The organism is Micromonospora sp. NPDC049051 (assembly GCF_043197575.1).
Classification (GTDB): domain Bacteria; phylum Actinomycetota; class Actinomycetes; order Mycobacteriales; family Micromonosporaceae; genus Micromonospora.
The window spans coordinates 1-57,671 of sequence record NZ_JBICTL010000013.1 but is presented as its reverse complement, the minus strand read 5'-3'; the positions used below and the strand labels follow the sequence as shown (position 1 = coordinate 57,671).

The window sequence follows — 57,671 nt, the reverse complement described above, 5'->3', positions numbered from 1 at the left end:
GGACGCGCCCGGCCAGCTCCGGCTCGTCGGCTACGTCGTGCCGGCCGGCGACGCCGCGCCGGAGCCCGCCGCGCTGCGGCAGTTCGTGGCGCAGCGGCTGCCCGACTACATGGTGCCGCCCGCGTTCGTCGCGCTGGACGCCATCCCGCGTACCACGAACGGCAAGCTCGACCGCGCGGCGCTGCCCGCGCCGGAGGTGAGCGCGACGGTCGGCGGGCGCGCGCCCCGCGACCACCGCGAGACGGTGCTGTGCGGATTCTTCGCCGACCTGCTCGGCCTGCCGGAGGTCGGCATCGACGACGACTTCTTCTCGCTCGGCGGGCACTCCCTGCTCGTCGCCCGGCTCATGGGCCGGGTGCGCGCGGAGTTCGGCGTGGAGATCAGCATCCGGACGGTGTTCGAGGCGCCGACCGTCGCGAAGCTCGCGCCGGCGCTCACCACGGACACCGGCGGCGGCGCGACGGAGGTGCTGCTCCCCCTACGTACGCGGGGCAGCGGGCCGCCGCTGTTCTGCGTCGCGCCGGCCACGGGGCTGGCGTGGTCGTACGCCGCGCTGCTGGCGGGCCTGCCCGACCGCCCGGTGTACGGGCTCCAGTCAACCGCTGTGGGGCCGTGCGCGAGCGTCGCCGAGCTGGCCGCCGACCACCTGCGCCGCATCCGCGAGATCCAGCCCGTCGGGCCGTACCACCTGCTCGGCGCGTCGTTCGGCGGGCTGGTGGCGCACGAGATGGCCACGCGCCTCACGGAGTCGGGCGAGTCGGTGGCGCTGCTGGCGCTGCTCGACTCGTACCCGGTGCCGGACGCCTGGCGGGACCTGCCGCCGCCCGGCGAGCACGACGCGGCCGCCGCCGTGCTCGGCCAGGCCGCGCTGGGCGGTCTCGACGAGGGGCAGCGCCGCCTCGCGTACGGCGCGTTCGCGCGCAACTCGCGGCTGGCCGCCGGCTGGACGCCCCGCCGCCTCGCCGGTGACGTGCTGGTCGTCGAGGCGACGGCCGGCAAGACCCCGGACTGGCCCGGCCCGCACAGCTGGCAGCCGTACGTCGACGGGCGGATCGACGTGCACCGGCTGGACTGCACCCACGACGGCATGCTCGCCGCCGGTCCCCTGGCGCGGGTCGGCGCCGTACTCCCACCTGTCGGCGATCTCCGGAGGGCAGCATGAGCGAACGGCGTGAGTGGCTCGGACTCGGCGCGGTCCTCGCCGCGACGTTCATGACCCAGGTGGACGGGTTCGTCGTCAACGTGGCGAGCCCGTCCATCCAGCACGACCTCGGAGCGGGTTTCGACCAGATCCAGTTCGTCGGCGCGGCGTACGTGATCGCGTTCGGGGCCCTGATGGTGACCGGCGCGCGGCTCGGCGACCGGATGGGGCACCGCACGGTGTTCCTCTGGGGCGTGGCCGGCTTCACGGTGACCTCGCTGCTGTGCGGCGTGGCGCCGGACGCCGACCTGCTCATCGTGGCCCGCTTCCTCCAGGGCGCCGCGGCGGCGTTCATGGCGCCCCAGGTGCTCGCGATCATCCGGGCCACGATGCGGGACCCGGACCGGCTGGCGCGGGCCATCAGCGTCTACGGCGTGGTGATCGGCCTTGGCGTGATCAGCGGCATCGCGGGCGGCGGGCTCATCGTCGAGGCCAACATCCTCGGCCTCGGCTGGCGGCCGGCGCTGCTCGTGAATGTGCCCGTCGGGATCGTGATCCTGGCGCTCGGCGGGATCCTGCCCCACACCGTGCCGAAGGCGCCGCACCGCCTCGACCTCGCGGGCGCGGCGCTCACCATCGTGGCGGCACCCGCCCTGCTCGTACCCCTGGTCTTCGGGCCGGGCGGCTCGGCGTGGCTGTGGCTCGGGGTGCCGCTCGCGGTCGCCCTGGGCGTCGTGCTCGTCAACCAGCAGCGGCGCCTGCACCGCGAGGGCGGCGAACCGCTTTTTCCGCCCCGGGTCGTCACGGCCCCGGGGATGCGGCTGTCCCTGCTGACCGTGCTGGCGCTGTTCGCCACGAACTCGGGGCTCTTCCTCGTGTTCACCTACTACCTGCAGACGGGGCTGCGCCTCACGCCCCTCACGGCGGCGCTGATGTTCGTGCCGCTCGGGATCGGCTTCTCGCTGGGCTCGGCGGCGAACCGGCGGGTGGGTCGCCTCGTGGCGACGCCGACCCCGGTCTGGGGCTGCGGCCTGCTCGCCGCCGTCCTGCTGGCGAGCGCGGGCGTCGTCCAGGCGCCGGAGTCCGCGCAGGCGCCCATGCTCGTCGCGGTGGTCACGTTGGCCGGCTTCGGGCAGGGCCTGGTCGTCTCGCCTCTGGTGGCCGGGATCCTCGGCCGGGTCAGGCCGACCGAGGCCGGCGCGGCGTCCGGCATGGCGACCACGGTGACGCAGTTCGGCCTCGCGCTCGGGGTCGCGGTCGCGGGGGTCTGGTACCGCACCGTGCTCGGCGCGACGCCCGGCGACCCCGGGGTGCCCTTCGCCGACCACGCGAACGCCTTCGCGGCCACCGCGCTCCTGCTCGCGGCCTCCGCGACCTGCGCCGGCCTGGTCAGTGCCCGTCTGCACCATCTGCCCGCGCCGACGGCCGCGGCAGCGGAACCGGAAGGGGCGGCGGCGCCCACGCCCGTCGCCACGTCGACCATTCGGAGGACCGGATGAAACTCAAGCGATTCCCCCTGGCGGCGGCGGTCGCCGCCCTGCTGTTCAGCACGGCCTGCACGGCGGCCAGGAGCGAGGCCGAGCTGTCGGGCGGGCCGCCGGCGGCGGGCTACCCGGTGACGATCAGCAACTGCGGCAAGAAGTACACCTACGAGCGGCCGCCGAGCCGCGTGGTGGTGATGAACGGCGGCTCGGTCGCGGAGGTCTCCGCGCTGCTGGAACTCGGCGTCGCCGACCGCATCGTCGCCAACGCGCAGTCCTACGGCGCCTCGGAGGTCGACGGCCGGGTCGACGCGATCAAGCAGTTGCCGACGGGGAACATCAAGCTCAACGACATGTCGGACATCCCGCGCGAGGCCATGATCGGTCTCACGCCCGACTTCGTGATCTCCACCTACGACGGGGGCTTCCGGGCCGAGGCGGGCTTCGCCACCCGCGACGACCTCGCGGCGGTCGGGGCCAACACGTACGCGCCGCAGAACTCGTGCGGCGAGGTCGGCACGGTCTCCGGCACGCCGACCGTCGAGGACAGCTACGCGCTGCTGCGCGACCTCGGGGCCATCTTCGGGGTGTCCGATCGGGCCGAGAAGATCATCGCCGACTCGAAGGCGCGCATCGCCGAGGTCGGGGCGAAGACCGCGAGCCTGCCGAAGCAGAAGGTCATGCTGATCATCCCCGGCATGGCGATGGGCGGCGAGTTCAGCTCGGTCGGCGGCAACGGGATCTGGAACGACATCATGGCCAGGTCCGGTGCGGTGAACGCCTTCGCGGGCGCCACCGAACAGATGTTCGCCAACCTCTCCCGCGAGCAGGTCGCCAAGGCCGACGTGGACGTCCTGCTCGTCGTGAACTACATGTCGAAGGATCCGGACGCGGACGCGAAGAAGCTGCTCGCCCAGTTCCCGCAGTGGGACGCGGCGAAGAACAACCGCTACGTCGTGCTGTCCGACTCGATCTACCTCGGCCCCAGCAACCACCTCGCGGTCGCCAAGATCGCGCAGGCCGCGCACCCCGAGGCGTTCTGAGCGCCATGACCACCTTGACGCGTTCTCCGAACGGCCGGGTGACGGCCCTGCCCAAACGCCACGCCGTCCGGCCGGCCCCACTGCACGCCGCACCGTTGCCACTGTGCCTGCTCGTGCTCGGCGTACTGCTGGTCGCGCTGATCCTCGTCGCGGCGGCCGTCGGATCGGTCCAGGTCTCCGTCGGCGACACCGGCCGGATCGTCTGGGCGCACCTGACCGGGGCGACCCCCGCGGTGGACCCGGCGCACGACCAGATCGTCTGGACCTTCCGGATCCCGCGCGTGCTGCTGGCGGCGCTGTGCGGGGCCGGCCTCGCGGTCGCGGGCGTCGTGTTGCAGGCCCTCGTGGCCAACCCGCTCGCGGACCCCTTCATCCTCGGGGTGTCGGCGGGCGGCTCGGTCGGTGCCGTCACCGTGATGGCGCTCGGCGCGGGCACGCTCGGCGGGCTCGGCGTCTCGGGGGCGGCGTTCCTCGGCGCGATGCTCGCGGTGGCGTTGGTGTTCGCCCTCGGCCAGCAGCGCGGCCGGATCAACCCGGTCCGGCTCGTGCTCGCGGGCGTCGCGATCAGCTACGTCTTCACGTCGATCACCAGCCTGTTGCAGCTGCAGACGACGCCGAACAACATGCGCCAGATCATGTTCTGGCTGCTCGGCAGCGTGGCGGGCGCCCGCTGGGAGCAACTGCAGGTCGCGGGCGTGGTCGTCCTGGCCGTGACCGCGCTGCTGACCCTGTACGCCCGGCAGTTCAACGCGCTCGTGACCGGCGACGAGTCGGCGACCGCCCTCGGGATCGACGTCAAGCGGCTGCGGGTCGTGGCGATCATCCTGACGTCGTTGCTCGCGGGCGCGCTCATCGCCGTGGCCGGTGGCATCGGCTTCGTCGGGTTGATGGTGCCGCACCTGGTGCGGCTCGCGTTCGGCGTGGACCACCGCCGGGTGCTGCCCCTCGCGGCGCTCGTCGGCGCGGTCTACCTCGTGGTCGTCGACCTGCTGTGCCGGACGGTCGACCCGCCGAACGAACTGCCGCTCAACATCCTGACCGCCCTCTTCGGCGCACCGTTCTTCATCTGGCTGATGCGCCGGGATAGGAGCCTGTCCCACTCATGAAGCTTCAGGTGCAGCAGGTGTGCGTCTCCATCGGCAGTACGCCGATCCTGCGCGACGTCAGCCTGGACGTCGCGCCCGGCGAGGTCGTCGGACTGATCGGCCCCAACGGCAGCGGCAAGTCCACGCTCCTGCGGACCATCTACCGGTCGGTGCGACCGTGCGGCGGGCAGGTGCTGCTCGGCGACGAGGACGTCTGGTCGCTGTCGGCGCGGGCGGCGGCGCGGCGGACCGCCGCCGTGTTGCAGAACAGCCCCACACCCCCGGGACTGACCGTGCGGGAGGTCGCGGCGCTGGGGCGTACGCCGCACAAGGGGGTGTTCGACCGCGAGACGGCCACCGACCACGACATCGTCGTCGACGCGCTGACGCGTACCGGGATGCTGGAGCACGCGGACCGCATCTACGGCTCGTTGTCCGGCGGCGAGAAGCAGCGGGTGCTGCTCGCCAGGGCGCTCGCCCAGCAGCCGAAGCTCCTGGTGCTCGACGAGCCGACCAACCACCTGGACATCCGGGCCCGCTTCGAGCTGCTGGAACTGGTGCACACGCTGGGCGTCACCACGCTGGCGGTGCTGCACGACCTGGACCTCGCGGTGCGTAGCTGCGACCGCCTCGTCGTGCTGGACCGTGGGCAGGTGGTCACGGTGGGGCCCGTGCTGGACGCGCTCACGCCCCAGGTGCTCTCCCGGGTCTTCGGGGTCACCGCCGAGACGGAACGCCACGACGACGGCATCGTCCGCGTCACCTACGGCGCACGACCTCTGGCCCGGGTGGGCTGAGCCGTGGTGGGGCGGACGTGTCCGCCGCCCGGGCGGCGCGCACCCCGGGCGGCCGGCGTCGCCCGGGGTGCGCGCCGTCGACCCTCCCGCCACCGCACCCGTACGCAGCCGCGCAGCGGGTCCGCGGGCGTGCTGGGCGACCCGTTCCAACGAATTCTGGTCGTCGGCCATGAGGCCTGCTGGACCACCACTGGAAGCCATTCATCCCCGCATTTCGTACGGTTAACGTGAATCCATGTCGGAGTCACTGGGAGAGAACGCGGTCACGGCCCTGGCCCTGGCCGTCGGGCGGGGGGACCGCGCCGCGGCGGACCCGTTCATCCGTAGCACGCAGCGTGACGTCTGGCGCTTCCTGGTCTATCTCGTGGGGCACGCCGACGCCGAGGACCTGACACAGGAGACGTTCGTCCGCGCGCTGGGCAGCGCGCACCTGTTCACCGGGCGCCACCACGCGCGGGCCTGGCTGCTGGCCATCGCGCGGCACGTGGCCGCCGACCACTTCCGTGCCGCCGCGAGCCGGCCCCGGATCGTCTCCGGCCCGGACTGGCAGGCCACCGCGGAGCGCTCCGGCGCGCTGCACTCGCCCGGCCCGGACGACGCCGTCGCCCTCAGCCTCGCGCTGCGTACGCTGCCCGCCGGCCGCCGCCTCGCGTTCGTCCTCACGCAGGTGATCGGATTCGGGTACGCGGAGGCGGCCGAGTTCTGCGGCTGCCCCGTCGGCACGATCCGCTCCCGGGTCGCGCGGGCCCGCCGTGACCTGGTGTCGGCGCTGGCGACGGCGTCCGGCGCTCCCTCGGGAGGCGGCGGCCGGGCGCGCCGATCCCCGCGCCAAATGTCCCTACTAGAGGTTATGACGTGACGGCGGCAAATGTTCCCTAGCATCGAGTAGGACCCTTTCGCGCCGCGGCGACTGCGCGTTAGCGGCTTGACGCCCGTGATTTTTATGTGGAAAGGTCGTCCTCAGGGGGAAGGTGTTCGTAGGGACACGCACAATTCGTGGGCGGGAATCTGTTCAAAAGCGTTTGCGGTGCGTAATGACTCGTGGGCTGCGGCGCCCCGTCGGCGTCGGTTCGGCCGTAGCGGGTTTCGCGCGCGCCGACGAGGAGCATTCCCACCGCCGGGTCGACCAGTGGGGAGAGTTCCGTGGCTGTTGGACCGACGCCCGTCACCGGGCATCGCGGTCGGCGGGGGACCGGCCGGAGCGGGTGCGGGGCGGGTTTGCCGCTGGGCGTAGGCCGGCTGCGCTAGAGCGCACGAGAGCGCTGCTGCCGTGAACCTCTCCGTCACACCAGGGCGCTCGTCATCGCGAGACGAAGTCGCGCCGCTGCCGCCACCGCGTCTCGCGATGGGCGTCGTCACCGCCGTCTTCGCGAGCATCAGCCTCATCGGCTTTCTCCACGTCATGCTCCTGCCGGTCGGGCCGATCGCCATCGCGCTGTCGTTCACGTGCATCGCCATCCTGATGACGATGCAGTTGCTGTGGTACGGCCGGGACAACGGACGACTGCGTACGCCGCTGGGCTACGGCGTCCTCGTCACCCAGGCGGCGCTGGTCTACCTGCCGATCCTCGCCTTCGGCCAGGCATGGGTCGGCATGCCGGGCTTCCTGGCCGGCAGCGTCCTGCTCGTCCTGCGCCCGATCACGGCGTGGGTGGCCTTCAGCGTCGTCGTCGCCTCCATGGCCGTCGCGCAGTGGATCTTCACCCAGGCGCCGATCGACATGCTCTACACCGCGATCTCCACCGTCACGACGGGCCTCGTGGTCTACGGGCTGTCCCGGTTGACCGCCCTCGTCGTCGAGGTGCAGGAGAGCCGGGCGGAGATCGCCCGCATGGCGGTGCTGCGGGAGCGGCTGCGGTTCGCCCGCGACCTGCACGACCTGCTCGGCTACAGCCTGTCCGCGATCTCGCTCAAGATCGAACTCGTGCACCGGCTCATGGAGAAGTCGCCGCAGGAGGCGAGCGACCAACTGCTGGAGATCCTGGAGATATCGCGGGTCGCCCTCTCCGACGCGCGCACCGTGGCCAGCGGCTACCGCGAACTGTCGCTGGAGGAGGAGTGCCGCTCCGCCGTGTCCGTGCTCTCCGCCGCCGACATCCAGGTGCGGCTGGACAGCGACCACCTCGACCTGCCGGTGCAGGTGAGCACCGTGCTCGCCACGGTGCTGCGGGAGGGGGTGACCAACATCCTGCGGCACAGCAAGGCCAAGCGCTGCGACATCACCATCCGCCAGACGCAGGACGACGCCTGGATCGAGATCGTCAACGACGACCTGGCCGTCGGGGCGCCCAGGGACCCGGGCAGCGGTCGCAACGGGCTGCGCAACCTGTCCGTACGCGCCCAGGAGATCGGCGGCTCGCTCTCGGTCGAGCAGCAGCCGGACCTGTTCCGCCTCTGTGCCAAGGTGCCCCTGCGGCTGGAGCGCCACGGGGCGTCCCGGTCACAGCCAGCCGGCCTCCCGGGCGACCCGGATGGCGTCGACGCGGTTCCGGGCGGACAGCTTGTTGACGATCGTGGTCAGGTAGTTGCGGACGGTACCGACTGAGAGGAACATCCGCGCTGCGATGTCGACCGCCTGGAGTCCCTCCGCCGTGAGGCGGAGCACCTCGGTCTCGCGTGCCGTGAGCGGGCACTCCGCGCTGTCCCAGGCGGCCATCGCGAGCTGACTGTCGACGACCCGGCGCCCGGCGGCGACGCTGCGGATGGCGTCGACCAGCTGCTCGGTCGGGGCGTCCTTCAGCAGGAAGCCGGTCGCCTTCGCCGACAGCGCCCGGCGGAGGGTGCCGGGCCGGCCGAGCGCGGTCAGGACGAGGGTGCGGATCTCCGGCAGGTGGGCCTGGATGTCCGCGATCGCGGAGAGCCCGTCCTTGCCCGGCAGGTCGATGTCGATGACGGCGACGTCGGGCCGGAACCGCTGCGCCATGGGCAGGATCTCCGTGCCCGAGGCGACCGCGGCGACGACCTCGATGTCCGGCTCCAGGTTGAGCAACGCGACCAGCGCATCCCGGACCATGTGCATGTCCTCGGCCAACAACACCTTGATCAACTTGGCATCCCCTGTCGGGCCGGCGCAATTAACCCCGTTCTATCACGCGCCCGCACGCATCATGAATGCCCTTTTCGCGCCCGCACGCGCAGTGCGGCGGTGCCATTTTCCGAAGGTGCCCGGTCTATTTACATTCCGTGTACGCCCAGGTACTCCTCGTTACAGGAAATGTCGTTTTCGGGTAGTCCGATGGCGAATTCGCCGACGCCGACCTCGGCCGGCCAGTCGAGTCCGAACGCCGAGGCGGAAACCCGCGCGTCACCCATGGTGAGGGCGCAGGTGGCGAGCCCGAGCATCGTGGCGACGAGAGAGAGCGTCTGCTGGAGCATGCCGACGTGCTTCAGGGTGGTGGCGTAGGAGATGCTGTCGTACACCCAGGACAGTCGGCCCGTCCGAGCCGTCATGGTGATCAGCACCGGCGGAGGTCGTCGGCCGCCGACGGAGACCCGCGCGTTGTCGAGCAGCTCGTCGACGTCGGCCGGGCTGGCGTTGACGAGGGTCAGCGCGTGCTCGACCGGGCTGTAGTGGTAGATCCCGCGCCCGAGGTCGGCGCAGCGGTCCACCGTCAGGTACAGCTCCAACTCGTACAGCGAACCCGCACTGGGGTACGGCCGTCGCGTCACCGTGTACCGCACGTTGTCCGGGGCCGTGGCCACCGTCTGCATCCGGACCCGCGCGGCGTGGAACAGCAGCTCCCCGAGTTCCCGGGTCGACGGTGCCGCCTCCGCGAAGGCGCGGGTCGACCGGCGCCGGTCGACAGCCTCGGTGAGGGTCATCCCGTGCGGGACGGTGACGGGTGGCCGGTACATCGGGATCCGTGGCCCGGCGGGCGCCGGCTTGGCGGCGACCGGTGGTGGCAGGGCCGCCACGTGGCGGAACGTGGCGCCGGCGGGGTCGTCGTGCGTGCCGAGCCTGCTGCGCGAGTGGAACAACAGGTCGTACGGCGACCACATCCGCAGTGTGGGGTCGGTGTCCTCGTGGAACCGCGACGTGTCATCCGCACCGGCGACGACCATGCCGGCAGCGACCAGGTAGGCGACGATGTCGGCCACCTCCGGCAGCGCCAGGCCGGCCCTCCGGCTCACCTCCACGATGGTCGTCGCGCGGGGGAGCGCGCCGAGAACCAGCGCGGCCTGCGGCCGGTGCAGCACCACCCGGTGGTGCGACAGCGGGGACTCGAGCACCAGCTCGCCGTCCCGCTGGTGCGCGAACGCGAACCGGGACAGCTTGACGACCTGGTCCTCGGCGACCTCCGGCAGCTCGAGCATCCCCAGCGGGGACACCGGCTGGACGGAGAGCAGCGGCACCGGCGAGTCCCGCGAGCCGAGCGAGCGGACGATCCGGCCGGGCAGCCGGTCGAAGACCGTCCGGAGTGCGCGCCCGTCCAACCCGGCGACGTTGCCGAGCGCGACCGGCCCGTAGGTCATGCGGTGCAGGACCTCCTCGACCGAGGGCGCGGGCCGGCCCACCGGAACGTCACCCCAGCGGGTGAGGATCGTCAGACTGCCGTCCTCAGCCGTCTCGATGGTCACGTCGTCCCGGAAGGACCACAGCGACAGGCTCGGTCCGGGGCGGGACGTGTCGGCGTCGGATGGCAACCTGGCTCCTCGACGGGCGCGGCGGGTGACGCCGGATACGCCCTCTCTACACGAAAAGTGGTATCGGATTGAGGTTCTCGTACTCCGTGGGGCGGTCGAGCCGGCCCAGCCGCACCGGGACGTCGAACAACCGGCCCGGCGCGAACCGGGCCCAGAAGCCGCGCATCCCCGGCACGATGGCCTTCACCACGGGGAGCCCGACGTCCGGGCGGGTCTGGTCGAGCACGAGCACGTCGAGCCCGAGCGCCTCCAGCCGGTGCTGCACCGAGCGGACGTCGTCGAGCAGGTCGTCCGCCGGGGTGTGGCGGTAGTCGACCAGCCTGCGTGCCGGCACCGTCGGGTCGGGACGCAGGTAGGCGTCGCCGGCCCAGGTGGCGGTACGCCACCACCGTACGGCGTCGGGATCGGACCAGCCATACCCGCCGTCGTCGTCGCCACCGACCTCCGCCACGGTCGGCATCAACTGGTTCATCTCCGTCAACGCCCGGACCAGCGCCGCCCGTGGATCCGGGTGGGCGCCGAAGCCGAACATGATGTCCTCGCACCGTTTGTCGGTGCGCCGCGACAGCGCCGCCATCGTGGGGATGCCGACGTCGGACGTCACGTCCAGGACCCAGACCTCGCGGTGCAGGCCCGCGTAGACCTCCCGCAGCTCGTCGATCCAGCGGTCGCGGAAGCTGTCGAGATCCACCGCGGGGGCCTGCGTGCGGTTGTACCACCACAGGGCCACCGCGTCGCGCTCCACCAGCTCCAGCAGGCCCTGCAACAGCGCGTCCTCCAGGCTGCTGCCCGCGGCGTTGCCGTTCGAGTCCGCGCACAGCGTCAGGCCGCCGTGCTGCTCCGGCACGTTGAAGTAGAGCATCGAGGTGGGCAGCAGGCGGTGCCGCTGCCCGGTGAGCGACCACACCGGGGTCCAGCTCGTCACGGCCCGCTCGTCGAACGGCGCGCACACGTACTGGAACGGCGAGCAGGTGGCGTTCCAGCGGGCCCGGTCGGCGTACTGCCGTTCGTCGAAGAGCAGGCAGTCGTCGGGGTGGATGGCGGTGTCCGCCAGCTCGGTGTAGCTGCCGGTGACCCGGGCCTCGTCGCCGTGGAAGTAGGCGCTGTGCCGCTCGACGGCCTCGCACAGCGCGCTCACCTCGGCGTGCAGGGGGCTCACGCCCTTGCCGCCGTTCTCGGCACGCAGCGCGAAGCGCATCTGCTCCGCGTTGCGGCGCGTGGTCAGCGCGAGGTTCGGGCCGGAGCGGTACGAGTTGAAGAAGGCCGGACCCCGCCCGTCGCGGGCGATCTCCTTGACCACGCCGCTGACCGGGCTCACCAGGTGCCCGTAGTCGTGCAGCACCCGCTCGGGCGGCAGAGCGCGGTGGCTGCCGCCCGAGCGGGACGCCTTCGGCCGGCTGCGCAGCGGCACGGGCCGGAACGCCCGGTCCCGTTCGATGCCGGGGTCGCCGCACTCCGGGCACTGCGGCCGTACGCGTACCTCGTGGTGCACGCCGCGCAGGCTGACGCTGTCCAACGTCCACACCGCGCGCTGCCCCTCGTGCCGGAGCCCGGCCGTCCACTTGACGGCCTCCAGCGCCACCAGGTGCAGGGCGGCGGCGCCGAGCGGGGGCAGCGTCACCGGCGGAGTGCCGATCCGGGTGTCGGAGCCGACGACGGCGCGCAGCCGCGTCTCGGCCTGGCGGTGGCCGCGCAGCCGATGCGCCAGGCAGTGCCAGCATCCCGTCGCGGCGGAGGGGTCGAACACCGGACCCACCCACACCTGTGCGCCGCCCGGCTTCGCGAGCAGCCAGGGCCGGCGTGCCGCGCGATGCGCGGCGTCGACGGCGGCCAGCCCCTCGTCGAGGTAGTCCGTACAGAGCACAATCGATAAGTCGGCGGACGAACGCGAAAAGTTCCCGGAAATCGGCGTCACCGTCAACCCGGCCGCCCGCAGCGCGTCCCGCGCCGCCCCGGCATCGGCCGGAGTGCCACCGAGGGAGACGAGGTCGACCCGGGCGCCGGCGGTGGCCCGTACGGCGGCGGTGGGCTCCAGCCCCGCCGACTCCCAGTACGCGAGCGCGGGCTCGTCGGCCGCCGCCTCCGGCGGGGGCCGCAGCGTGACCAGACCGGCGTCGACGAGCCGCCGGACGACCGCGCCGATCTCGGCGGACGACATCCCGGCAGGGCTGTCCCGGACGAGTTCCGCGAGGCCCCGGGTGCCGTCGAGCAACGGGGCCAGGGCCTCGACGTGCGCCCCGCTGACCGAGGTGGCGTCGCGTTCGGACAGCAGGTAGACCGCGTCGCCGGGCACCACGTGGGCCCGCAGGTGCCGCTTGAACCCGACGCGCAGTTGGGCATCCCCACCCGACATGGCTGCTCCCTGCTCGACCAGTGCCGCTCCAGTGACATTCCAGCGTGCCTCCAGCCAGCCTCCCGCCAGCGCACGCCCTGGGCAAGTGCCGCCGTCACATGCTGCCCCCTCGTTTGGTCACGCCCGCCCATGACGCGGTCACTATCGGCTCGACCCCGGCTTGGAATAGCGTGGAAGCCTGTCCTGACTCCCCCTGGTCGGAATCGTCGCTCTCGTCACGGAACCAGTACGCCGACACCACTCGTCGGCGGGTGGAATGTGCGGTGGATCCGACTGATAGCGAGGTCGGCGAAATGATTACCAAGTTTGCGGAACTGGGATCGATGTCGCACGAGGAGAAACTGACACTCCTCGCCGCGTTGCTGGAGTCGGCCGCCGACCCCGTGACCGAAGTCCGACGCCCCGAGCCACCGCCCGCCGTGCCGTCGGCGCGACCGGCGGGGAACCCGCTCGCCGGAGTGCGCTTCGAGTTGCTCGGCCCGCTCGTCATCCGGCACGACGGGGTCGACATCGCGCCGAGCGCACCGAAGCTGCGGCTGGTGCTGTCCGCGTTGCTGTTCAACGCGAACCAGCCGGTGGGCGCGTCGGTGCTCGTACGGGAGCTGTGGAGTTCGGGGGCACCCCGTACCGCCCACGCCACCCTCCAGACGTACATGTTCAAGGTGCGCAAGCTCTTCCGCGACGTGGCCGGGGGGTCCGTCGAGGACATCGCGCGCGACGTGCTGCTCACCTGCTCCGGCGGCTACACGCTGCGGGTGGACCCGAAACAGCTCGACATCGTCGAGTTCGACGACCTGGTCACGGCGGGCACGGCGGCGATGCACGCGGGCGACTACGAGCAGGCGGACGCGCACCTGCGCCGGGCGCTGGCGCTGTGGCGCGGCAACGTCGTGCACCAGGGCCAGTGGGGCCCGCAGCTGCGCGCCCAGGCCGCCCGGCTGGAGGAGCGGCGGTTCTACGCGTACACCACCCGGATCGACGCCGACCTGTGCCTGGGCCGGCACCGGGAGGCGACCTCCGAACTCGCGTCGCTGGTGGTGGAGCACCCGCTGCACGAGTCGGCGCACACGATGCTGATGCTCGCGCTGCACCGGTCCGGCCGTACGCCGGCCGCGCTGGAGGTCTACCTGCGGTTCCGCCGACGGATGCGGGGCGAACTCGGCATCGAGCCCTCGGACCGGATCCAGGCGCTGCACCTGGCCTTGCTGTCGACCGATCCGCTTCTCGCCGACCTGTCGCTCACCTCCGACATGCTGCTGGACCGGCTCGTCGGTCGGGCCCGTCAGGGGCGTCGACTGAGTTCTTCCGCTGTTACCGGGTGATGGACAGGCCGCGATTACCTTCAATTTCGCACTCGTGCGCAAAGGAGGAATAGCAATGACCACATCGCCGGTGAGAAACGGCACGTCGATCGGGCGTGCGACATTTGCCAACGACCCGGGACTGCTTTCGGACGTGCTGCGCCCGTACGCGAGGCCGAAGACCCAGTACCTGAAGTCGGCGACGGTCACCGTCGCGAACGGGCTGGCGAGCGCGGAGGGCGAGTTCGCCATCCCGTACCCGTGCTACATCGACGACACCGGGCACCTCAACTCGGTCGAGGTGAACATCTGCTTCAACCAGCTCATGTACTACCTGATCGCCAAGTGCGTCCAGGACCGGGCGGTTCCCGCGCTGGGCGCGTGGACGATGGACGACTACTGGGCCAAGCAGCTGCCGGACATGCTCATCGCGAACTTCACCAGCAAGTTCCGCCGGCCGATCGACTCGTCGTCGTTCCGCGGCGAGGTGGCCTTCGCCGAGTTCAGTGAGCGCAACCGCAGCAAGCCGGTGCAGATCATCGACATGCCCTGGCGCTTCTGGGACCACCAGGGCGGTGTGGCCGAGGGCGAGGTGCGGATGGCACTGATCAACCCGCCCGGTATGCGCTTCCAGGCCGACGCGGCGTGAGCCGCCCCCACCCGTACGTCCCCTGAGGAGGAGCCGGTGACTGTTCAGTTGCGCACCCTCGTCGACGTGGTGCGCAGGCACGCAGTCCAGCAGCCGGACGTCGTGGCCATGGTCTGCGAGGGCCGGCGCGTCGACTACGCCGCCCTGCACCGCGTCAGCAACCAGGCCGCGCGTGCCCTCCAGGCGGCGGGCCTGCGCCCCGGCGACCGCATCGCCTACCTGGGCAAGGAGTCCGAGCACTTCTACGAGCTGCTCTTCGGGGCCGCCAAGACCGGCGTGGTGCTGGTGCCGATCAACTGGCGGCTGGCCGCCGGCGAGGTCGAGCACATCCTGCGCGACTCCGGCGCCGCCCTGCTGTTCGTCGACTCCGACTCCGCCACCACGGCCGAGAAGCTGGCGGCGGAACTGCCGGCGCTGACGCGGGTGGTCGCGCTCGACGAGCCGGGTGCCGCCGGGGCGGGCTTCACCGCCTGGACGTCGGCGCAGCCGGACGCGAACGTGCTGGCCAGGGTCACCGCCGACACGCCGCTGGTGCAGATGTACACCAGCGGCACGACGGGGCTGCCCAAGGGCGTCGTCCTCGCGCACCGCAGCTTCTTCGCGGTACGCCAGGCGCTCGCCTCGGCCGAGCTCGACTGGATCGACTGGCGCGCGGGCGACGTCAGCCTCGTGGGCATGGCCGGTTTCCACATCGGCGGCCTCTGGTGGGCCACGCAGGGCTTCGTCTCGGGCGTGACGAACGTCGTGATGCGCGAGTTCACCACGGCGGGCGCGGTCGAGCTGATCAGGACGCTGCGCGTCACCACCGCCTGCCTGGTGCCCGCGATGCTGCGGCTGCTGCTGGCGGAGCCCGGTGTCTCGCGGGACGACTTCACCTCGCTGCGCAAGGTGGTCTACGGTGGCGCGCCCATCTCGGCGGCGCTGCTCGCCCGCTGTGTCGAGGGCTTCGGCTGCGAGTTCGCCCAGATCTACGGGCTGACCGAGACCGGCAACACGGCCATCTGCCTGCCCCCGGGCGACCACACGCCGGACAGCGGCAGGATGCAGGCGGCCGGGCGCCCGTACCCGGGCTTCCAGGTCAAGATCGCCGACGAACAGGGCAACCCGCTGCCGCCCGGCGAGGTCGGCGAGGTCTGGCTGCGTACCCCGGCGGCGATGGTGGAGTACTGGAACCTGCCGGAGGCCACGGCGAAGACGCTGGTCGACGGCTGGGTCGTCACCGGTGACGCCGGCGTGCTCGACGAGGACGGCTACCTGTTCATCCGGGACCGGATCAAGGACATGATCATCGTGGCGGGGGAGAACGTCTACCCCGCGGAGGTCGAGCACGTCATCGGCCGCCACCCGCTGGTCGCCGAGTCGGCCGTCGTGGGCGTGCCGGACGAGCGCTGGGGCGAGGCCGTGCACGCGTTCGTGGTGCCGGTGGAGGGCCAGCAGCTCACCGAACGCGACCTGGCCCTGCACCTGCGCGGCAAGCTCGCCGCGTTCAAGCAGCCCCTGCACTACGAGTTCATCGACCGGGTGCCCCGTAACCCGAGCGGCAAGATCCTGCGCCGCGAGCTGCGCGAGCGATTCTGGCAGGGCCACGAGCGCAGGGTGAGCTGATCGCGATGACCGGGGCGACCAGCGAGCGCGAGCCCTCCGCCCCGCTGTACCGGCCGCCACGGCGGCGCGCCCGTCCCGTCCGACCGCCCGCCGCCGGCCCCGTCCGGCGGCGCGGCGCGGACGGCAGCACCCCGCTCTAGCACCCGATTCCCCCACCCGGTCAGCTCTTGGAGTGACGTCGATGCCCGACAACGAGGAAAAGCTGCTCGACTACCTCAGGCGGACGACAGCGGAGCTGCGCGAGACGCGGCGGAAGCTGCGTGACGCGGAGGAGGCCGCACACGAGCCCATCGCGATCGTCGGCATGGCGTGCCGGTATCCGGGCGGCGTGCGTACGCCGGAGGAGCTGTGGGACCTGGTCGCCGCCGGGCGTGACGGGATCGGCGACTTCCCCACGGACCGGGGCTGGAACGTGGGGGAGCTGTACGACCCGACCCCGGGCGTACCCGGTCGGTCGTACACCCGGGAGGGTGGCTTCCTGTTGGACGCCGCGGACTTCGACGCCGAGTTCTTCGGGATCAGCCCGCGCGAGGCGCTGACGACGGACCCGCAGCAGCGGCTGCTGCTGGAGACCTCGTGGGAGGCGTTGGAGAACGCGGGCATCGACCCGACGGTCCTGCGCGGCAGCGACACGGGCGTCTTCGCCGGGATGATGTACCACGACTACGTGGGCAGCAGCGCCACGGGCTCGATCGCCTCGGGTCGGGTGGCGTACACCCTCGGGCTGGAGGGGCCGGCGGTCACCGTCGACACGGCGTGCTCGTCGTCGTTGGTCGCACTGCACCTGGCCGTGCAGGCGCTGCGCAACGGCGAGTGCACGCTGGCGCTGGCCGGCGGCGTGACGGTGATGGCGACGCCGGAGACGTTCATCGAGTTCTCCCGGCAGCGGGGACTGTCGCCGGACGGGCGGTGCAAGTCCTTCGCCGCCGCCGCCGACGGGACCGGCTGGTCCGAGGGTGTCGGTGTGCTCGTGGTGGAGCGCCTGTCGGACGCCCGCCGCAACGGTCACCGGGTGCTGGCGGTGGTCCGCGGCACGGCCGTGAACTCCGACGGCGCGTCCAACGGGTTGACCGCCCCGAACGGGCCGGCGCAGCAGCGGGTGATCCGGGCCGCGCTGGCCAACGCCCGGCTGTCGGCGAGCCAGGTCGACGTGGTCGAGGCGCACGGCACCGGTACCACGCTGGGCGACCCCATCGAGGCGCAGGCGATCCTGGCCACGTACGGGCGGGACCGGGACCAGCCGCTGTGGCTGGGCTCGATCAAGTCGAACATCGGCCACACCCAGGCCGCGGCCGGCGTCGCGGGCCTGATCAAGATGGTGGGCGCGTTGCGGCACGGGCTGCTGCCGCGCACCCTGCACGTCGACGAGCCGTCCGGAAAGGTCGACTGGTCGGCGGGCGCGGTGTCGCTGCTGACCGAGCCGGTCGCGTGGCCGGCAGGCGAACGGCCGCGCCGCGCCGCCGTGTCGTCGTTCGGCATCAGCGGCACCAACGCGCACGTCGTGCTGGAGGAACCCGAGCCGGCCGAGCCCGTCGAGCCCGTCGAGCCCGTCGAGCCCGCCCGACCTCCGGTGATTCCGTGGGTCCTCTCCGGACGCACCCCGGAGGCGGTACGGGCCCAGGCCGCGCGCCTGGCCAGGGCGGTGGCGGGTCGCGGCCCCGGCGACGCCGGGTTCGCCCTGGCCGTCGGGTTGACGCTGGCCGTCGGGCGTACCGCGTTCGAGCATCGCGCCGCGGTGGTGGGCCGCGACACCGGGGAGCTGGTACGCGCGCTGGAGGCCGGGGTGCGGCCAACCCGGGCGGGCAGCGGCGGGCGCCTGGCGTTCCTCTACACCGGGCAGGGCGCCCAACGGCTGGGTATGGGTGCCGAACTCGCGGCCGCGTATCCGGTGTTCGCCGCCGCCTACGACGAAGCCTGCGCCGCTCTGGACGTGCACCTCGACAAGCCGCTACGGCAGGTCATCGACACCGACGAGCTACACCAGACCGGCTACACCCAACCCGCCCTGTTCGCCTTCGAAGTCGCCCTGCACCGACTCCTCGAATCGTGGAACATCCGCCCCGACCTCGTCGCCGGACACTCCATCGGCGAACTCACCGCCGCCCACCTCGCCGGCATCCTCACCCTCACCGACGCCGCCACCCTCGTCACCACCCGCGCCCACCTCATGCAAACCCTCCCCACCAGCGGCGCCATGATCGCCATCCACGCCACCGAAGACCAAGTCCGTCCTTACCTCAACGACCACGTCCACATCGCCGCCATCAACACCAGCAGCGACCTCGTCATCTCCGGCGACGAAACCCCCACCCTCGCCGCCGCCGAGAAACTCGCCGCCGCCGGCCACCGCACCAAACGCCTCACCGTCTCCCACGCCTTCCACTCCCACCTGATGGACCCGATGCTCGACACCTACCGGGCCGTCGCCGAATCCATCACCCACCACCAGCCCCGCACCCCCGTCATCTCCACCCTCGACGGACAACCACTACAACCCACCCCCGACCACTGGGTCGACCAGGTCCGCCACGCCGTCCGCTTCCACGACGCCGTCACCACCCTCACCACCAACCACCACGTCACCACCCTGCTCGAAATCGGCCCCGACACCGTCCTCACCACCGCCGCCACCGGCGACACCACCACCGCCATCGCCACCACCCACCGCAACAAACCAGAAACCCACACCCTCACCACCGCCGTCGCCGCCCTGCACACCAACGGCATCCCCGTCGACTGGCCCACCTTCTTCACCGGCGCCCAGAGCACCGATCTGCCGACGTACCCCTTCGAACGCCAGCGGTACTGGGCGGAGAACACGACCGCGACGGGGGCGGCGAGTCGACTCGGCCTCGCCGACACCGAGCACCCCCTGCTCGGGGCGGCCGTCGCGCTGCCCGACCTCGACGGCGTCGTCTACACCGGCCGGCTGTCGACCGGCACCCACCCGTGGCTCGCCGACCACGTCGTCGGAGGGGCCGTGCTCGTCCCCGGCGCGGCGCTCGTCGAACTCGCGATCCACGCCGCGGACGCGGTCGGCTGCCCGGTGGTGGAGGAGCTGACCATGGTCGCCCCGCTCGTCCTGCCCGCCGACGGCGCGGTGCAGTTGCGGCTGCGCGTGGGCGAACCGGACGACCAGGGCCGCCGTACCGTCGAGATCCACTCGCGCGGCGAGCGCACCGAGACCTGGACGGCGCACGCCACCGGACTGGTCACCGCCGACCCGGTCACCGCGCCGCACGCCGAGGCCGACTGGCCGCCCGCCCGGGCCACTCCGGTCGACCTGACCGGCGCCTACGACCGGCTCGCCGACTCGGGTTACGAGTACGGGCGGGTGTTCCGTGGCGTCACGGCGGTGTGGGTACGCGGCGACGAGCTGTTCGCCGAGGTCACGCTCCCCGAGCCGGACGAGCGGTACGCGCTGCACCCCGCCCTGCTGGACGCGGCGCTGCACGCCCCGCTGCTGGCCGACCCGACCGGTACGGGCGACACCGTGCTGCCGTTCTCGTGGCAGCAGGTGGTGCTGCACGCCACGAACGCCACCGCCCTGCGGGTCCGAATCGCCCCCGTCGACTCCGGCTGGGCGATCACCGCCACCGACGGCACGGGCGCGCCCGTGGTGTCGGTGGGCAGGCTGGAGACCCGCCCGGTCGGCGCGCTCGACGTCCGGCCGGCCCACCACGACTCGCTGTACGAGCTGACCTGGACCCCGGTGCCGGCCGCCGGAGGACGGGACGGGGACGTCCGGGTGCTCGACACGACCGCCTTCCCGCCCGGCCCGGCGGACACCCCTGCCCGCGTCCGCGCCGTGCTGCACCGCGTACTCGACGAACTCGGGTCGTGGCTGGCCGAACCCGCCGGCCCCCGCATCGTCGTACGGACCCGGGGCGCGGTGGCCCTGCCCGGCGAGGACGTCACCGACCTCGCGGGCGCGGCCGTGTGGGGCTTCGTCCGCTCGGTGCAGGCCGAACAGCCCGACCGGGTCGTACTGGTCGACGGCGACGTGCTGCTGGCCGACGACGAACCCCAGCTCGTGGTCCGCGACGGCGTCGCGTACGCCGCCCGGCTGGCCCGGGCAGCCACCGCCGACCCGGTCACCACGGACTTCGGCACCGGGACGGTGCTGGTCTCCGGCGCCTCCGGCGCCCTGGGCGCGGTGGTGTCCCGGCACCTGGTGACGGCCCACGGCGTACGCGACCTGCTGCTGGTGTCCCGCCGGGGCGCGGGCGCGCCGGGCGCCGAGGAGCTGGCGGCGGAGCTGACCGCCTCGGGCGCGTCGGTGCGGTGGGCGGCCTGCGACCTCGCGGACCGGGACGCGGTGGCGGCCCTGGTCGCCGGCCGTGACCTGTCGGCGGTCGTGCACGTCGCCGGCGTACTGGACGACGGCCTGCTGGCCTCGCTGTCGCCGGAACGCGTGGACCGCGTACTGGCGCCGAAGGTGGACGCCGCCTGGCACCTGCACGAGGCGACGGCCGGTAGGGAGCTGTCGGCGTTCGTGGTGTTCTCCTCGGCGGCGGGCGTCTTCGGCAACGCGGGCCAGGCGGCGTACTCCGCGGCGAACACGTTCCTGGACGCGCTGGTGGTGCGCCGCCGCGCGGCCGGCCTGACCGGGCAGTCCCTGGCCTGGGGCATGTGGGACGGCGGCATGGCGGGCGAGCTCACCGCCGCGGAGCGGCAGCGGCTGGCCCAGGCGGGCATCCGCGCCCTGCCGGTCGACGAGGGCCTGCGGCTCCTCGACGCGGCGCTGACCTGCGCCGCGCCGCTCCTCGTACCCATCGGGCTCGATCTCGGCGTGGTCGACGGCGCGCTCTACCGCGGCCTGGTCCGCCCCCGGCCCCGGCGGGCGTCGGCCACCGGCGACGACCTCGCCGCGCGACTGGCCGGCAGGTCCGGGCCGGAATGCGCCGACCTGCTGCTGGACCTGGTCCGCACCAACGTCGCGGCGGTGCTCGGGCACCGTGACCCCGACGCCGTCGACCCCGGTCGCGCCTTCACCGAGCTGGGCTTCGACTCCCTCGCCGCGCTGGAGCTGCGCAACCAGCTCAACGCCGCGACCGGCCTGCGGCTGCCCGCCACCCTGACCTTCGACCGGCCGAACACCCGCGCGGTCGCCGAGCTGCTGTACGAGCGGCTCGTCCCCGAGACGGGCACCGGCGGCGGGCTGCCGGAGGACGAGGTACGCCGCATCCTGCTCGCCATCCCCCTCGGCCGGCTACGCGACGCCGGCCTGATGGACAGCCTGCTCGAACTCGGCGGCGTACGGGTCGCCGTCGACGAGCCGGCCGACGAGCCCAGCGGATCCATCGACGACATGGACGCCGACGCACTGATCAGCATGGCGCTCGCCGACCTCGGTGGAGCGACGACGGAAGCGGGGAGCTGACCACATGGCCAACTCGCAGGAGAAGCTCGTCACCGCGCTGCGGGCCTCGCTCAAGGAGAACGAGTGGCTGCGGGAGCAGAACCGCAAGCTCAACTCGACGCTGCGCGAGCCGGTCGCCATCGTCGGCATGGCCTGCCGCTACCCGGGCGGGGTGCGGACGCCGGACGACCTGTGGGACCTGGTCGCCGCCGGCGGGGACGGCATCACCGGCTTCCCCACCGACCGCGGCTGGAACGTGGCCGACCTCTACGACCCCACGCCCGGCACGCCGGGGCGCTCGTACACGCGGGAGGGCGGGTTCCTGCACGACGCGGCCCAGTTCGACCCGGAGTTCTTCGGGATCAGCCCGCGCGAGGCGCTGACGATGGACCCGCAGCAGCGGCTGCTGCTGGAGATCTCGTGGGAGGCCCTGGAGAACGCCGGCATCGACCCGACCGGGCTGCGCGGCAGCGACACGGGCGTCTTCGCCGGGATGATGTACCACGACTACGCCGAGAACAACGCCACCGGCGCGGTCGCCTCGGGTCGGGTGGCGTACACCCTCGGGCTGGAGGGGCCCGCCGTCACCGTCGACACGGCGTGCTCGTCGTCGCTGGTCGCCCTGCACCTGGCCGTGCAGGCCCTGCGCAACGGCGAGTGCTCGCTCGCGCTGGCCGGCGGGGTCACCGTGATGGCGACCCCGGAGACCTACGTCGCGTTCTCCCAGCAGCGCGGGCTCTCGCCGGACGGCCGGTGCAAGTCGTTCGCCGCCGCCGCCGACGGCACCGGCTTCGCCGAGGGCGTCGGCATGCTGGTCGTCGAGCGGCTCTCCGACGCCCGGCGCAACGGGCACCCGGTGCTCGCCGTCGTACGCGGCACCGCCGTCAACCAGGACGGCGCCTCCAACGGGCTGACAGCCCCGAGCGGGCCGGCGCAGCAGCGGGTCATCCAGGCGGCGCTGGCCAACGCGCGGCTGTCGGCCAACCAGATCGACGTCGTCGAGGCGCACGGCACGGGCACCACCCTCGGCGACCCGATCGAGGCCCAGGCCCTCCTCGCCACGTACGGACAGGACCGGGACCGCCCGCTGCGGCTCGGCTCGATCAAGTCGAACATCGGCCACACCCAGGCCGCCGCGGGCGTCGGCGGCATCATCAAGATGGTCCTCGCCATGCGGCACCGGCTGCTGCCGAAGACGCTGCACGTGGACGCCCCCAGCGACCAGGTCGACTGGACCGAGGGCGCGGTCGACCTGCTGACCGAGGCGGTCGCCTGGCCCCGGGGCACCGAGCCGTCGCGCGCCGGTGTCTCGTCGTTCGGCGTCAGCGGCACCAACGCCCACGTGATCCTGGAGGAACCGCCCGCGCGGGAGGAGACCGGGTCCGACCCCGAGGCGACCGGACCGGTGCCCTGGGTGCTGTCCGGCCGTACGCCCGAGGCGCGGCGCGACCAGGCGGCCCGGCTGGCAGCCCACCTCGACCTGCACCCCACGGCCCCGGCCGACGTCGCCGCCGCCCTGGCGGCGCGTACCCGCTTCGAGCACCGGGCGGTCGTCGTCGGCACCGACCCCGCCGAACTGCGGGCCGGCCTGGCCGCCGTCGCGGCGGACGAACCGGCGCCCGGCGTCGCCACCGGCACCGCGCCGGGCGACGCGCCACGGGTCGTCTTCATGTTTCCCGGTCAGGGCTCGCAGTGGGCGGGCATGGCCGTCGAGCTGATGGACACCGCCGAGGTCTTCGCCGACCGGATGGACGAGTGCGCGAAGGCCGTCGACGCCTTCACCGACTGGTCCCTGCTGGACGTCGTCCGGGGCGTGCCCGGGGCGCCGTCGCTGGACCGGGTGGACGTGGTGCAGCCCGTGCTGTTCGCCGTCATGGTGTCGCTGGCGGCGCTGTGGCGCTCGTACGGCGTGCGGCCCGCCGCCGTGGTGGGGCACTCCCAGGGCGAGATCGCCGCCGCCGTCGTCGCCGGCGCGCTCACCCTCGACGACGGCGCGCGGGTCGTCGCGCTGCGCAGCCGGGCGATCGCCGCCGGGCTGGCCGGACGCGGTGGCATGGCCTCCGTGGCGGCACCCCGGGCGGAGGTGGAGGCGCGCCTCGCCCGGTGGGACGGGGCGATCTCGGTCGCCGCCGTCAACGGGCCCGCCGCCACCGTCGTCTCCGGCGAGCCCGACGCGCTCAAGGAACTGCTGGCCGCGTGCGAGGCCGACGGGACCCGGATGCGGATGATCCCGGTCGACTACGCCTCGCACTCCGCGCAGGTCGAGGCCATCCGGGAGGAGCTGCTGCGCGTCCTCGCCGACGTCCGGCCGCGCCGCGCCGACGTGCCGCTCTACTCCACCCTCACCGGCGAGGTCGCCGACACCGCCACCCTCGACGCCGCCTACTGGTACGCGAACCTGCGCGGCACGGTCCGGTTCGAGGAGGCCATCGACCGCCTCCTCGCCGACGGGCACGACGTCCTCGTGGAGATCAGCCCCCACCCCGTGCTCGGCATGGGCGTGCGCGAGATCCTGGACCGGGCCGACGCGCCGGCCACGCTCGTCGCGTCGCTGCGGCGTGACGAGGGCGGCCTGTCCCGCTTCCTGCTCTCCCTCGCCGAGGCGTACGTGCGCGGGGTCGGCGTCGACCTCTCCCGGCACACCCGGGGCGTCCCGGCCCCGCTGCCGACGTACGCGTTCCAGCACCAGCGGTTCTGGCAGCTCGCGGCGGCGTCGGCCGTGGACGCGCGCGGCCTCGGCATCGACGTCGTCGGCCACCCGCTGCTCGGCGCCGCGCTCACCGTCCCGGAGCGGGACCTCGTCGTGCTCGCCGGCCGGATCAGCCTCCAGACGCACCCGTGGCTCGCCGACCACGCCGTGCTGGACACCGTCCTGCTGCCCGGCACGGCGCTGGTGGAACTCGCCGTACGCGCCGGCGACGAGGTCGGCTGCCCCGCCGTCGAGGAACTCGTCATCACCGCCCCGCTGGTCGTTCCGGCGCACGGCGGGGTGGCCCTGCGGCTCACCGTGGAGGCGCCGGACGAGCACGGCCGCCGTGCGCTCGGCGTCTACGGGCAGACCGACGGCGAGGCGCGGATCGGGATGTGGACGCGCCACGCCACCGGCGTGCTGGCCCCCGCCACGGCGGCGGGCGAACACCTCACCGAGTGGCCGCCGGCCGACGCGCTGGCGGTCGACCTCGGCGACCTGTACGACCGGCTCGCCGGGCTCGGCCTGCGGTACGGCCCCGTGTTCCAGGGGCTGCGGGCCGCGTGGCGGCGCGGCGACGAGACGTACGCCGAGGTGGCCCTGCCGCAGGGCGTCGACGTCGACGGGTTCGGCCTGCACCCGGCGCTGTTCGACGTCGCCCTGCACGCCCTCGCCGGGGACGCCGGCGACGGCGCGGCGAGACTGCCGTTCTCGTGGAGCGGCGTGACGCTGCACGGGGCGGGCGCGACGAGCCTGCGTGTCCGGCTCACCAAAACGGGGCCGGACAGCGCGGCCCTGCTCCTCGCGGACGACACGGGCACCCCGGTCGCCTCCGTGGCGGCGCTGACCGTACGCGCGGTGGCCCCGCAGGCGCTCAAGGGGCGCAGTGGCTTCGTCGAGTCGCTGTTCCGGCTGGAACAGGTGCCGCTGACCGTCGGCCGGGGCGAGCGCGGCACGTGGCAGACGCTGGGCGACACGGCCGTCTTCGACGCGCCGCCGGTGGCGCTGGCCGACGTGGCCGCCGACACGCTCTTCCTGCCGTGCACCGCCGCCGCCGCCGACATCTCCGCGGTGCCCGACCTCACGGCGTACGCGCTGAACACGCTCCAGCGGTGGCTCGCCGACCCACGCCAGTCCGAGACGAGGCTCGTCGTGGTGACCCGCCCGGACGACCTCGCCGGCGCGGCGGTGCACGGTCTGGTCCGCTCGGCGCAGGCGGAGAACCCGGGGCGGATCGTCCTGCTGGAGGCCGACCACACCGCCGGCGACCTGGTGGCGGCGGCGCTGGCGACCGGCGAGCCGGTGCTCTCCGTCCGCGACGGCGTGGTGCGCGCGCCCCGCCTGGCCCGGGTGCCCGAGCAGGACGTCGCCGAACCGGCGGTGTTCGGCCCGGAGAGCAGGGTGCTCGTCACCGGCGGCACCGGCACCCTGGGCGGGCTGGTCGCCCGCCACCTGGTCACCGAGCACGGCGTACGCGAGCTGGTGCTGACCAGCCGCCGGGGTCTCGCCGCCGCCGGCGCCGAGGTGCTGCGCGACGAACTCGAAGAGCTGGGCGCGAGCGTGACCGTCCTGCCGTGCGACGTCGCGGACCGGGAGCAGGTGGCGGCGCTGATCGAGGCGTACCCGGTCACCGGCGTCGTGCACACGGCGGGCGTGATGGCCGACGCCACCATCGCCACGCTCACCCCCGACCGGCTCGCCGAGGTGCTGCGGCCCAAGGTGGACGCGGCCTGGCACCTGCACGAGCTGGCCGGCGACGTCACCGCCTTCGTCCTCTTCTCCTCAGCTGCCGGCATCTTCGGCAGCCCCGGCCAGGGCGCCTACGCGGCAGCGAACGCGCTGCTCGACGCGCTCGCGGCGCGGCGGCGCGCCGCGGGCCTGCCCGCCCACTCGCTCGCCTGGGGGCTCTGGGCCGAGCGCAGCGAGATGACCGCCGACGTGGGCGGCGCGCAGCTGAGCCGGATGGCGCGCAGCGGCATGGACGAGCTGTCCAGCAAGGACGGCCTGGCGCTGTTCGACGCCGCGATCCGGTCGGCCGACGCGCTGCTGGCGCCGGTGCCGGTGGACCTGGCCGCGTTCGGCCGGGACGACCGGGAACCGCCGGAGCTGCTGCGCGGTCTGGTCCGCGCCCCGGCCCGCCGGACGGTGGGCGGCTCCTCCCTCGCCCAGCGGCTGGCCGAGGTGCCCGCCGAACGCCGGCACGAGGTGGTGCTGGAGGCGGTGCTCACCCGGGTCGCGTCCGTCCTCGGCTACGCCCGGGCGGACAAGCTGCCGGCCGGCCGCCCCTTCAAGGAACTCGGCTTCGACTCGCTCACCGCGCTCGACCTGCGCAACCAGCTCGGCGCGGCGACCGGGTTGCGGCTGCCCGCGACGCTGGTCTTCGACTACCCGACGCCCGAGGCGCTGGCCGGGCACCTGGTGACGCAGCTGGCCGGCGGGCGGACCGTGACGGCGGACGTCGCCTCGGCGCGACACGAGCACGAGCCGATCGCGATCGTCGGCATGGCCTGCCGGTTCCCCGGCGACGTGCGTACGCCCGAGGACCTGTGGCGGCTGCTGGCCGGCGGCGGCGACGCCATCGGGCCGTTCCCCACCGGCCGGGGGTGGAACCTCGACGCGCTGTTCGACCCGGACCCGGACAACCCGGGCACCAGCTACGTCGACCGGGGCGGCTTCCTGCACGACGCGGCCGACTTCGACCCCGGCTTCTTCGGCATCTCCCCGCGCGAGGCGCTGGCCATGGACCCGCAGCAGCGGCTGCTGCTGGAGACCTCCTGGGAGGCGCTGGAGCGCGCCGGCATCGACCCGACCGCGCTGCGCGGCAGCCGCACCGGCGTGTACGCGGGCGTCATGTACAACGACTACGGCACCGTGCTCAGCGGCTCCGCCGAGTCGGTCGACGGGTTCCTCTCCACCGGCAACTCCGGCGGTGTGATCTCGGGCCGGATCTCGTACTCCCTCGGGCTGGAGGGCCCGACGATGACCGTCGACACGGCCTGCTCGTCGTCGCTGGTCGCCCTGCATCTCGCCGTCTCGGCGCTGCGCAACGGCGAGTGCTCCCTCGCGCTCACCGGGGGCGTGTCGGTGATGTCGACGCCGGGCACCTTCCTGGAGTTCTCCCGGCAGCGCAACCTCGCCCCCGACGGGCGGTGCAAGTCGTTCGCGGGCGCGGCCGACGGCACGTCGCTCTCCGAGGGCGTCGGCGTGCTGGTCGTCGAGCGGCTCTCCGACGCCCGGCGCCACGGGCACCCCGTGCTGGCGGTGGTACGCGGCTCCGCCGTCAACTCCGACGGCGCCTCCAACGGCCTCACCGCCCCGAACGGGCCGTCGCAGCAGCGGGTGATCCGGGCCGCCCTGGCCGACGCGCGGCTGTCCCCGTCCGACGTCGACGTGGTCGAGGCGCACGGCACCGGCACCACCCTGGGCGATCCGATCGAGGCGCAGGCCGTCCTCGCCACGTACGGCCAGGACCGGACCGCGCCGGTGCTGCTCGGTTCGGTCAAGTCGAACCTCGGGCACACGCAGGCCGCGGCCGGCGTCGCCGGCGTCATGAAGATGGTGCTGGCGCTGCGCCACGGCGTGCTCCCGCAGACGCTGCACGTGGACGAGCCCTCGCCGCACGTGGACTGGTCCGCCGGCGCGGTACGCGTCGCCGCGGAGGCCGTCCCGCTCACCACCGCCGACCGTCCGCTGCGGGCCGCCGTGTCATCCTTCGGCATCAGCGGCACCAACGCCCACGTCGTGCTGGAGCAGGCCGACCCGGTGCCGCCGGCCGACGAGCCGGACGTGCCGTTCACGCCGTGGCTGCTCTCGGCGCGTACCGAGGAGGGGCTGCGGGCGCAGATCCCGCGGCTGCGCGCCCACGTCGCCGCCGACCCGACGCTGCGCCCGGTCGACGTCGCGTACACGCTCGCCACCGGGCGGGCCGGGTTCCCGCACCGCGCGGTGCTGCTCGGCGACAAGGTGGTGACCGGCACGGCCGACGGCGGGAAGCTCGCGATGGTCTTCACCGGGCAGGGGTCGCAGCGGGTCGGCATGACGGCGGAGCTGATGGCCTTCCCCGCGTTCGCGGCGGCGTTCGACGAGGTGTGCGCGGAACTCGACAGGCACCTTGAGCGGCCGTTGCGGGAGGTGCTGGACACCGAGGAGGTGCATCAGACGGGGTGGGCGCAGCCGGCGTTGTTCGCGGTGGAGGTGGCGCTGTTCCGGTTGTTCGAGTCGTGGGGGGTGCGGCCGGACTTCGTGGCGGGGCACTCGATCGGTGAGCTGGCGGCGGCGCACGTGGCGGGGGTCTGGTCGCTGGCCGATGCCGCGAAGGTCGTCGCGGCGCGGGGCCGGCTGATGCAGGCGCTGCCGGCCGGTGGTGCGATGGTGGCCGTACGCGCCACAGAGGACGAGGTGGCGCCGCTGCTGTCGGGCGACGTGGCGATCGCGGCGGTGAACGGGCCGGAGTCGGTGGTGCTCTCCGGCGACGAGGCCGCCACCCTCGCCGTCGCCGAGAAGCTGTCAGGGAAGGGCCGCCGGGCGCGGCGGCTCACCGTGTCGCACGCGTTCCACTCGCCGCTGATGGACCCCATGCTCGACGCGTACCGCGCCGTGGTGGCCCAGGTGGACTGCCGGGAGCCGGCCGTCGAGCTGGTCTCGACGGTCACGGGCGGGCCCACCACCCTGGACGCCGGCCACTGGGTGCGGCAGGTACGCGAACCGGTCCGGTACGCCGACGCGGTCGCCACGCTGGCCGCGTCCGGGGCCACCACCTTCCTGGAGATCGGGCCCGACGCGGTGCTCACCGCGCTCGGCCGCAACGTGGCCGACGGCGAGTGGATCCCGGCGTGCCGCAAGGGCCGCGCCGAACCGGAGACCGTGGCCGACGCGCTCGCCCGGCTGGTGGTACGCGGCACGCCCGTCGACTGGCCCTCGGTGGTGCCGGGACGGACCGTGGAACTGCCCACCTCCGTCTTCCAGCACCAGCCGTACTGGCCCCGGCCGGGCACCGGCACCGGCGACGCGAGCGGGCTGGGCCAGACGCGGGCCGACCACCCGCTGCTGGGCGCGGCGGTCGAACTGCCGGACGGCGGCGCGGTCTTCACGGGCCGGCTCGCGCTGGCCACCCATCCATGGCTGGCCGACCACGCGGTGGCGGACCTGGTGCTGCTGCCCGGCGCGGCGCTGGTCGAGCTGGCAGCCCACACCGGCCGGGAGCTCGGCTGCCCCCGGGTCGAGGAACTGACGTTGGAGGCGCCGCTGGTGCTGCCCGAATCCGGCGGCGTCCAGGTGCGCGTGACGGTGGGCGCCCCGGCAGCCGACGGCGAGCGGGAGGTGGGCGTGCACTCCCGGGCAGAGGACGGCGACGGCTGGACGACCCACGCGGTGGGCCTGCTGACCCCGGCCGGGACCGCCGGCACCGACCTGCGGGCCTGGCCCCCGGACGCCGACCCGGTCGACGTGTCCGCCGCGTACGACGACCTGTTCGCGCGCGGCCTGCGCTACGGCCCGGTGTTCCAGGGCCTGACAGCGGCCTGGCGGCGCGGCGACGAGGTGTTCGCCGAGCTCACCCTGCCCGAGGCGGCGCACGACGACGCGGGCCGCTTCGGCCTGCACCCGGCGCTGCTGGACGCCGTCCTGCACGCGGTGGCGTCGACCGGCGACGGCGACGCGGTGCTGCCGTTCTCGTGGCGCGGGTTCACCGTGCACGCGGCGGGCGCCGACCGGCTGCGGGCCCGGATCGTGCCCGGCGACGGCACGGCGGCGATCACCCTGGCCGACGCGACCGGCGCCCCGGTGGCCACCGTCGAGGCGCTGGCGGTGCGCCCGGTGTCGCCGGAACAGCTGGCCGCCCTGCGCCGCGACCGGCACGAGTCGCTGCTGCGTATGGAGTGGACGCCGCTGGCCGGAGCGTCCCGGCCGCGTACCGTGGCGGTGCTCGGGGCCCGGATCGACGGCCTCGACGCGACCGCGTACCCGGACCTGGCGGCCCTCGCCGCCGCCGTCGACGCGGGCGCCGCGACGCCCGAGGTGGTGGTGGCGCGGTGCGCCGTCGACCGGGGGCCCACGGAGGACGTACGGGCCCGCCTGGCCACCCACCAGACTCTCGACCTGGCGCAGCGGTGGCTCGCCGACGAGCGCTTCGCCGCCGCCCGCCTCGCCGTCCTGACCAGGGGCGCCGTGGCCACCGGCCCCGACGCCGACGTCACCGACCTGGCGGGGGCCGCCGCCTGGGGCCTGCTCCGCTCCGCCCAGTCCGAGCACGGCGACCGGTTCGTCCTGGTCGACGTCGACGCGGACACCGACGCCGGTCTGCCGGCCGCGCTCGCTTCCGACGAGCCGCAGCTCGCGGTGCGCGGCGCCGACGTCCTGGTGCCCCGCCTGGCCCGGGCCGGCGGCACCGCCGACGCCGACGCGGCCGGGTTCGAGGGAGCCGTCCTGGTCACCGGCGCCACCGGCGCGCTCGGGCGGCTCGTCGCCCGGCACCTGGTCACCCGGCACGGGGTCCGCGAGCTGGTGCTGGCCAGCCGCAGCGGCCCCGCCGCCGAGGGCGCGGCCGACCTGCGCCACGAACTCGTCGCCCTGGGCGCCGAGGTCACCGTCGCCGCGTGTGACGTCGCCGACCGCGACGCGCTCGCCGCGCTGCTCGCGGCGCACCCGGTGCGTGGCGTGGTGCACACGGCGGGCGTCGTCGACGACGGCGTACTCTCCTCGCTCACCCCGGAGCAGGTCGACCGGGTGCTGCGACCCAAGGTCGACGCCGCGACGAACCTGCACGAGCTGACCGGGGACCTGACGGCGTTCGTCCTGTTCTCCTCGGCCTCCGGGGTGCTCGGCGGGCCCGGCCAGGGCAACTACGCCGCCGGCAACGCCTACCTGGACGCGCTCGCCCAGCACCGGCGGGCCAACGGACTGCCGGGCGTGTCGCTGGCCTGGGGCCGCTGGGCGCAGGCGGGCATGGCCGAGCAGCTGAGCGAGGCCGACCTGCGGCGCATGTCGCGCTCCGGCATCGACGCGCTCGCCGTCGAGGAGGCGCTGGAGCTGTTCGACGTGGCGCTGCGTACCGGGGGCATGGTGGCGCCCATCAAGCTCGACCAGCGGGCCCTGCGGGAACGCGCCGTCGCCGGCATGGTGCCGCCGGTGCTCAGCGGGCTCGTCCGGGTGCCCGCCAGGCGGGCGGCCGACGCCGACGCGGGGGCGGCCGACGCCCTGCGGCAGCGGCTCGCGGGACAGGGCCCCGAGGAGGCCGAGGCCATCCTGCTCGACCTGGTGCGTACCCAGGTGGCGGGGGTGCTGGCCTACCCGGACCCGGGCGCCGTCGCCGCCGACCGGCCGTTCAACGAGCTCGGCTTCGACTCGCTCACGGCGGTCGAGCTGCGCAACCGGGTGAGCGCGGCGACCGGGCTGCGGCTGAGCGCGACGCTGGTGTTCGACCACCCGACGTCCAAGGCCCTCGCCGCGTACCTGGGGGCCGAGCTGTCCGGCGAGTCCGGCGGAGCCAACGCGGTGCTCTCCGCGTTCGCCGAACTCGACCGCCTCGAGGCGGTCCTGCGCGACGTCGACGAGCAGTCCCGTACCCGGCTGTCGCTGCGACTGCGGGACGTGCTCGCCAAGCTCGGCGGCGAGCCGGCAGCCACCGGAAACGACATCGAATCCGCGACCGACGACGAGGTCTTCGCTCTCATCGACAGCGAACTCGGGATCTCATGACAGTGCGAGGAGGGCGACCGTAGTGGCCAACGAGGACAAGCTCCGGGACTACCTGAAGCGGGTCACGGTCGACCTGCAGAAGACCCGGCAGCGCCTGCACGAGGTGGAGGCGTCCGCGCACCAGCCGGTCGCGATCGTCGGCATGGCCTGCCGCTATCCGGGGGGCGTGGCGAGCCCCGAGGACCTGTGGCGGCTGGTGGAGTCCGGCACCGACGCCACCGGCGCCTTCCCGACCGACCGTGGCTGGGACCTGGAGTCGCTCCACGACCCCCGGTCGCTGCGGGAGGGCACCTCCTACACCGCGCGCGGCGGCTTCCTGTACGACGCGGCGGACTTCGACCCGACCTTCTTCGGCATCAGCCCCCGCGAGGCCGTCGGGCTGGACCCCCAGCAGCGGCTGCTGCTCGAGGTCGCGTGGGAGAGCCTGGAGCGGGCCGGCATCGACCCCGCCTCCCTCGCCGGCAGCCCGACCGGCGTCTTCACCGGCCTCATGTACCACGACTACGCGGGCAGCAACAGCTCCGGCAGCGTCGTCTCCGGCCGGGTCGCCTACACGCTGGGGCTGGAGGGGCCGGCGGTCACCGTCGACACCGCCTGCTCGTCGTCGCTCGTGGCGCTGCACCTGGCGATCCAGGCCCTGCGCCGGGGCGACTGCACGCTCGCGCTCGTCGGCGGCGTCTCGGTGATGGCGACGCCACTGACGTTCGTCGAGTTCTCCCGCCAGCGGGGCCTGTCGCCGGACGGGCGGTGCCGCTCGTACTCGGCCGACGCCGACGGCACCGGCTTCGCCGAGGGCGCGGGCGTGCTGCTGGTGGAGCGGCTGTCGGACGCGATCGCGCACGGGCACCGCGTACTGGCGGTCGTCCGGGGCTCCGCCGTCAACCAGGACGGCGCGTCAAACGGGCTGACCGCGCCGAACGGGCCGTCGCAGCAGCGCGTCATCGAGGCGGCGCTGGTCGACGCGGGCCTGTCGACGCGCCAGGTCGACGTGGTCGAGGGGCACGGCACCGGCACGACCCTGGGCGACCCCATCGAGGCGCAGGCGCTGCTCGCCACGTACGGCCAGGACCGCGAGGACCCGCTCTGGCTCGGCTCGGTGAAGTCGAACATCGGGCACACCCAGGCCGCCGCGGGGGTCGCCGGGGTCATCAAGATGGTCGAGGCGATGCGGCGTGGCGTCCTGCCCGCGACGCTGCACGCCGAGCAGCCCTCCGACCAGGTGGACTGGACGGCCGGCAACGTACGGCTGCTGACCGCCGCCACGCCGTGGCCGCAGACGGGGCAGCCGCGCCGGGCGGCGGTCTCCTCGTTCGGGTTCAGCGGCACGAACGCCCACGTGATCGTGGAGCAGGCGCCGGACACCGACGCGCCCGGGCCCGCCTCGGCGCCGGTGACGTCGCTGCTGCTCACCGCCCGCGACGCCGACGCGCTGCGGGACCAGGCGCGGCGGCTGGGCGCCGTCGTGTCGCGGGTGGAACCCGCCGAGCTGGGGTACGCCCTGGCCACCACCCGGACCCGCTTCGCGCACCGGGCCGCGGTGCTCGGCTCGTCCGCCGAGGAACTGGGCGCCGGGCTGGCCGCTCTGGCCCGCGACGAGCAGGCCGCCAACGTGCTCCGTGGCCGGGTCGCCGACGGCCGGATCGCGATGCTCTTCTCCGGGCAGGGCGCGCAGCGGATCGGGATGGGTCGCGGCCTGTACGCGGCGTACCCGGAGTTCGCGGCGGCGTTCGACGAGGTGTGCGCCGCCCTGGACCCGCACCTGGACCGGCCCCTGCGCGACGTCCTCGACACCGAGGCGCTGCACGAGACCGGCTGGACCCAGCCCGCCCTGTTCGCCGTCGAGGTGGCCCTGTACCGGCTGGTCCGGTCCTGGGGCGTCACCCCGTCGGTCCTCGCCGGGCACTCGATCGGCGAGCTGGCCGCCGCGTACGTCGCGGGGGTGTTCCCGCTCGCCGACGCGGCCCGGTTGGTCGCGGCCCGGGGCCGGCTGATGCAGGCGCTGCCGGCCGGCGGGGCGATGCTCGCCGTCCAGGCCACCGAGGACGAGGTCACGCCCCTGCTCGGCGCGGACGTCGACCTGGCCGCCGTCAACGGCCCGGACTCGGTGGTCGTCTCCGGCACCGAGGCGGCGGTGGCGGCGGTGGCCGCGCGGTTCGCCGACCGCCGGACCCGGCGGCTGACCGTCTCGCACGCCTTCCACTCGCCGCTGATGGACCCGATGCTCGCGCGGTTCCGGGAGGTGGCCGAGGCCGTCTCCTACGCGCCGCCGACGATCCCGCTGGTCTCGACGGTCACCGGCGCGCCGGTGGGCGACGAGCTGGCGACGCCCGAGTACTGGGTCGGGCAGGTCCGCGCGACCGTACGCTTCGCCGACGCGGTACGCGCCGCCGCCGCGACCGGTGTGACCACGTTCCTCGAACTGGGCCCCGACTCGGTGCTCGCCACCATGGCGGCGGACTGCCTGGACGGCGACGTGCTGGCCACGCCGGTGCTGCGCCGCGACCGGGACGAGCCGCGTGCCCTGGTGGAGGCGCTGGCCCGGCTGGAGACCCGGGGTGCCGCGGTGGACCCGCGGGCGTTCTACCACCGGTCCGGCCCGTCCCTGGTCGACCTGCCGACGTACCCCTTCCAGCACGAGCGGTTCTGGCAGGACAGCATCGAGCCGGCGACCGCCGGCGGTTCCGGCGACGACGACGGCCTGTGGGCGGCCGTGGACAGCGGCGACCTCGACACCGTGGTCACCACGCTCGACGTGGACCCGCAGGCGCCCCTGGCCTCGGTGCTGCCCGCGCTCTCCGCGTGGCGCAGGGGGCGGCAGGAGCGGTCCACCCTGGACGGCTGGCGCTACCAGGCCCGGTGGGAGCGCCGCCCCGGCGGCACCCCGGCCCCGCTGACCGGCATCTGGCTGCTGGTGGCCGCCGACCCGGCGGTGCGGGGCGACGCGGGCGAGGCGGTGGCCGACGCGCTCACCGCGCACGGCGCCACGGTCGTCCCCACCGACCCGGCCGGCCTGGCGGGCCACCTCGACGGGGAGCTGTCCGGCGTGGTGTCCCTCCTCGCGCTCGACGAGGCGTTCCTGCCCGGGCGCCCCGGCGTCCCGGCGGGCGCCGCCGCCACCCTCGGCCTGATCCGCGCGCTCGCCGGGCGGGACGTACCGCTGTGGTGCCTCACCCGTGGCGCCGTCGCCACCTCCCCGGCCGACCCGGTGACCCAGGTGGCGCAGTCGCAGGTGTGGGGCCTCGGCCGGGTCGCCGCGCTGGAGCTGCCCGACACCTGGGGCGGCCTCGTCGACCTGCCCGCTGAGCTGGACGGACGCACCGCCGCCGCGCTGGCCGGCGTGCTCGCCGGCATCGGGGAGGACCAGGTCGCCGTGCGCCCTGACGGGGTGTTCGTCCGCCGGCTGCACCGCGCGCCGGTGACCGGGGCCCCGCGGTGGCGCGGCGCGTCCGGCACCGTGCTGATCACCGGCGGTACCGGCACCCTCGGCATCGAGGCCGCCCGCCTGTACGCGCGGCACGGCGCCGAGCGGCTCGTCCTGCTGAGCCGGCGCGGCACCGCCCCCGCCGAGGCGCTCGACGAGCTGCGCGGACTGGGCGCGCAGGTCGACGTCGTGGCCTGCGACGTCGCCGACCGGGCGGCCCTGGAGGCGGTCGTCGACGCCTACCCCGGCGTCCGCGCCGTCGTGCACGTGGCGGGGCTGGCGCAGCTGACCGGCATCGTGGACATGGACCTCGCCGAGTACGCCGACGTCGTCTCCGCGAAGGTCGCCGGCGCCACCAACCTCGACGCGATCTTCGCCGAACGGGACCTCGACGAGTTCGTGCTCTTCTCCTCCGTGGCCGGCGTCTGGGGCAGCGGCGGCCAGGCCGCCTACGCCGCCGGCAACGCGCACCTGTGCGCCCTGGCCGAGGCCCGGCGCGGCCGGGGACAGCCGGCCACCGCCCTCGCCTGGGGCCCGTGGGCCGAGAGCACACTGGTGGACGACGAGATCTCGGCCTCGCTGCGCAAGCGGGGCCTGGCGCCGATGGCGCCGGAGCGGGCCGTCGCGGCCATGCGTACCGCCCTGGGGGCCGGGGACACGGACGTCGTGCTCGCCGACGTGGACTGGGCCACCTTCGTGCCGTCGTTCACCGCGCTGCGGCCGAGCCGGCTGTTGGACGCCATTCCCGAGGCCGTCGCCGACGAGGCGCCGACCGGGACGTCCACCTCCTCGGACTTCGCCCGCCGGCTCGCCGACCTGCCCGAGGCGGACCGCCTCGACCACGTCGTCGGGCTGGTCCGCGCGCAGGTCGCGCTCACGCTGGGCTACGCGGGCCCGGAGGCGGTCGAGCCGACCTCGGCGTTCAAGGAGCTGGGCTTCGACTCGGTCACCGCCGTGGAGTTCCGCAACCGGATGGTCGAGGCCACCGGCGTACGGCTCTCCGCGGCCGTCGCCTTCGACTATCCGACCCCGGTCGCGCTGGCCGAGCACCTGCTGGAGACCGGCCGCGCCGAGGTGGTCGTCGGCACCGTCACCGCCGACGAGCCGATCGCCATCGTCGGCATGAGCTGCCGGTTCCCCGGTGGCGTCAGCTCCCCCGAGGAGCTGTGGGCGATGCTGCGCGACGGCCGCGACGGCATGGGCCCGTTCCCCACCGACCGCGGCTGGGACCTCGACGGACTGTTCCACCCCGACCCGGAGCACTCCGGGACCAGCTACGTCCGCGAGGGCGGCTTCCTCGCCGACCTGCCGGGCTTCGACGCGGCGTTCTTCGGCATCAGCCCGCGCGAGGCGGAGGCCATGGACCCGCAGCAGCGGCTGGTGCTGGAGGCGTCCTGGTCGGCCCTCGAGGACGCCGGCATCGACCCGACCACGCTGCGGGGCAGCGCGACCGGCGTGTACGTCGGCGCCAACAACGTCGACTACGCCCGGATCAACGGCGGGGCGGGTACGAGCGCGGAAGGCTTCATGGCCACCGGCAACGCCGCCAGCATCCTCTCCGGCCGGCTGTCGTACGTGCTGGGGCTGGAGGGGCCGGCCGTCACCGTGGACACCGCCTGCTCGTCGTCGCTGGTGGCGATGCACATGGCGGTGCGGGCGCTGCGCTCGGGCGAGTGCGCGATGGCCGTCGCGGGCGGCGTCACCGCCATGTCGACGCCGGGCGCCTTCCTGGAGTTCAGCCGGATGCGCGGGCTCGCCCCGGACGGGCGCTGCAAGGCGTTCGCGGCCGGCGCGGACGGCACCAACTGGGGCGAGGGCATCGGCGTGGTCGTGCTGGAGCGGCTCTCCGACGCGCTCGCCGCCGGCCACGAGGTCCTCGCCGTGGTACGCGGGACCGCCGTCAACCAGGACGGCGCGTCCAACGGCCTCACCGCCCCCAACGGACCCTCACAACAACGGGTCATCCGGCAGGCGCTCGCCGACGCGGGGCTCTCCACCGCCGACGTGGACGTGGTGGAGGCGCACGGCACCGGCACCACGCTGGGCGACCCCATCGAGGTCGACGCGCTCTTCGCCACGTACGGCCGCGACCGCGCCGCCGAGCGCCCGCTCTGGCTCGGCTCGGTCAAGTCGAACATCGGGCACACCCAGGCCGCCGCCGGCGTCGCCGGGGTGATCAAGATGGTGCTCGCGCTGCGCCACGGCGAACTGCCCCGGACCCTGCACGTGGCCGAGCCGACGGCCCACGTCGACTGGTCGGGCGGGGTACGGCTGCTCGCCGAACCGCAGCCGTGGGGCCGCAACGGCCACCCGCGTCGCGGCGGCGTCTCGTCGTTCGGGTTCAGCGGCACCAACGCCCACCTCGTCATCGAGGAGGCACCGGAGGCGCCCGAGGCCGAGCGGACGCCCGACGACGGGCCGGTCGCGCTCGTGCTCTCCGCCCGCTCCGACGGGGCGCTGCGCCGGCAGGCCGCCGACCTCGAGCCGCTCCTGGCCGAGGTGGCGCCCCGCGACCTGGCGTACTCGCTGTCGCTGCGGGCCACCCACCCGCGCCGCGCGGTCGTGGTGGGCGGCGCCGACGAGCTGCGCGCCGGCCTCGCCGCGCTCGCGGCGGGGGAGCCCGCGCCGAACCTGGTCAGCGCAGTGGCCGCCGGCACGGCGGGAAAGGTGGCGTTCTCCTTCCCCGGGCAGGGCTCGCAGTGGATCGGCATGGCCGTGGAGCTGCTCGACACCGCCCCGGTCTTCGCCGCCCGGATGGCCGAGTGCGAGGCCGCGCTGGCGCCGCACGTCAACTGGTCCCTGGAGGCCGTCCTGCGGCAGGGGGAGGAGCTGGACCGGGTGGACGTCGTCCAGCCCGTCCTGTTCGCCGTCATGGTGTCGCTGGCCGAGCTGTGGCGCTCCCACGGGGTCGAGCCCGCCGCCGTGGTGGGGCACTCCCAGGGCGAGATCGCCGCCGCCTGCGTGGCGGGCGCGCTCTCCGTGGCGGACGCGGCCAGGGTCGTCGCCCTGCGCAGCCGCGCGCTGCTGCGGCTGTCCGGCAAGGGCGGCATGGTCTCCGTGCCGCTGCCCGTGGCCGAGGTACGCGACCGGCTGGAGCGCTTCGGCGGCCGGGTGACCGTGGCGACCGTCAACGGGCCGCGCTCGACGGTGGCGGCCGGCGAACTGGACGCCCTCGACGAGCTGCTCGCCGAGTGCCAGCGCGACGGCGTACGCGCCAAGCGCATCGACGTGGACTACGCGTCGCACTCGGCGTACGTGGAGGAGCTGCACGAGGAGCTGCGCGACGTGCTGGCCGGGCTGGCGCCCCGCCGGCCCGAGGTGCCGCTCTACTCCACGGTGGACGACCGCTGGCTGGACGACGTCGCGATGGACGCCGAGTACTGGTACCGCAACCTGCGCCAGACCGTCTGGTACGAGCCCGCCGTCCGGGCCCTGCTCGACGCGGGCGTCACGACGATCGTCGAGGTCAGCCCGCACCCCGTGCTGACTATCGGCGTGCAGGACGTCATCGACGACGCGGAGGCCACCGCCACCGTGGTCGGTTCGCTGCGCCGCGACGAGGGTGGCCTGGCGCGCTTCCTGCTCTCCCTCGGCGAGGCGTACGCGCACGGCGTGCGGCCCAACTGGGGGTTCGCGGACGCCCGCCGGGTCCGGCTGCCCGGCTACCCGTTCCAGCACGAGCGCTACTGGCCGCCTGCCGCGACGGGCACCGCCGACGCGGCCGGGCTGGGCCTCGGCGCCACCGAGCACCCGCTGCTCGGCGCGGCGGTCGCGCTGGCCGACACCGACGGCCTGCTCTTCACCGGTCGTGTCTCGGTGGCCGCCCACCCGTGGCTGGCCGACCACCGGGTCGGCGGGCAGGTGTTCGTGCCCGGCACCGCCCTCGTGGACCTCGCGGTCCGCGCCGGCGACGAGGTCGACTGCGGCCGGGTCGAGGAGCTGACCCTGACCGCGCCGCTGGTGCTGCCCGACAAGGGCGGGGTGCAGGTGCAGCTGCGCGTCGGCACGCCCGACGAGAACGGGCAGCGGCAGCTGACCATCCACAGCCGACCGGACGGGGTCGCCACCGACTCGGCGCCGTGGGTACGCAACGGCGTCGGCCTGCTCGCCCCCGCGGAGCCGGCGGGCGGCTTCGACACCGCCTGGCCCCCGGCGGCCGAGCCCGTCGCGTCCGACGGGTTGTACGCCGCCATGGCCTCGGCCGGCCTCACGTACGGTCCGACGTTCCAGGGCGTACGCCGGGTGTGGCGCCAGGGCGAGGAGGTCTTCGCCGAGGTCGCCCTGCCGACGGACGCCGCCCGGACGGCGGCCGGGTACGGCCTGCACCCGGCGCTGCTCGACGCCGCGCTGCACCCGCTGGCGCTCGTCACCGCGGGCACGGAGGCGCTGCTGCCGTTCGAGTGGAGCGGCGTGACCGTGCACGCCGTCGGCGCGACGGAGTTGCGCGTCCGGCTGCGTCCGCGCGGCCGGAACACGGTCGCGGTGACCGTCGCCGACCAGACGAACAACGTGGTCGCCGAGGTCGAGTCGCTGGTGCTGCGGGAGGCCACCGCCCCGGCGCAGCCGGGCACGCACCACGACGCCCTGTTCCGCCTGGAGTGGACCCCGGTCACCGCGCCGGCCGCCGCGCCGGACGCCCGGTGGGCGGCCCTCGGCGGGTGCACCCTGCCCCGGGACGCCGGTCTCGTCACCGACGCCTACCCGGACCTGGCGGCGCTGCGGGCCGGCGTGGCCGACGGCGCGCCGGTGCCCGCCCTGGTCGCGCTGCCCTGCGCGGCCGGCGCGGGCGACGATCCCGCCGGGGCCGCCCACCGGGTCGTCCACGACACCCTCGCGGTCCTGCGCGAGTGGCTCGACGAGGACCGGTTCGCCGACGCCCGGCTGGTCGTCGTCACCTGGAACGCCGTCAGCGTGCAGGAGGCGGCCGTTGACCTGGCCAGCTCGCCGGTGTGGGGCCTGCTCCGCTCGGCGCAGAGCGAACACCCGGACCGCTTCGTCCTGCTCGACGTCGACGACCGCGAGCCGCACCGGGCGCTCGCGGCGGCGGTCGCGGCCGACGAGCCACAGCTCGCGATCCGCGACGGCGTCGCCCTGGCGCCGCGGCTCGGCCGCGTGGCCGGCAGCCCCGCGCTGGTGCCGCCGTCGGCCGACCGCTGGCGGTTGGACGTCACCGCGCGGGGCACGCTGGACAACCTCGCCCTGCTGCCCGAGGGGGAGGAGCCGCGCCCGCTGGCGCCGGGTCAGGTGCGCATCGCGATGCGGGCCGCAGGCCTGAACTTCCGGGACGTGCTGATCGCCCTCGACATGTACCCCGGCGGCGGCGTGATGGGCGGCGAGGGGGCGGGCGTGGTCGTCGAGGCCGCGCCGGACGTGACCGGCGTCGCGGTCGGCGACCGGGTCATGGGCCTGTTTCACGGCGCCTTCGGCACCGAGGTCGTCACCGACGCGCGGATGGTCGTGCCGGTACCGCCGGGGTGGTCGTTCGCCGTGGCGGCGTCGACCCCCATCGCGTTCTGCACCGCCTACTACGCGCTGGTCGACCTGGCCCAGGTCAAGCCGGGGGAGCGGGTGCTGGTGCACGCCGCGTCCGGCGGCGTCGGCATGGCGGCGGTCCGCCTGGCCCGGCACCTCGGCGCCGAGGTGTACGGCACCGCGAGCACCGGCAAGTGGGACGCGCTGCGCGCGATGGGGCTGCCGGAGACGCACATCGGCAACTCCCGCACGCTGGAGTTCGCGGAGCGGTTCGGCGCGGCCGGTATCGACGTGGTGATCGACTCGCTGGCCAAGGAGTTCGTCGACGCCTCCCTGCGCCTGCTCGGCGGGGGCGGCCGGTTCATCGAGATGGGCAAGACCGACGTGCGGGATCCGCACCGGGTCGCCGAGGACCACCCGGGGGTCGAGTACCAGGCGTTCGACCTGCTCGCCATCGACCCGGAGCGGGTCGGCGCGATCCTGCGCGACGTGCTCGCGCTCTTCGCGCAGGACCGCTTCACCCCGCTGCCGGTGCGCACGTACGACATGCGTCGCGCCCCGGAGGCGTTCCGGACCATGTCCAAGGCCCGGCACGTCGGCAAGCTGGTGCTGACCGTGCCGCCGCGCCGGGATCCCGACGGTACGGTGCTGATCACCGGCGGCACCGGCACGCTCGGCGGCATGCTGGCCCGCCACCTGGTGACCCGGCGCGGGGTGCGGCACCTGCTGCTGACCAGCCGCCGTGGCCCGGACGCCCCGGGCGCCGCCGAGCTGGTGGCGGAGCTGACCGCGTACGGCGCGGAGGTCACCGTCGCGGCCTGCGACACGGCGGACCGCGCGGCGCTGGCCGGGACCCTGGCCCGGGTGCCCGCCGCGCACCCGCTGACCGCCGTGGTGCACACGGCGGGCGTCCTCGACGACGGCCTGGTCACCGCGCTGACCCCCGAGCAGGTCGACGCGGTGCTGCGGCCCAAGGTCGACGCGGCGGTCAACCTGCACGAGCTGACGCTCGACGCCGAGCTGGCCGAGTTCGTCGTGTTCTCCGCGGCGGCCGGCACGATGGGCGGCCCGGGGCAGGGCAACTACGCGGCGGCGAACACGTTCCTGGACGCGCTCGTGGCGCGGCGGCGCGCGGCCGGGCTGCCCGCCCGTTCGCTCGCCTGGGGCCTGTGGAGCGAGGCGAGCGGGATGACCGCGCACCTCGACGCCACCGACCGCGCCCGGATGGCCCGCGTCGGGCTGCTGGAACTGTCCGTGGCGCAGGGCATGGCGCTCTACGACGCGACGGAGCTGATCGACGAGCCGCTGCTGGTGCCGATGCCCGTGGATCCGGCGGCGCTGCGCGAGCTGGGCCGGGCCGGCATGCTGCCCCCGCTGCTGCGGGGCCTGGTGCGGGGGCCGTCCCGGCGGGCCGTGGAGCAGGCGGCGCAGTCGCCCGGCGCCCTGCGGGACCACCTGGCGAGCCAGAGCGGCCCGCAGCGGCGGCACACCGCGCTGGAGTTCGTCAAGGCACAGGCCGCCGCCGTGCTCGGGCACTCCGGCGCGAGCGCGGTGGACGCCGACCGGCCGTTCACCGAGCTGGGCTTCGACTCGCTGACCGCCGTCGAGTTCCGCAACCGGCTGAAGGCGGCCACCGGCCTGAAGCTCTCCGCCACGATGGTCTTCGACCACCCGACCGCCGCGGCGCTCACCGACCACCTGCTGGCCGGGCTGGCCCCGGCCGAGGTGGACCCGGCCGCGGGGCTGCTGGCCGAGCTGGATCGGCTGGAACGCTCGTTCGCGCAGGCCGGCGCGGCGGGCCTGGAGGAGGCGGTCAAGGCACGGATTACCGAACGGTTGCACGCCGTGATGTCGAATTGGCGTGGCAGGTCCGACGTGGACGCCGAACCTGACGGACCGGACGTGGGCCTGGTGCTGAAGACCGCCTCGGCCGACGAGCTGTTGCGGTTCATCGACGACGAACTCGGCGCCGCCTGAACCGTACGCGCTGAGGAGGGCTTACTGATGGCGAACGAGGAACAGCTTGTCGAGTACCTCCGGCGTGTGACGGCCGACCTGCACGAGACGCGGCGCAAGCTGCGGACCGCCACGGAGCGGGAGCCGATCGCCATCGTCGGCATCGGCTGCCGCTTCCCCGGCGGCGTACGCTCCGCCGACGAGTTGTGGGAGCTGGTGTCGTCCGGCGGGGACGGGATCACCGACTTCCCCACCAACCGGGGCTGGGACCTGGACGACCTGTTCGACCCGGACAGCGGCACCGGCACCAGCTACGTACGGCGGGGCGGCTTCATCCCGGACGCCACCGACTTCGACGCGGGCTTCTTCGGCATCAGCCCGCGCGAGGCGCTGGCCATGGACCCGCAGCAGCGGCTGATGCTGGAGACCTCGTGGGAGGCGTTCGAGCACGCCGGGATCGACCCGCACTCGCTGCGGGGCAGCCGGACCGGCGTGTTCGTCGGCGCGAACAGCGTCGAGTACCTGAGCGCCATGCAGAGCGACATGGACGCCCTGATCGGCTACACGATGACGGGCGTCGCGGGCAGCGTCGTGTCCGGCCGGGTGTCGTACGTGCTGGGGCTGGAGGGCCCCGCCGTCACCGTCGACACGGCCTGCTCGTCGTCGCTGGTGGCGGTGCACGTGGCCGCCCACGCGTTGCGCAGCGGTGACTGCGATCTCGCGTTGGCGGGCGGCAGCTGCGTCATCGCCACGCCCGGCACGTTCGTGGAGTTCTCCAGCCAGAAGGGGCTCGCCCCGGACGGCCGGGTGAAGGCCTTCGCCTCGGCGGCGGACGGCACGGCCTTCGGCGAGGGTGTCGGCGTACTCGTGCTGGAGAAGCTGTCGGACGCGCGCCGCAACGGGCACCGCGTCCTGGCCGTGGTGCGCGGCTCGGCGGTGAACCAGGACGGCGCGTCGAACGGCCTCACCGCGCCGAACGGGCCGTCGCAGCAGCGGGTCATCCGCGCCGCGCTGGCCAACGCCGGGCTCACCCCGGCCGACGTGGACGCGGTGGAGGCGCACGGCACGGGCACCACGCTGGGCGACCCGATCGAGGCCCAGTCGCTCATCGCCACCTACGGCCAGGAGCGCGACCGGCCGCTCTGGCTCGGCTCGGTGAAGTCGAACTTCGGGCACACCCAGGCCGCCGCCGGCGTCGCCGGTGTGATCAAGATGGTCATGGCCCTGCGGCACGAGGAACTGCCCCGCACGTTGCACGTCGACAAGCCGTCGCACCACGTGGACTGGACCGACGGCGCGGTCCGGCTGCTCGGCGAGCCGGTGTCCTGGCCGCGTGGCGAGACCCCACGCCGGGCGGGCGTCTCGTCGTTCGGCATCTCGGGCACCAACGCCCACGTGCTGATCGAGGAGCCGCCGGCCGCCGAGGCCCCGCAGACCCCCGCGCCGGCCGAGGGCCCCACCACGTGGGTGCTGTCGGCCCGCACCGAGACGGCGCTGCGCGAGCAGGCGGTCCGGCTGCGCGCCCACCTGGGCGACGACCACGGCGAGCACGACGTCGCGTACGCGCTCGCCAGCACCCGCGCCCGGCTCCCGCACCGCGCCGTCCTCGTCGGGGACCGGGCGGAGCTGACCGCCGCCCTCGACGCGCTGGCCGACGGCGGAGCCGCCCGCAACCTCGTCACGGGGCTCGCCGACGCCGGCGAGCGGACCGCGTTCCTCTTCCCCGGCCAGGGCTCCCAGTGGCTGGGCATGGCCGCCGAACTGCTCGACACCGCACCCGTCTTCGCCGCCCGGATGGCCGAGTGCGCCACCGCCGTGGACCGGCACACCGACTGGTCGCTGCTCGACGTGCTGCGGGGCGTACCGGGCGCCGCCTCCCTGGACCGGGTCGACGTCGTCCAGCCCGCGCTGTTCGCCATGATGGTCTCGCTGGCGGCGCTGTGGCGCTCGCACGGCGTCGAGCCCGCCGCCGTGGTCGGGCACTCGCAGGGCGAGATCGCCGCCGCCTGCGTGGCCGGCGCGCTCAGCCTCGACGACGCCGCTCTCGTGGTGACCCGGCGCAGCCAGCTGATCGCCGTGGACCTCGCCGGGCGGGGCGGCATGGTGTCCGTGTCCGAGCCGGTCGCGAAGGTCGCCCGGCGGCTGCGCCCGGGGCTGTCGGTCGCCGCCGTGAACGGGCCGTCCACCGTGGTCGTCTCGGGTGCCCCCGAGGCGCTCGACGAGCTGCTGGCCGAGTGCGAACGCGACGGGGTCCGGGCGCGACGCATCGACGTCGACTACGCCTCGCACTCCGCGCACGTCGAGTCGATGCGCGACGAGCTGCTCCGCGTCCTCGCCCCCGTCCGGCCCCGCGCCGGCGACGTCCCGCTCTACTCGACCGTCACCGGCGAACTGCTCGACACCGCCGGGATGGACGCCGAGTACTGGTACCGCAACCTGCGGCAGACCGTCGAGTTCGAGCAGACCGTACGCGGCCTCGTCGCCGACGGCATCGACTCCTTCGTCGAGGTCAGCTCGCACCCGGTGCTCGTACCGGCCGTGCAGGACCTGCTCGACGAGGCGGACGGCGGCTCGGTCGTCGGCACGCTGCGCCGCGACGAGGGCGGCCTGCGCCGGTTCCTGCTCTCGCTGGGCCAGGCGCACACCCGGGGCGTACGGCCCGACTGGGCCACGCTGGTCACCGCCCCGGCCCACCCGGTGGCCCTGCCCACGTACGCCTTCCAGCGCCGGACCTACTGGCCCAGCGGGGCGGGCGGCCCGGTCGACGCCACCGGCCTCGGCCTGGGCTCCACCGGCCACCCGCTGCTCGGCGCGACCGTGTCGCTGGCCGGCGCGGACGGGGTGCTGCTCACCGGACGGCTCTCGACCTCGGCGCACCCGTGGCTCGCCGACCACCGGGTGGCGGGCCGGATCCTCCTGCCCGGCACGGCCTTCGTCGAGCTGGCGGTCCGCGCCGGCGACGAGGTGGGCGCCACCGGGATCGAGGAGCTGACGCTCGAGGCGCCCCTGGTGGTGCCGGAGCGCGGCGCCGTGCAGGTCCAGCTCCGCGTCGGCGAGCCCGGCCCGGACGGCGCCCGCCGGCTGACCGTCCACTCGCGGCCCGACGGCGACGGCCCGTGGACCCGGCACGCCACCGGCACCCTGGGCACCGGCACCCCCGGCGCCGACGACCGCGCGGCGGCCCCGGCGGGCGTCTGGCCGCCGGAGGGCGCCGAGGCCCTGGACACCGGCGAGCTGTACGACCGCTTCGCGTCGCTCGACGTGACGTACGGGCCCGCCTTCGCCGGCCTGGGCCCCGTGTGGCGGCGGGGCGACGAGCTGTTCGCCGAGGTAACCGCCCCCGAGGCGGCGAAGGTGGCGGGCTTCGGCCTGCACCCCGCGCTGCTCGACGCGGCGCTGCACCCGCTGGGCCTGGGCGTGTTCACCTCGGACGACGGCGCGGGCGGGCCCTGGCTGCCGTTCGCCTGGCACGGGGTGAGCCTGCACGCCACCGGCGCCGCCCGGCTGCGGGTCACCATCCGGGCGGCGGGCCCGAACGCCGTCGCGGTGACCGTCGCCGACCACGCCGGCGCGCCGGTCGCCACGATCGACGCGCTGGCCGTGCGCCGCCTGCCCGCGGACGCGCTGGCCGACCTGACCAACCCGCGCCACCAGGCGATGCACGTGCTCGACTGGGTGCCGGTCCCGGTGGGCGACGGCGCCGCCACGGTGGCGGTCGTGGGCGGCGAGCTGCCCGGCGCCACCGCGTACGACAGCCTCGCCGCGATCGCCGAGGTCCCCGACTACGTGGTCCTGCCGGTCACCTGCGACGGCGACGACCTGGTCGGGGCGACCTACCGGGCGGTGGAGCGCACCCTCGCCGCCGCCCAGGAGTGGCTCGCCGACGACCGGTTCGCCGCCGCCCGCCTGGTCGTGCTGACCGAGGGGGCCACCGACGCGACGGCGCCCGCGCTCGCCGCCGTGTGGGGCCTGCTGCGCTCGGCCGCGTCCGAGAACCCCGGCCGGTTCGTCCTCGTCGACGTCGCGGGCGGGCAGTGGGCGTCGAACCTGGTGCCCGCGCTGCGTACCGGTGAGCCGCAGCTCGCCCTGCGCGGCGCCGACGTCCTCGTACCGCGCCTCGCCAAGGCGTCCGGGCAGCCGGCGAGCGCACCGGAGATCGGCGGCACCGTCCTCGTCACGGGCGCCTCCGGAACGCTCGGCCGCCTCGTCGCGCGGCACCTCGTCGCGCGGCACGGCGTCCGTCGCCTCGTGCTCGCCGGCCGTCGCGGCATGACCGACGACCTGCGGACGCTGCACGACGAGCTGACCGCCCAGGGCGTGCACGTGACTGTCGCCGCCTGCGACGCCGCCGACCGCGAGGCGCTGGCGGCGCTCGTCGCGGAGCACCCGCCCACGGCGGTCGTGCACACGGCCGGCGTCCTGGACGACGGGATGATCGCCTCGCTCACCCCGGAGCGGGTCGCGACCGCGCTGCGCCCCAAGGTCGACGCGCTCGTCAACCTGCACGAGCTGGTCGGCGACGTGAGCGCCTTCGTCGTCTTCTCCTCGGCCGCGGGCGTCCTCGGCGGCCCCGGCCAGGGCAACTACGCGGCGGCCAACGCCTTCGTCGACGCGTTCGCCGCGTACCGGCGGGCACAGGGCCTGCCCGCCGTGTCGCTGGCCTGGGGCATGTGGGCGCAGCGCACCGGTCTCACGGGCGCCCTCGACGACGCCGACCTCGCCCGGATGCGGCGCTCCGGCGTACGGCCGCTCTCCACCGAGGACGGCCTCGCGCTGTTCGACGAGGCGCTCGGCGCCCCGGAGGCCGCCCTCGTGCCGATCCACCTGGACCTCGGCGCGCTGCGGGAGCAGGCGACCGGCGGGGTGCTGCCCACGGTGCTGCGCGGCCTGGTCCGCACCCCGGCGCGCCGCCAGGTCTCCGCCGACGCCGCGGCGGCCTCCGACCTGCTCGCGAACCTCGCCGGCCGGGGCCCGGCCGAGCGCCGCAAGGAGCTGGTCGACATCGTCCGTACGCAGGTCGCGGTCGTGCTCGGGCACGGCGGCGCCGAGGCGGTCGGCGCGACGAAGGCCTTCAAGGAGCTGGGCTTCGACTCGCTGACCGCCGTCGAGTTCCGCAACCGCCTGAACGCGGCGGTCGGCCTGCGGCTGCCCGTCACGCTGGTCTTCGACTACCCGAATCCGACGGCGCTGGCCGAGCACCTGGACGCGGAGCTGTTCGCCGGCGGGCCGGCCGCCGCCGTGGTCGTGGCCACGTCCGACGGCACCGACGACCCGATCGCGATCGTCGGCATGGGGTGCCGTTTCCCCGGCGGCGCCACCTCCCCGGAGAAGCTGTGGGACCTGGTCGCGCAGGGCGTCGACGCGGTGGCCGGATTCCCGACCGACCGGGGCTGGGACCTCGACCACCTCGTCGACCCGGACCCGGACAAGCCCGGCCGCACCTACTGCGGCGAGGGCGCGTTCCTGTACGACGCGGCCTGGTTCGACGCCGAGTTCTTCGGCATCTCCCGACGCGAGGCCCTCGCCATGGACCCGCAGCAGCGGCTTTTCCTGGAGACCTCGTGGGAGGCGGTCGAGCGCGCCGGCATCGACCCCGCCACCCTGCGCGGCAGCCGCACCGGGGTTTTCGCCGGCCTCATGTACCACGACTACAGCGCGCACCTGCAACACCTGCCCGCCGAGTTGGACGGCTTCATCGGCACCGGCGTCGCCGGCGGCGTGGTCTCGGGCCGGGTGTCGTACGCGCTGGGCCTGGAGGGGCCGGCGGTCACCGTCGACACCGCCTGCTCGTCGTCGCTGGTCACCCTGCACCTGGCCGCCCAGTCGCTGCGCCGGGGCGAGTGCGCGTTGGCCCTGGCCGGTGGCGTGACGGTGCTCGCCACGCCCAACGCGTTCATCGACTTCAGCCGCCAGCGGGCCCTCGCGCCGGACGGCCGGTGCAAGTCCTTCGCGGCCGGCGCCGACGGCACCGGCTGGGGCGAGGGCGTCGGGGTGCTGGTGCTCGAACGGCTCTCCGACGCGCGCCGCAACGGCCACCCGGTGCTCGCCGTCGTACGCAGCACGGCCGTCAACCAGGACGGCGCGAGCAACGGCATGACCGCCCCGAACGGCCCCTCCCAGCAGCGCCTGGTCAACCAGGCGCTCGCCGACGCGGGGCTGCGACCGGTCGACGTGGACGCCGTCGAGGCGCACGGCACCGGCACCACCCTGGGCGACCCGATCGAGGCCCGGTCGCTCATCGCGACGTACGGCCGCGACCGGGGCGAGCACCCGCTCTGGGTCGGCTCGATCAAGTCGAACATCGGGCACACCCAGGCGGCGGCCGGCGTGGCCGGCGTGATCAAGATGGTGGAGGCGATGCGGCACGGCGTGCTGCCGCAGACACTGCACGTCGACGCGCCGTCGCCGCACGTGGACTGGGCGGACGGGGCCGTGCGGCTGCTGACCGGGGCGGTGCCCTGGCCGGAGACGGGACGCCCGCGCCGCGCCGGCGTCTCCTCGTTCGGCATCTCCGGCACCAACGCGCACGCGATCATCGAGCAGGCGCCCGAGGCGGTCGTGGTGGACTCGACCGCCGAGGTGCCGGTGGTGCCCCTGCTGCTGTCCGGCCGGGACCAGGCCGCGCTACGGGACCAGGCGGCCCGGCTCGCCGCCCACCTCACCGGGGACGCGTCCGCCGTGGACGTCGGATTCTCGCTCGCCACCACCCGTACCGCCCAGCGGCACCGGGCGGCCGTGCTCGGCCGGGACCTGGCCGAGCTGCGCGCCGGCCTCTCCGCGCTGGCCCGGGGCGAGCACGCCCCCGGTGCGGTCGGCGGGGTCGCCGACACCGCCGGGGCGACCGCCGTGGTCTTCACCGGGCAGGGTTCGCAGCGGGTGGGGATGGCGGCGGAGTTGTTGTCCTTTCCGGTGTTCGCGCGGGCGTTCGGCGAGGTGTGTGCGGAGCTTGACCGGCATCTGGAGCGGCCGTTGCGGGGGGTGCTCGGCTCTGAGGAGGTGCATCTGACGGGGTGGGCGCAGCCGGCGTTGTTCGCGGTGGAGGTGGCGCTGTTCCGGTTGTTCGAGTCGTGGGGGGTGCGGCCGGACTTCGTGGCGGGGCACTCGATCGGCGAGTTGGCGGCGGCGCACGTGGCGGACGTCCTCACCCTGCCGGACGCCGCCCGGCTGGTCGCCGCCCGTGGTCGGCTGATGCAGGCGCTGCCGGCCGGTGGTGCGATGGTGGCCGTACGCGCCACGGAGGACGAGGTGGCGCCGCTGCTCTCGGGCGACGTGGCGATCGCGGCGGTGAACGGGCCGGATTCGGTGGTGCTCTCCGGCGACGAGGCCGCCACCCTGGCGATCGCCGACGAGTTGGCCCGTACCGGGCGCAAGACCAGGCGGCTGACCGTGTCGCACGCGTTCCACTCGCCGCTGATGGACCCCATGCTCGACGAGTTCCGCGCGGTCGCCGAGTCCGTCACCCACCGGCCTCCGGCGATCCCCGTGCTCTCCACGGTCACCGGCGAGCCCGCCGAACTGACGCCCGAGTACTGGGTGCGTCAGGTACGGGCGACGGTGCGCTTCGCCGCGGCGGTCGAGGCGCTGGCGGCACGCGGCGTACGCACCTTCCTCGAACTGGGTCCCGACGCGGTGCTCACGGCGCTGGGCCGCGAGTGCGTGGCGGACGCCGAATTCGTCCCCGCCCAGCGCGCCGACCGGGACGCGCCGCTGGTGGCGACCGAGGCGCTGGCCCGACTGCACAGCCGTGGGGTACCCGTCGACTGGGCGGCCTTCTTCGCCGGCGCGCGCCGGGTCGACCTGCCCACATACGCCTTCCAGCGCACCCGCCTGTGGCCCGACGCCCCCGCCGTCGCCGCGCCGGGCGACGACTTCTGGGCCGCCGTCGAGCGCGACGACCTGGGCGCCCTGCTGGGCCTGGACGACACCGCGTCCCTGAAGGACGTCATGGTGGCCCTGTCGTCGTGGCGACGCGGGCCCGCGCCGGGCTACCAGCTGCGCTGGTCCGCGGTCACGGAGCTACCGGTGGCGGCGTTGCAGGGCGTCTGGCTCGTGCCGGCGGACGCCGGCCGGATCGCCGAGGCACTGGCCCGGCACGGCGCCGACGTGCGCGGTTACCGCGACGCCACGACTGCCGAGCTGCTCGACCTGGCGCCGGACCACGTGGTGACGGGGGTGCTGACGACCCCCGGCGGCCCCGCACCGGCCGCGCTGGTCCGGGCGCTGGACGAGGCGCGCATCGACACCCGGGTGTGGAGCCTGACCCGGGGCGCGGTCGCGGTCACCGCCGCCGAGCGGGTCACCGACCTGGCCGGGGCAGCGGTGTGGGGCTTCGGCCGGGCAGCCGCCGTGGCCACGCCCCGCGCCTGGGGCGGGGTCGTCGACCTGCCGGAGGAACTCGACGAACGGTCGCTGACCGCCCTGTGCCGCGTGCTCACCCGGGGTGCGGACGAGGACCAGGTGGCGCTGCGCCCGGCGGGAGTCTTCGCCCGCCGGCTCGTCGGGGCCACCGCGCCGACCGGTGAGCCGTGGCGGCCGACCGGCACGGTGGCGCTGCACGGCGGGCCCGAGGCGGCCCGGATCGCCGCCCTGCTGGAGGCGGCGGGCGCGACGGTCACCACGGGCACCGCCGAGACGGTGGTCGTGACCAGCGAGGTCGACGACCCGGTCGCCACCGCCCTCGCCGCCACGGCGCAGCGGCTCGTGCTCGTGTACACGGTCGACGAGCTGTTCGGAGTCGCCGGCGCCGTCGAGACGGCAGCCGTGTTCGACGCGATCGCCCAGCAGCGCGCCGGGGCGGTGTCGATCGCGGTCGGCCCCGACCTCACCGTCGAGCAGCTCGGCGCGGCGGTGGGCGCGGGAGCGGTCGGCCGGGTCGCCGCCGCCATGGACTGGGCCTCGTTCGTGCCCGACTACACCCGGTACCGGCCGAGCCCGCTGCTGCGGGAGCTGCCGGACGCGACGCGGCACCTCACCGGGACCGCCGACGACACGCTCGACATCGACAGCCCCGACGAACTGCGCAGGCTGCTCGACGGTGCCGACGAGGCCGAGAGCCGCGCGGTGCTGTCCCGGGTGGTACTGGCCCAGACCGCGTACACGCTCGGTCTGCCGTCGGCCGCCACGGTCGACGAGGAGCAGGAGTTCCTCGACATCGGCTTCTCCTCGCTCACCGCCGTGGAGCTGCGGCGTCGGCTCGAGACCCTCACCGGGCTGGAGCTGACGGCCGCGCTCGTCTACGACCACCCGACTCCTGCCGAGGTGGTCGAGGAGCTGCTCGCCCAGCGGGCCCTCGTCGCCTAGCAGACCCACGACGAGCCGCGGCCCCTTCGCCACCCCCCTTCGGAAGGAAGCCCCCATGAGCAAGTCCGCTCGGATGAGCACCCTGATCAAGCCGCCCAAGATGGCGTGGAACCCGACGGAGCGTCGGCTGCTGCGCGCGGCCGGCATCGCCGACCTGCGCGACCTCGCCCGCAGGGCCGTACCCCGGATGGTGTTCGACTACTGCGACGGGGCGGCGGACAGCGAACGCAGCCTCAGCCGCGCCCGTGAGACGTTCGCCAACATCGAGTTCCAGCCGTCGGTGCTGCGCGACGTGTCCAACCTGGACACCAGCCGGACGGTGCTCGGCAAGCGGCAGAACCTCCCGTTCGCCCTGGCCCCGGTCGGGTTCAACCGGGTGATGCATGCCGACGGTGAGCCCGCGGTCGCCTCGGTCGCGCAGCAGTTCGGCATCCCGTACTCGGTCTCCACCCTGGCCACCACGTCGCTGGCGGACGTCGCCGCCGCCGCGCCGGAGGGCCGGCACTGGTTCCAGCTGTACTTCGCCGAGGACCGGGCGATGGTCAAGGAACTGCTCGCCCTCGCGGAGGAGGCGAAGTTCGACACCATCCTGCTGACCCTGGACACGCCGATCTCCGTACCGCGCCGGCGCGACATCCGCAACGGGCTCACCATCCCGCCGTCGATGAGCGTCGCCACCTTCGCCGAGGCGTTCCTGCACCCGGGCTGGTGGGCCCGGCAGTGGGGGGCCGGCACCCCGTCCCCGCAGGTGCTCAAGGCCACCGGCGGGTCCGCCTCCGACATGATCAAGCGGGTGTTCAACCCGCGGCTGTGCATCGAGGACGTCGAGTGGCTGCGCGGCGCGTGGTCGGGCAAGCTCGTCGCCAAGGGCGTGCAGAGCGTTGCCGACGCCAAGCGGGTCGCGGCCGTCGGCGTCGACGGGGTGTGGCTGTCCACGCACGGCGGTCGCAAGCTCGACCGCGCGCCGGTGCCCGTCGAGCTGCTGCCGAATGTGGTCGACGAGGTCGGCGACCGGGTCGAGGTGCTCGTGGACACGGGCATCACCTCGGGCGCGGACATCGTGGCGGCGATCGCGTTGGGCGCCACCGCCGCCGTGGTCGGCAGGGCCTACCAGTACGGGCTGATGGCCGGCGGCCGGCGCGGCGTGGTGCGGGCCATGGAGATCCTCAGCAGGGAGATCGAGGTCACCATGAAGCTCCTCGGCGTCTCCTCGGTGAGCGAGCTGAACCGTTCACACGTGAAGTTCCGCTGATTCCCTCTTTGAAGACTTCGTCATTGTCGGACTGTCGTATGTCGGCGCGTACGTGGAGGTATTTGTGGCACGCATGGCCGGGAATGGTCACTGCCGTTCGTTCAACGGGGACGGGAGGATGGACGTCATGGTCCGCGACGACGTCACGGGCGAACTGCTGGTCTTCCCGCACAGTGGCAGCTTCCGTGGTAGTGAGACCTTCGGCGAACCGGAGCTGATCAGCACCGGCTTCCACCCGCAACGGAACCACGGACTGGTCCGTACGATCGACGTCAACGGCAACGGCTACGCCGACGTCATCGGCCTGAGCATGCGGCCGGTGAACGAGACCCACGGGATCTTCCTCTATCCGAACCGGGGCGGGCTCAACGGCCTCGACACCCTCGGCGAGCCGATCCGGATCTCCGGCGCGCGGGACGACAAGAAGTGGGAGACCCTCGGCATCGCGGACGTCGACCTGGACGGCTGCGACGACATGTTCGGCCGCGAGCAGGACGCGGGCCACGTCGACGCGTTCTTCAACCAGCGCGAGGTCAAGCAGAACGAGACGTACGACCGCACCGCGCACCGCCTGGTGACCGTCGACGTCGACGACTTCCCGCTCGCGATGGCCGACGTCACCGGCACCGGCCGGCCCGACCTCCTGGTCCGTCGCGCCAACGGCGACCTCGACCTGTACGAGTTCGCGCACGACACCTCCGGCGAGGGCCCGTGGTGGCGCGGCGAGGGCCGCTGGTTCACGCTCGCCCGGGGCTGGCAGGAGTACGACATCATCACGGTGACCGACATCGACCTCGACGGTCGGCCGGACCTGATGGGCCTGCGCCCCGACGGAACCCTCGTCGTCCACCTGCACAACGGCACGTTCGACCCGGACCGGCCCTTCGCGACGCTGTCCGCGCCGGAGGTCGTCGCGACCGGCTGGCAGAAGTACTCGGTGGTGAGCTGACATGCGTCGGCTCGCACCACAGCCGGGCGACCCGCCGAGCGCGGCCCGGCGACCCGACACGACGGATCGACGAGAGGAGCAGCGGTGAGCGCGAACGGAGCAGGCGACCAGGGCGAATGGCGGGTCGCGGTGGATCAGGTCCGATGCATCAGTTCGGGGTTCTGTGTCGGCAGCGCGCCGGACCATTTCGCGATGGACCTCGTCTCCCGACCGCTGGCCGACGTGGTGGCGCCGTCGGACCGGGTGATCGAGGCCGCCGAGTTCTGCCCGGTGGAGGCCATCTCGGTGATCGACGCGAAGGACGGGACGCGGATCGCCCCGGGGCGGTGACGACGGGCCCGCCGGGCGGACGACCGTCCGGCGGGCCGACACCCGTCACGGGCCGCCGTAGGCGGCCCATTTTTCGTTTCCGGTAGCGGTCCGCCGCGTGCCGCGGCGGGTCGCGGCCCGGTCCGGGTCGGTCGGCGGGGTACGGCCTTCTCCGGGCCGGTCGGCGGGCAGCGTCCCGGTGCATCGTCAGGTCGGTGTCGAGCTGCCCGCACATCTGGGGCAGGGCGGCCCGAGCCGGTCGGCCTGCACGTCCGACGCCCAAGAGTCACCGGCCGGGGCCGGGAACGTGCGCCCCCGGCCCCAGCCAGGACCACGGCCTCCGCCACGGCCCTCGTGGCGGTTCAGACGTTGTCGAGTTCGTTGTCGAGGATGTCGAACAGGTCGTCGGCCGTGACGGAGGCGAGGTCCGCGCGCTCGGTCGGCGCCGGCTGGGACTTGTCCCGCCACTTGGTCAGGAGCCGCTGCAAGGCTGTGGCGATCTCCGTGTCGGCGGCGTCCGCCGTCTCCACCTCGTCCAGCGTCGCCTCCAGCCGGGCGATGCCGTCGGCCAGCGTACGCAGCCGCAGCTTCGCCGGGTTGCCGCCCAGTTCCTCGATCAGGTGCTCGACGAGCGCCGCAGGCGTGGGATGGTCGAACGTGAGCGTCGCCGGCATCCGCAGCCCGGTGGCCTGGTTGAGCCGGTTGCGCAGCTCCACCGCCGTCAGCGAGTCGAAGCCCAACTGCTTGAACGCCTGGTCCGCCGCGATGGACTCCACCGAATCGTGGGCCAGCACCGAGGCCACGTTCGTGCGTACCAGGTTGAGCAGCACGTCGCGCTGTTCCGGCTCGGTGAGCCCGGCGAGGCGGCGGGAGATCGGCACCGAGGTGCCCGCCGAGGTGGTGCGGCGGGGACGGGTGAAGGAGCGCAGTGGGGGCGGCGCCGTCGTACTCGTGCGCAGGGCGGCCACGTCCAGCTTGATCGGGACCAGGCACGGCTCGTCCGTGCGGCAGGCCGCGTCGAACAGGGCGAGCCCTTCCTCGACGGAGTGCGCCAACACCCCACCGCGGCCGATGCGGGCCAGATCCGCGCCGGTCAGGTGCCCGGTCATCGCCCCACCGTCCGTGGCCCACAGGCCCCAGGCGAGCGACGTCGCCGCGAGGCCGGCCGCCCGGCGGTACGTGGCCAGCGCGTCCAGGTAGGCGTTCGCCGCCGCGTAGTTCGCCTGGCCGGCCGTGCCCAGGATCCCGGTCGCCGAGGAGAACAGCGCGAACAACTCGACGTCGCCCGCCAGCTCGTGCAGGTTGAGCGCAGCGTCGACCTTCGCCCGCAGTACCGCGTCGACCCGTTCCGGCGTGAGCGACTCGATCGTCGCGTCGTCCAGCACACCCGCGGCGTGCACGACGCCGACCAGGTCGGGCAGGGACGCCAGCAGTTCCGACAGCGCCGTACGGTCGGCGGCGTCGCAGGCGGCGACCGTGATCCTGGCGCCCAGCGACTCCAGCTCCGCCGTCAGCTCCGCCGCGCCCGGCGCGGTCGGACCCCGGCGGGAGGCCAGCACGAGGTGCCGCGCACCGTGCGTCGTGACGAGGTGGCGGGCCAGCGCGGCGCCCAGGGTGCCCGTGCCGCCGGTGACGAGCACGGCGCCGGCCGGGTCGAACAGGGCACGCTCCGGGCCGCCCGTCTGCGTCGCGAGCCTCGGCACGGTCAGCACACCGCCGCGTACGGCGACCTGCGGTTCCCCGGTCGCGACCGCCGCGCCGACGAGAGCCGGGTCGTCGGTGTCGACGAGGACGAAGCGGTCCGGGTGCTCGGTCTGCGCGGAGCGGACCAGACCCCAGACCGCCGCGCCCGCCGGGTTGGTGCCGTCGGTGGCTCCCTGTGACACGAACACCAGCGGGGAACGGTCCCCGGGCAGCCACTCCTGGATCGCCGCGAGGGCCTGCCGCACGGCGCGGCGTACCGCCTCGGCGTCCGTACCGGCTCCCACCTGGAACACGTCGTCGGCGCCGGTGGGAGCCGCGGGCGTGGGTACGGGCACCCAGTCCAGCCGGTGCAGCCCGTTCGGGCCGGCGGAGGCGTGCAGCTGGTCGGCCGTCACCGGCCGCGCGACCAGGGACTCGACCGTGGCCACCGGCATCCCGGTGCCGTCGGCGAGCGCCAGGGCGTACGCGTCGCCGGCGGTGGGGGTGAGTCGTACCCGCAGCGTCGTCGCTCCGGTGGCCAGCACCCGTACGCCCTGCCAGCTGAACGGCAGGCGCAGCGGACCGTCGGTGCCGGACGCCAGGAACAGCGGGTGCAGCGCCGCGTCCAGCAGCGCCGGGTGCAGCCCGTAGCGGCCAGCCGGCGCGTCGGCGGGGAGCACGACCTCGCCGAACAGCTCGTCGCCGCGACGCCAGGCCGCCACCAGCCCCCGGTACGCGGGTCCGTAGTCGACGCCGAGCTCGGCAACCCGGTCGTAGAGGTCCTCGACCGGTGCGGGTACGGCGTCGGCGGGCGGCCACTCACCGGGCCAGCCGGCGTCGGGCTCCCCGGCGGCGTCGAGCAGGCCGCTCGCGTGCTGCGTCCACGGCTCGCCGTCCGGCGCGTCCGCACGCCGGGAGTGCACCCGCAGCGGCCGTCGTCCGGAGTCGTCGGGATCCCCGATCTCCACCTGTATCCGCACGGCACCGTCGGTCGGCAACACCAGCGGGGCGTGCAGCGTCAGCTCCTCGACGAGGTCGAGGCCGACGTGCTCGGCGGCCCGCCGGGCCAGTTCGACGAACGCGGCGCCGGGGAGGAGAACGGTGCCCAGGACGGCGTGGTCGGCGAGCCACGGCTGCTCGCGCAGGGACAGCCGTCCGGTGAGGACGGTCCGCTCCGAGCCGGCGAGCCCCAGCACCGCGCCGAGCAGCGGGTGGTCGGCGGCGCCGAGCCCGAGCCCGCCGGCGTCGGCGGGAGCGTCATCGGTGAGCAGCCAGTACCGCTGGTGTTGGAACGGGTACGTCGGCAGCTCGACCGGCCGTGCCCCGGCGAGGTAGGCGTCGGGGTCGGGGGCGGTGCCGGTGGTGAAGAGCTGCCCGATGGCTCTGGCCAGGGTGTGGGTTTCTGGTTTGTTGCGGTGGGTGGTGGCGATGGCGGTGGTGGTGTCGCCGGTGGCGGCGGTGGTGAGGACGGTGTCGGGGCCGAT

General features: G+C 74.5%; 18 protein-coding genes and 3 pseudogenes (1 of these 21 running past the window's edge). 17 read left to right on the top strand and 4 right to left on the bottom strand.

What is annotated here, in order from left to right; translation table 11 throughout:
• The 7 genes from ACGFIR_RS30560 to ACGFIR_RS30530 all read left to right on the top strand — a co-directional run.
• On the top strand, positions 1-1,162 hold the 3' portion of the coding sequence (locus ACGFIR_RS30560) for an amino acid adenylation domain-containing protein (RefSeq protein ID WP_393148776.1). 2,666 nt of this gene lie to the left of the window's left edge; the window shows 1,162 of its 3,828 coding nt (coding positions 2,667-3,828); the start codon falls outside the window, past its left edge; it ends in the stop codon at positions 1,160-1,162.
• Positions 1,159-2,640, top strand: coding sequence for an MFS transporter (locus tag ACGFIR_RS30555; RefSeq protein WP_393148774.1), 1,482 nt, complete (start codon positions 1,159-1,161; stop codon positions 2,638-2,640). The genes ACGFIR_RS30560 and ACGFIR_RS30555 overlap by 4 nt, the downstream gene beginning before the upstream one ends.
• Complete coding sequence (locus ACGFIR_RS30550) at positions 2,637-3,665, top strand: ABC transporter substrate-binding protein (protein ID WP_393008454.1); 1,029 nt, start codon at positions 2,637-2,639, stop codon at positions 3,663-3,665. Before ACGFIR_RS30555 ends, ACGFIR_RS30550 begins: the two co-directional genes overlap by 4 nt.
• 5 nt (positions 3,666-3,670) lie before the next feature.
• Positions 3,671-4,771, top strand: a complete 1,101-nt coding sequence (locus ACGFIR_RS30545) for a FecCD family ABC transporter permease (protein ID WP_393008456.1) — start codon at positions 3,671-3,673, stop codon at positions 4,769-4,771.
• A complete protein-coding gene (locus ACGFIR_RS30540; RefSeq protein ID WP_393008458.1) occupies positions 4,768-5,547 on the top strand; it encodes an ABC transporter ATP-binding protein in 780 nt (259 codons plus the stop codon). Before ACGFIR_RS30545 ends, ACGFIR_RS30540 begins: the two co-directional genes overlap by 4 nt.
• A gap of 235 nt (positions 5,548-5,782) precedes the next feature.
• Positions 5,783-6,406 (top strand): sigma-70 family RNA polymerase sigma factor, encoded by a 624-nt coding sequence (locus ACGFIR_RS30535; protein ID WP_393008460.1) that lies wholly within the window; start codon positions 5,783-5,785, stop codon positions 6,404-6,406.
• A 486-nt stretch (positions 6,407-6,892) separates the two neighbouring features.
• A complete protein-coding gene (locus ACGFIR_RS30530; RefSeq protein WP_393008462.1) occupies positions 6,893-8,092 on the top strand; it encodes a sensor histidine kinase in 1,200 nt (399 codons plus the stop codon).
• Here ACGFIR_RS30530 and ACGFIR_RS30525 read toward each other — a convergent pair.
• The 3 genes from ACGFIR_RS30525 to ACGFIR_RS30515 form a co-directional block, all read right to left on the bottom strand.
• Positions 7,988-8,593 (bottom strand): DNA-binding response regulator, encoded by a 606-nt coding sequence (locus ACGFIR_RS30525; protein ID WP_393008464.1) that lies wholly within the window; start codon positions 8,591-8,593, stop codon positions 7,988-7,990. The genes ACGFIR_RS30530 and ACGFIR_RS30525 overlap by 105 nt on opposite strands.
• A gap of 128 nt (positions 8,594-8,721) precedes the next feature.
• Entirely contained in the window at positions 8,722-10,191 is a 1,470-nt protein-coding gene (locus ACGFIR_RS30520) for a SagB family peptide dehydrogenase (protein ID WP_393008466.1), read from the bottom strand.
• A 46-nt stretch (positions 10,192-10,237) separates the two neighbouring features.
• Positions 10,238-12,544, bottom strand: a complete 2,307-nt coding sequence (locus tag ACGFIR_RS30515) for a TOMM precursor leader peptide-binding protein (protein WP_393148772.1) — start codon at positions 12,542-12,544, stop codon at positions 10,238-10,240.
• 293 nt (positions 12,545-12,837) lie between these two features.
• On the opposite strand from ACGFIR_RS30515, the gene ACGFIR_RS30510 reads away from it, so the two are divergent.
• The 10 genes and pseudogenes from ACGFIR_RS30510 (at position 12,838) to ACGFIR_RS30465 (ending at position 54,525) form a co-directional block, all read left to right on the top strand.
• Positions 12,838-13,866 carry a BTAD domain-containing putative transcriptional regulator gene (locus tag ACGFIR_RS30510; RefSeq protein ID WP_393008470.1) on the top strand — a complete coding sequence of 343 codons (1,029 nt, stop codon included), beginning with the start codon at positions 12,838-12,840 and terminating at the stop codon, positions 13,864-13,866.
• Between the two features lie 55 nt (positions 13,867-13,921).
• Positions 13,922-14,494, top strand: a complete 573-nt coding sequence (locus ACGFIR_RS30505; protein WP_393008472.1) for an FcoT family thioesterase — start codon at positions 13,922-13,924, stop codon at positions 14,492-14,494.
• 36 nt (positions 14,495-14,530) lie between these two features.
• Entirely contained in the window at positions 14,531-16,099 is a 1,569-nt protein-coding gene (locus ACGFIR_RS30500) for a fatty acid--CoA ligase (RefSeq protein ID WP_393008473.1), read from the top strand.
• Between the two features lie 190 nt (positions 16,100-16,289).
• Positions 16,290-21,482, top strand: a pseudogene (locus ACGFIR_RS30495) (type I polyketide synthase); the annotation flags it as partial.
• A 4-nt stretch (positions 21,483-21,486) separates the two neighbouring features.
• The gene (locus ACGFIR_RS30490) at positions 21,487-31,845 is read left to right on the top strand and encodes an SDR family NAD(P)-dependent oxidoreductase (RefSeq protein ID WP_393148770.1); all 10,359 of its coding nucleotides are present in this window, start codon (positions 21,487-21,489) and stop codon (positions 31,843-31,845) included.
• A 10-nt stretch (positions 31,846-31,855) separates the two neighbouring features.
• Positions 31,856-42,715 (top strand): annotated as a pseudogene (locus ACGFIR_RS30485) (type I polyketide synthase); the annotation flags it as partial.
• Between the two features lie 66 nt (positions 42,716-42,781).
• A pseudogene (locus ACGFIR_RS30480) lies at positions 42,782-51,952 on the top strand (type I polyketide synthase); the annotation flags it as partial.
• Positions 51,953-52,049: 97 nt separating this feature from the next.
• Complete coding sequence (locus ACGFIR_RS30475) at positions 52,050-53,246, top strand: alpha-hydroxy-acid oxidizing protein (RefSeq protein ID WP_393148768.1); 1,197 nt, start codon at positions 52,050-52,052, stop codon at positions 53,244-53,246.
• Positions 53,247-53,319: 73 nt separating this feature from the next.
• Complete coding sequence (locus ACGFIR_RS30470) at positions 53,320-54,195, top strand: FG-GAP repeat domain-containing protein (RefSeq protein WP_393008483.1); 876 nt, start codon at positions 53,320-53,322, stop codon at positions 54,193-54,195.
• A gap of 84 nt (positions 54,196-54,279) precedes the next feature.
• Positions 54,280-54,525, top strand: a complete 246-nt coding sequence (locus ACGFIR_RS30465) for a ferredoxin (protein ID WP_393148766.1) — start codon at positions 54,280-54,282, stop codon at positions 54,523-54,525.
• Between the two features lie 341 nt (positions 54,526-54,866).
• Here the strand turns inward: ACGFIR_RS30465 and ACGFIR_RS30460 are convergent.
• Positions 54,867-57,671 (bottom strand): type I polyketide synthase (locus ACGFIR_RS30460; RefSeq protein WP_393148764.1); only part of this gene is annotated, 2,805 nt, incomplete at its 5' end.

Excerpts from the sequence above, each read along its gene's own strand:
- ACGFIR_RS30505 (WP_393008472.1), top strand. The coding sequence starts at position 13,922 with ATGACCACATCGCCGGTGAGAAACGGCACGTCGATCGGGCGTGCGACA.
- ACGFIR_RS30535 (WP_393008460.1), top strand. The coding sequence starts at position 5,783 with ATGTCGGAGTCACTGGGAGAGAACGCGGTCACGGCCCTGGCCCTGGCC.
- ACGFIR_RS30545 (WP_393008456.1), top strand. The coding sequence starts at position 3,671 with ATGACCACCTTGACGCGTTCTCCGAACGGCCGGGTGACGGCCCTGCCC.
- ACGFIR_RS30470 (WP_393008483.1), top strand. The coding sequence starts at position 53,320 with ATGGCCGGGAATGGTCACTGCCGTTCGTTCAACGGGGACGGGAGGATG.
- ACGFIR_RS30550 (WP_393008454.1), top strand. The coding sequence starts at position 2,637 with ATGAAACTCAAGCGATTCCCCCTGGCGGCGGCGGTCGCCGCCCTGCTG.
- ACGFIR_RS30490 (WP_393148770.1), top strand. The coding sequence starts at position 21,487 with ATGGCCAACTCGCAGGAGAAGCTCGTCACCGCGCTGCGGGCCTCGCTC.
- ACGFIR_RS30475 (WP_393148768.1), top strand. The coding sequence starts at position 52,050 with ATGAGCAAGTCCGCTCGGATGAGCACCCTGATCAAGCCGCCCAAGATG.
- ACGFIR_RS30515 (WP_393148772.1), bottom strand. The coding sequence starts at position 12,544 with ATGTCGGGTGGGGATGCCCAACTGCGCGTCGGGTTCAAGCGGCACCTG.
- ACGFIR_RS30540 (WP_393008458.1), top strand. The coding sequence starts at position 4,768 with ATGAAGCTTCAGGTGCAGCAGGTGTGCGTCTCCATCGGCAGTACGCCG.
- ACGFIR_RS30555 (WP_393148774.1), top strand. The coding sequence starts at position 1,159 with ATGAGCGAACGGCGTGAGTGGCTCGGACTCGGCGCGGTCCTCGCCGCG.
- ACGFIR_RS30530 (WP_393008462.1), top strand. The coding sequence starts at position 6,893 with ATGGGCGTCGTCACCGCCGTCTTCGCGAGCATCAGCCTCATCGGCTTT.
- ACGFIR_RS30510 (WP_393008470.1), top strand. The coding sequence starts at position 12,838 with ATGATTACCAAGTTTGCGGAACTGGGATCGATGTCGCACGAGGAGAAA.